Here is a 55,360-nt window from a genome sequence, read left to right as displayed (position 1 = left end):
CTCGAGGTCCTCGTAGTCGCGCAGCAGCCGGAGCTCACCGAGTTCGGCGGGTATCACCTGGACCTGGGTCCCGGTCTTGATGAACTCCACGCGTCCGTCGCCGACCGTGTAGCTCAGCCGGCGGTTGACCCGGTATGTGCCGCCCTGCACCGGGACCCACGGCAGCATCCTCAGCAGCCACCGTGAGGTGATCTCCTGCATCTGCGGCGCGGACTTGGTCGTGGTTGCCAAGTTCCGCGCGGCCGATGTCCCAAGACTGCGCTGCGGTGTCCGGGTCTCGGATTCGGAACCTGCCTGGACCGACATCTTTTTCCCTTTCGATCACTCCATGGATCTGCAGGGTCAGCCTTCCAGTACGGAACGTGGTGGGACCATTACACAAAAGGGTGGGACTACTCCGTCCGAGGGCGGGGCACGCTTTGGGGTTCAACTCCTTCCCCGCGAGCCCCTTACGCTCCACCGGTTTCAGCCATCCCGCCACGTCGGCCGTTTGCTGTTGACGCATGCGGCTGACCTGACTCACGGACCCGGCGTTGCGCGCCCCGAGCGGGTGGTGTGCTACGCGGCGGTCTGGATGAGAAGTCCGGCGAAGTGCTGAACCCGGCTGTGCTGGCGGAGCGGGTCGGCTGGTGTGCTGACCTGGTGTTCGTCATGGCCTCGGAGTTGATGGCCTCGCACTGGAATGGGACGGATGTGGGGGTGCTGGCCGCTGGTGAGGATGCCGGGGGTCGGAATCTGCCGTCGAACGCGTGGATGGCGCTGCGGCGTCTGGGATGGAGTGCCACCGCGCCTGAGGGTGTCAAGGTCAATCGACCGGATCGTGCGCATGGCCCAGGAGCAGGCCGGGCGCACCCTGCGATCCGCGCAGTGGCGGGCCGAACTCACCGTCGGTGTCCTCGCGTCGTGGCCCGCCGCCCCTGCCAAGCGCACCGCAGACGAGTGGGCCAAGGTGCGTGCTTCCGTGCCCGGCGGACAGCATCTTCCTTCCAGTGTCATCACGGGCCGCACCCGGCAGATCGCCGCGTTCGCCAAGACCAACGGCCGTATGCCTGCCGATGTGTTCGAGCTGGAGGGTGTGCCGGGTGTGGCGCGGATGCTGCTGCTGTCCGCGTGTGACGGGCAGCAGGCCACCATCCAGCGTTGCGAGGACGATCCGGGCCGGGCAGTACTGCGGCTGCAACTGCCCGTGCGTCCCGCCCCGCGGTCGTACCGGGACTGGGCCTGGGTGGCCTGCCCGATCGCGCTGCCCCCGACGGTTCCGGCCGGCGCGGTGGTGCACCTGCCCACGCTGCGTGTCCACCAGGGCCGGGTGCGGGCCGATCTCGCCTATACGCACGCCGTTCCGAAAACTTCCCGCACCGGCCACAGGGTCGCGCTGGGTGTGGACTGGGGCCTGAACACGCTCCTGTCCGCCGGAGCCGTCCGGCTCCACGACGACGGGCGGATCACCGCCCTGGGTGCCGGTGCCCAGTTCCGAGCCGCCGGTGTGCTCGCCAAGCAGCACCGGCTTCGCCGGCACGGCGAGAAGCTGCATGCCAAGACTGACCGGCATCAGCGCCTGACCGACGCCCGCGGGCAGCGGGACCTCACGCCGAACGTCCCGCTGGAACGCAGGCAGTCGCTCATCCAGGGCGAGATCCGGCACGTGTCCGCCCGCCGCACAAACCTGGGCGACGCCCTCGCCTGGGCTGCCGCCCGCTGGACCGTCGACCAGGCCATCGCAGCCGGGGCCACGGTCATCTACCTCGAAGACCTGCGGTCGATGGAAGCCCGCGGCATGGGCCGCACCATGAACACCCGCCTCTCCCAGACCGTGCGCGGACAGATCACCGAACACATCAGGCACCTCGCAGGCGAGACCGGTATCGCGGTCGTCACCGTCCCTGCCCGAGGTACCTCCAGTCGCTGCCCGAGCTGCGTCACCCCACTCCGTCACCGCAAAGCCCCCGACCGGCCCACCACCCCCGGCTGGAAATGGGCGCTCTGTCCCGGGTGCGGCTGGCAGGGCGACCGCGACCAGGGCGCATGGCGGCGTATCGCCGCACGAGGCCTCACCCACCAGACCAAAACCGTGGTGGACCGCACCACCGCCACCATGGTCATCCGCGCAACCGTCGACCAGCTCGAAGCCCGCGCGATCATCACACCCACCGCGTCGACGACCAGCCGGGACCGGTCCAAGACCGGACCCACTCGGCACCGCACCACACGCCCCGCGCCCAGGCGACGCAGGGCACCCTCCCCAGCACGGCCTACCGGCCCTGCTGGCCAGCGTCCGGAGGGACACGCTCACACGGACCGGACCCGGCTGCCCCGCGCAGCCAACCGGCACCAGGGCGCTCACACGATCAGCACACCCACCAGCCGACACCGGCCACGAGGGGCAGCACTGGGCGCGGGATTCCACCGCCACGCCCACGCTTCTCCCCCACGGTGGGAACCTATCCTCGAACCAGACACTCAGTCCGGCTCGGGGTCACTCAGCTGACCAGAGACGTTGCAGCATCTCGGCCTGATCGAGGCGAGGCCGCGGCCGGGCCGGACGGCGAGGTCTCCCACCACCTGCACGCCCGCGTCCACGTCGGCGACACCCTGCGGGTCTCGGCCCCGTACGGCGACCTGGTCCTGCGGGACTCCACGACCCCCGTGCTGCTCGCCTCCGCCGGCATCGGCTGCACCCCGATGGTCTCGATGCTGGAGCACCTGGCCGACACCGGGCACACCGCCCCGGTGACCGTCCTGCACGCCGACCGCTCCCCGGCCGACCACCCGCTCCGGGCCGACCACCGGGCCCTGACGCACAAGCTGACCGACGCCTCGGCGCGGTTCTGGTACGAGGAAGCGGCGGAGCCGGGCGACGGCGAGGGCCTGATCGACCTCTCGGCGGTCCCGGTCGCCCCCGGCACCCAGGCCTACCTGTGCGGGCCGCTCCCCTTCATGCGGTCCGTGCGCGAGCAGCTGATCGCCAAGGGCCTGCCCGCCCGCGACATCCACTACGAGGTGTTCGGCCCGGACCTCTGGCTGGCCTCGGCATGACGGCTGGCCGGATCACGCCCTAGCCCCGGAAGCGTCGCCTCCGCTAAACCGGTGTGTAACGAGATACGCACACAGCGTGTCCGTCGCGCACCGTAAAGGAGGCGGCCATGGCCGCACCCATGTCCGCGGACCGGTTCGTCAACGCATTGCGGCACGAGGGTCTGACCGTCGTCGAAGTCGGCGCCTGGCGCACCCACAACCGCAACCACAAGGGCCCCTGGGGGCCGGTGCACGGGGTGATGATCCACCACACCGTCACGCACGGCACGGCGCGCACCGTCCAGCTCTGCCGCGACGGCCACTCCGCCCTGCCCGGCCCGCTCTGCCACGGCGTGATCGCCAAGGATGGCCGCGTCCACCTGGTCGGCTACGGCCGTGCCAACCACGCGGGCGCCGGGGACTCCGACGTCCTGGCCGCGGTGATCGCGGAGAAGCGGCTCCCGCCCGACAACGAGGCCACCACCGACGGCAACCGCCACTTCTACGGCTTCGAGTGCGAGAACCTCGGCGACGGCAAGGACCCCTGGCCGGCGGTCCAGCTCGACGCGATCACCCGCGCGGCGGCGGCCGTCTGCCGGGTCCACGCCTGGAACGCCCGCTCGGTGATCGGCCACCTCGAATGGCAGCCGGGCAAGATCGACCCCAAGGGCTTCACGATGGACTCCCTGCGCGAACGCGTGAGCGAACGCCTCAAGTAGCCCCCTCACTCCGCCCCCGCCCTGACCGTCCTGGACGTTTGCGGGAGTGCGCGCTGTCCTGACCTTGGTGTCAGCGCCTGGGGTCAAGGGGCGCAGATTCAAATTCTGTCGCCCCGACGGTGCGAAGGGCCCTCGATTCCTGTAGCCAGGAAATAGAGGGCCTTTCGCATGAACAGATAGGTCTCGCGAATCACGTCACCTGTATTCAGCCAGTAGTAGCCGCCGATCCCGTCCTCGCCCACGGGGGAGAGCATGCCGACCGCTTGCCGGAGGTCCCGCTCGGAGACGTCGCGGAGAGCGTCGGCGAGCAGCTCGTCATCGTCCTGGGCATAGGCATATGCCAGCCGTTGCACGGAGGGGGAAACAGGAATCGCCTCCGTGGCGGCGCAGACGAACTGCTCGAGCCAACTGCGGGGAGCGAAGGGCGGCGGCTGGCCGTCGCCTCTGGTGATGCCGGGGCGCAAGAGGGCGACAATACGGAGTCGGCCAGGCAGGTGTTCCCACGAGGGGGGAATGTCGGCACAGGCCTCGACTCCGCCACTCAGGTCCGCCTGGTCCAGGCCTGCTCTCAGTGACCCGTCGACTGTCGCCGGGTCGAGCGCTGCCGCCTCGGTCAGTAGCGAGCGGCGGATGAGCGTGGACCGCTCCTTGAGCGCCATCTGGCTGAGGGTCCTCGGCCCTTCCTCGGCGTGGAATTGCCCGACCACCGCGGCATAGCGCTCAAGCGGGTCGACGCTGTGCAGATGGGGAACGACCTCATGGCGAGCGAGCCGGTTGAGATCGTCGAGATCTCGCACCTTGATCGGGGCCGGCATGCTCGGGCGCCGCTGCCGCATCGTGATCACGGAAGCGAGCACCAGGACCACGATTGCCGCGGCGGCAACGATGAGTAGGTACAAGGAGGTGATGGAAGAGAAGGTGATGGCCTGGGCTGTGAGCACCCCGAACACGATTGCCACAAGCGCGGTGCATGTCGCCACTACTTGCCGTTCGCGGCGGGTACGGAACCTGTCTGCCCGTCTCATCACGTACTCGTCGTGGAGCTGAACGATCTCCCCTACTTCGTCCAGGCGTCGCCGTGAACGCCAATGGTCGAACTCTCGCTCGATGTCCACCTGCTCCTGCAGCCATCGCAGCCGGGAGTGCCTAAGCTGCTCCTTCCACTCCTCGGAGGAGCGTTCCCCGGTGACCTGCTGGAGACGGGCGGACACCAGTCGCTCCTCCTCGCCTCGCTGCTCGATCAGCGTGACCAGTTCCTCGCGAAGGCGCTCCAAGCGTTGATCCAGTGCCGTGTTGGGCAGGTCCTCCTCGGGGACGCCAGTTCGCAACGTCCTCTCCAACTCCGCGACGAAGTCAGGGCTGCTCGCGATGACGACTCGGCCGAAGGCCTCCTGAAGCCTGTCCCGCACATCGGGAGAGGAGTACCCCACGACGACCAGGACCACAGATGACTGGTGCCGTCGCAATGCCTGAATCTTCTCCATTTGCCGTACAGCTTGGACGGCCTCGTCCTGTCCAAACACAGCTTCGCTGATCTCGACGGCAAGCATGATGCGCGTACCACGCAGCACGACGTAGTCGACCCGTTGTCCGTCGATTTCGTAGTCGACGGTGAAGTGACGGCCGGCGTTCTGCAGTGCCTTCTCGACGGCGCGCCGGACGTCGGCCTCGGTGGGGGCCCACTCGCCACCGGCGGAGGCCAGCCGGCACCTTACTCCCTCCTCGTCGATGCCGGTGGTGACCTGTGTCCACTTGTCGATCACCACATGGCTCGCCTGAATGAAGCGCCGGAGATTGCCACCGCTCTCGACCAGCAACTGCCGTACCGCGTCGGTCAGGAACGGGAAGGTCCGCGGCTGCCCCGGTTCAGGTTTCCAGGGAGCCAGATAGGACGCTAGTACGTCGTTGGCCTCGTCTTCGGACAGGTCCGGCGTCTGTATCTCGGACGGCCCGAAGCGCTGACGCACATCCGGCGGCATGTCCCGCCACACCTGTTCCGCGATGGCACAGACGACGAAGGCGTTCTCCCCGACCAGATCCTCGATCACCCCGCGAAGGAGTCCGGCGTTGGCGACGTCGATGGTTCCGTCGCTGGTCCTCAGGAAGGCCTCGACCTGGTCCATGGCGAGCGTCAGTGGTCGTCCCGCCCGTCGGGCGAGGGCCGCGAGGACATGGATCGCGGTGCGGATCTCCGCAGGGTGACCGATGACACCGGAGACGCCCAGCCGGACCAGTTCCTCGGCGTGCACGTCCTCCGCCAGCAGCCACCGGTGCGCCACGGGGCACAGCGCCGGGTTGGACAGGCTGCGTAGCACGCGTTCGAAGTTTCCGTAGCGCCCCTGAATTCTCCTTATGTCGTCGTCCAGTCGGTTCACAACTGCCGTGTGTGACAGTTCGTTGTCGTCGATTGCCTGTTTTACGAGGTCCGGGTTTTCGCGGAGGCGTCGGGTGTCCTGCGTCTCGCCGGTAACGCTGTCGCGGCTGGCGATGAACTCGTCCATCGCGTAACCGGCGAAGGCCTGTTCGGCGAGTTCACTGAGTTCGGTCGCCGTCCAGCGAGACATGAGTTTGCGGTACAGCAGGAGGGGGTCTGGGCCGTCGGCACGGACGTAGAGCACAACACGCGGTCTCGCCGATGTCTTGTCTCTGCTGGCCCGGTCCATGGCAACTAGCAGGGTGTGCGTTTTTCCGCTTCCGTGTGGCCCGTGAAGAGCCGCGGCTCGACCGGCCACCGGATCGTCGAGATAGCGGCGCTGGATCGACTCGAGACGTTGAAGTGGTATTCGGGACATCGCGGTCGGGGTGCCCTCAAGTCCGTACGTGGCCATGGCATCGAGCGTCATGGTGGCCTGGGCCGGGAAGGGATTTCGATCCGGAAACATGGGGATCACCTACCCGTGAGCAGGATTTCTTCGAGATATTTGATCTGCTTAACCATATCTCCCTCACGGAATTTCAGACTCTCGTCCGGCCATCTCACCCCGGGTCCATTACTCACCTTGTTCACCAGGAGCACTTCCATGAGCTTGAGGATCCGCGCAATGGGGCGCGCCCTCCCGACAAAGGCGTTCTCCACTTCCCCTTCCAGGAACGGCGGGTCGTTCTCGGTGCAGGTTTGCCAGCGCTTGAATACGACCTGACAGGCCTCTATTCCGTTAAGCTTGCCGAGTGTCGCAACACGCGAGATCTCCCAATCCAGGGCGGCTTCAACGTTGTCGAGGACTGCATCGAAATTACCTGCAGTGTCCTCGACTGTGGCGACAAGAAGAGAATCGACGAAGTGGAAGCTCTTTTCGGCAAGCGTCAGGAGACTCCGTTGCCTGACGTCTTCGATGACGCCTGCCAGGGCCCAGCCGCCAGCGGTCAGCGCACCCGTGAGCTTCCGCAACGCTGACCCCAGCGACGCCTCCATCGCGGCGGGCTTCTGCGCCGCCAACGCCTCGAACGTCCGTTCCAGGGTCTCTGTGGGTTCGTAGTCATGGTCCTGCGCTTGCGGGTACAGGTCGAGGACCCATTTCCACAGCTGCTCCTCGGCATCAAAATCGGTCATTTTGCCGCGTGCCACGATCAGCTTGCCGGGAGCGAAGGGCGCATCTTGTCGGCCGGTCGCCCACCTGTGGATCAGATAGTTTGCGAACGACGTGCGCCCAGTCCCGCTGCCGCCTGCGGTGACAACCAGCGCCGGCTTCTTCGCTGCGGCACGCTGCGCCACGAAGTCGCCCAATGACTCGGCGAGCCGCCATCCACCCACCTTGCACAACAGGTTGAGGTCCTGGCAGTCCTGGACGGGATTCAGTTCCCGTCCGAGGTACGGGAAGTCCCGCAACCCGTAAGCCGCCTTGGCGTCATCGATCATGTCTTGACTTCTCATCCGGCTCCCCCGTCGTCGCTCTGCGGGACGATCACAACCGCGTCCAGAGGCTCCCAGCGCCATGGCCTGTGGCACGCCGCCGACGCCTGGCTGTTGGCTGGAGCCGCGGGCATGAGCAGCAGGGGCCGAGTCAGCGAGCCGCCGATGGCGGTTGCCCTCTGTCCTTGCTCGACCCGGCACGGCACGTTGCTCAGACCGTGCTCGAAGTAGACGCGGACATCAAGAGGATGAGTGACGGCTGCTGGTTGGATCTTCTCGGTCGGAGTCAGGCGTGCCGATGCGACTCCGGATCCCGCCGCCGCAAGAATCCCGATGAGGGCGGCCACAAGCAGTTTCCAGCGCGCGCTCCGGTAGCTTTGGTCGACCTGGACGAAATCGGCACACAGGAGGAGGTCCCTGACTCCTTCTTGCAGGTTTGCGAGATTCTCGTAGGCAGCATCCAACTCACGGCGATTTTCTGGAGACTTCCGTGTCTCATACACTGCTCGTGCCACCCTCACCCGATCTTGCATATCTGCAAGCCGAGCTTCGAACGTCCCGATGTCCCCGAAGGTCACTACTGTGGCTGGCGCGAGCGCTTCCACTTTCTCCCTTAGCGATGCGGCTGGTTCGCTAAGGCTCTCTCTACCGACGAGACGCGGAAGCAGCCACCCCGCATCCGGGGAGCCTCGGCTGATCACTTGCGCAGCGGCCTGGACTGCAAAGGCTGCCGCCAGAACGGGAATCACGGCCAAGAGCACGGGCATGAGCCATTTTTCGGAAGCGGCAGTCTTTTCGATGTTCGTGAACGACAGACCAGAGAAGAGGATCGCACCAGCACCCACGAAGACGGCCGCTACCCATTTCACCGTCTCACGGAGTGCCGTAGCCCGAGCCGCGTAGTTCCCGGAGTCGGCCATTCCCGCTCCTCCCGGTTTCGAACGCTGTCTGCTCGACAAGAGTCGTTTCGCGGGTTTTCAGAGGGTCGTCAGAACCCAGCCCCCGGCATGCCCGACAATCCATAGCCAGCTCCCGAATGATCTTCTAATTTTAACACCGACCAGAGTCGGGTTCGAGTTCACAGGGTGGTGTCCTCAGACTGTTCACCGAACGTGCTCTGCGCATGGTTAGCCGAGGTACGGCGCGGATCGGTGCTCCAAGAAGTGTTGGAGACGCAGGCGTTGGGTGTGGTGCATGGGCAGCGCGTCTAGGTCCGCCAGTGCCACGAACCGTAGTTCCGTGCTCTCGTCGGAGAGGGACAGTTCTCCGCCGGTTATGCGCGCCGTGAAGCAGACGTTGAACTGCCTGCGTACCTCGCCATCGCTGTACTCGATGATGTGCCGGGGGTCCGTGTACGTGCCGACCAACCCCGTGATCTCCACATCGAGCCCGGTCTCCTCCTTGACCTCACGGACGGCCGTGCCGGGCAGGGAGTCACCCAGGTCCATCCCTCCGCCGGGCAGCGCCCATAGATCGTTGTCCCGGCGCCGTTGCAGCAGGATGCGGCCCTCGCTGTCGGTGACCACTGCCGATGCGGCCACGACCATGCTGTTCGGCTCGGGCGCCTGGGGATCGTCGTAGTACTCGGTCCGGGCCATCGGGTCATGCCTCCACAGGGCGCGCTGTCTCCCACACGGCATCGAAACTGTCCGCGTAGGTGTCGAACATGCCGCCAGAGTCGTGGCGGCGAAGGTGCCACACGGGCGCACCGTACGCGTTCACACCCCAGACGTGGGCATTGACCAACACCTGATCATCAGCCCGGTACAAGCTGTTGTAGAGCGTCGTGCCGTGCGTCCGAAGCTTGATGCCCGGCACGCTCGCCAACGGCCGGTAGTGCAGGAGAGCGAGGCGGCAGCGGGACTCGATGCCGTGCCCGAACTTCTCTTCCCGCCCTCGCTGCTGAACGTTCTCGCTGTCCGCGTCACCGACGGCGATACGGACCGCGCACCCGTCGGCAGCACGCTCCCGCAGGAGATCGTTCAGCCGGGGATACGCCTCGTGCAGGAACACCGCCGCGTAGACCAGGACATCGATCCGCTCGCGCCCTGCCGTGAGGAGATCCACGAACACAGATACGGGAAGGTCTGCCCGCTGGTCGTACAGAGCGACCAGTTCCGAACTGACGGCCCGTGCTGCCCGTGCTTGCCGGAGCGCCGGCCACAGGGCGTGGATGTCCTCGCCCAACGTCTCGGCCGCCTTGAGTGCAGTTGCCCGCCGTGGGGTGCGCCCGAGGTTGACCCAGCGTTCCACGCTCTTCGGGTCCACGCCGGTCACGCTGGCCAATGAGGCATGAGTCCAGCCGCCGGATGCCATGACAGCCCTTAACCGCTCGTTCTGCATGGGGACGTTCTACAGGCTGCGGGACGTCCCGAAGTGCCGAACGTACGAGGTTCCCCCGTCCTGATCACCAGCGCGACGATCTCGACACCAGCGGACGGTGAAGGGGTTTCGAAATGGTGCGGGGACTGTGGCAACAGGTCGAACAGCGTGATCCGTTCCCAGTACCCGACCCCGATCCGGCGGACCCGGACTGCGACGTGTGCGGGGCGCTGGTCGCTCAGCGCGCTGAGTGCTACCGGCGCCGGGACCTCTCGGGGGTCGTGGACTGCAACGTAGAGATCCGCCAGCACCCGCACTCAGAGGTGAGTCGATGACCCGCGCCGTGCTCCGCTACGTCCCCCACACGATCCGGCACGCCCCCGAGGGCGGGGTGACGTACGAGGCGTTCTGCGTCGCCGAGGGCTGTGGGGCCGAGTCCGGCGCTCACGACGAGCAGGCGGACGCGCAGGACTGGGCGCTCCGGCACGCCGGGCGGACGGGGCACGAGCTGTTCAGGCGGGTCTTCACGGATCACGGGCGCGTCACCCGCGAGGCATAGGCCCCGGCCCGCTGGGCGACGGCGATCAGGACAGTCCAGCGTGCCGGCTTCGGCCGGCGCGCTGGCCACACCAGCCGAACGGTGTGGGCGGGGCTCTGACGTGCGACGGCAATGGCAGGAGCGCTCCACAATGGACGGGTGAACCGCCCCGCGAACCTTGACGTGCTCTTGCAGCCACGCCCGCCGTCCCCGTTGCAGGAGATCCTCGACGACAGGTTCGACCGGCACGGCGTCCGGCTGCTGCTCAAGCGGGACGACCTGGTGCACCCGGAGCTGCCCGGGAACAAGTGGCGCAAGCTCGCGCCGAACCTGCGGGCCGCCGTGGCGGCCGGGCACGACACGCTGGTCACCTTCGGCGGGGCCTACTCCAACCACCTGCGGGCCACGGCGGCCGCCGGGCGGCTGCTCGGGCTGCGGACGGTCGGTGTCGTACGCGGCGACGAGCTGGCCGGGCGGCCGCTCAACGACTCCCTCGCCCGGTGCGTCGCGGACGGCATGCGGCTGCACTTCGCGTCCCGGGCCGACTACCGCCGCAAGGCCGAGCCGCGGACGCTGGCCCGCCTGCTGGACGGGGCCGGTGCGCGGGGGGCGTACATCGTCCCGGAAGGCGGCAGCAACGCCCTCGCCCTGGCGGGCTGCGCCGAACTGGGCCGGGAACTGCGCGGACGGGCCGATGCGGTCGCGGTGGCCTGCGGCACCGGCGGCACCCTGGCGGGCCTGGCCGCCGGGCTGGACCCCGGGCAGCGGGCGCTCGGCGTGCCCGTCCTGGCGGGCGGGTTCCTGGACGCGGAGATACGTTCCCTCCAGCACCGGGCCTTCGGCGGACCGGCCGGCGACTGGACCCTGGCCGAGGGATTCCACCACGGCGGCTACGCCCGCGTCCCGGCCGCGCTGGACGACTTCGCCGCCGACTTCGAGTCCCGCCACGGCCTCCCGGTCGAGCGCATCTACGTGGCCAAACTGCTCTGGGCCCTGGCCGATCTCACCGCCTCCGGCGCCTTCCCGCCCGGCACCACCCTGGCCGCCGTGGTCACGGGCCGGCCGTGACACGCCGCGTCCGCAGCCGGTAGGACCGCGTCGCCGCGAGCGGGGCCACCCCGTGCCCCGAGAACGCCGCGTACCCGATCCACGCCACCACGAGCACGTCTTCCCGGGACCCGAGGTCCCCGGGCGGGAGGGTGACGGCGCCCGATCCGGGCAGGCACCAGGTGTCCCAGCCCCAGCAGCCGGGGGTCAGCCCCTCTCCTCCCGGTACGCCGCCGCCTCCTCCAGGTCCAGGCGGCGCAGCAGTGCCCGCAGCATCTCGTCGTCGATCCGGCGGCGGTCCCGCAGGGACACGAAGACCTCCCGCTCCGCCTCGATCATCTCCCGCGCCAGCCGCCGGTAGATGTCGTCCGCCGACTCCCCCGTCAGCGGGTTGACCTCGCCCAGCCGCTCCCACACCGCGTTGCGCCGCCGCTCCAGCACCGTCCGCAGCCGGTCCGCCAGCGGCGGCGGCAGCGTGCTGTTCTCCGGTTCCTCCAGCAGCTCCGCCAGGCGTTCCTCCGCCGCCCGCGATGCCTCGCTCTGCGCCTGCGCCTCCGCCAGCGTCTCGGCCTGCGCATCGCGCGGCGGCAGCTTCAACAGCCTGATCAGCGGCGGCAGCGTCAGCCCCTGCACCACCAGCGTCCCGATGACCGTCGTGAACGTGAGGAACAGGATCAGGTTCCGGTGCGGCACCGACATCGGCACGGAGAAGGCGATGGCCAGCGAGACCACCCCCCGCATCCCGGCCCACCCCACGATCACCGGCGCCTTCCAGTTGGTCTCCGGCTCCCGCTCCCGGATCCGCTCCGACGCCCACCGCGGCATGAAGGTCGCCGGGAACACCCACAGGAACCGGGCCACCACCACCGCGAGGAACACCACGACCGCGTACCAGGCCGCGTGCAGGCCCTCGTACTCCCCGAGCCCCTTGAGGACCACCGGCAGCTGGAGCCCGATCAGCGCGAAGACCACCGACTCCAGCACGAACGCGACCATCTTCCACACCGCGCCCTCCTGGAGCCGCGTGGCGAAGTCGACCTGCCAGTTGCGGTGTCCGAGGTACAGCGCCACCACGACCACGGCGAGCACCCCGGAGGCGTGCACCCGCTCGGCCGCCGCGTACGCCACGAAGGGGATCAGCAGCGAGAGGGTGTTCTGGAGCAGCGGCTCCTTCAGCCGCTTGCGCAGCTGGTGGATGGGGACCATCAGCAGCAGGCCCACGCCGATCCCGCCCACCGAGGCCAGCAGGAACTCCGCGATGCCGCCCGCCCAGCCGGCGCTCACCCCGACGGCCGCCGCCAGGGCCACCTTGTACGCGGTGATGGCGGTGGCGTCGTTCACCAGGGACTCGCCCTGCAGGATCGTCGTGATCCGGTTCGGCAGCCGGAGCTTGCGGGCGATCGCGGTGGCGGCGACCGCGTCCGGCGGCGCGATCACCGCGCCCAGCACCAGCGCGACCGGCAGCGACAGCCCGGGCACCACCAGGTACGCCACGTACCCCACGGCGATCGTCGCGAAGAGCACGTAGCCCACCGACAGCAGCGCGATGGGCCGGATGTTCGCCCGCAGGTCCAGGTACGAGCTCTCCACCGCGGCCGTGTACAGCAGCGGCGGGAGCAGCAGCGGCAGGACGATGTGCGGGTCGAGGGTGTAGGCGGGCACCCCCGGCAGGTACGCGGCCAGGAGCCCGGCGGCGACCAGCATCAGCGGCGCCGGCACCGGGGTCCGGCGGGCCACCCCCGCCACGACCGCGCTCGCCGCGACCAGCGCCACCAGCGGCAAGACCTCCATCGAAGATCCCATCCGTGTTCGTCGGAGCCATCGCGCACCCGCACCCTGGCCGTACGCTGGCCATCATGAGCGAGTGCACCCACGTTGCCGAACTGCCGCGCCCCGAGCCGGTCCCGTCTGACCAGACCTGCCCCGAATGTCTGGCGCTCGGCAGCCACCCCGTTCAACTGCGGATGTGCCTGGAGTGCGGGTACGTGGCCTGCTGCGACTCCTCGCCCTACCGGCACGCCACGGCGCACCATGAGCAGACCGGCCATCCCGTGATGCGGAGCTTCGAACCGGGCGAGATCTGGCGGTGGTGTTTTGTCGACGGTTCGATCGTCTGAGGCGGGGTAGGTCAACCCTCCGCCGGTTCCCCAGATTTGGGCCCGCAGACCCCTAGCCACTGTGCGTACCCATGAGCTTACCATCAGTCACTGGCCGTGGGAAGGGGTGCCCCCAGCGGGCGCCACGAGGGGTGCCGCGACACGATCGCCCGGATCGCGATAGCGTCACCGGCGAACACAGCTCGTACCACCTTGGAGGTGAGGGTGTCCCAGATCGCAGGCGAGCCCGGGACCCAGGACTTCGTGGAAGTCCGGCTGCCCGCTGCGGGTGCCTACCTGTCGGTGCTGCGGACGGCCACGGCCGGCCTCGCGGCACGTTTGGACTTCACGCTCGACGAGATCGAGGACCTCCGCATCGCGGTGGACGAGGCCTGCGCGATCCTGCTCCAGCAGGCCGTGCCGGGCTCCGTCCTCAGCTGCGTCTTCCGGCTGGTGGACGATTCGCTGGAGGTGACCGTCTCGGCGCCGACCACGGACGGACGTGCGCCGGAGCGCGACACGTTCGCCTGGACCGTACTGTCGGCGCTGGCCGGCAAGGTCGAGTCGACGGTCGAGGAGGACCGGACGGTGAGCATCAGTCTCTACAAACAGCGCGGCGCGGGACCAGGCCCGGCGTGAGCGGCGGGGAGATCCCGGTGCGGGGCGGGGATCGGCCCCGGGTACGGCACGAGGTCGACGGCGGCATCCCGGAGCAGCAGCACGCCCGGCCGCACCCGGCTGACGCGGATGCGGAAGACGGCTTTTTGGACTCGGCGGAGCGACGGGCGGGCCCTATGAGCGAGAACCAGCACGACCAACCACAGCCACCGGAGGCCCCGGCGGTTCCGGTGGCACCGGCGGAGCCCCTGGTGGCTCCGGTCCCGGTGTTCCCGGTGACGCCGGCGCTGCCGGATCCGCGCGACCGCAGTGGCGCGCGGGCCCTGTTCATCGAGCTGCGGGCGCTGCCCGACGGCTCGCCCGAGAAGGCGGAGCTGCGCAACCGGCTCGTACGGATGCACCTGCCGCTGGTCGAGCACCTGGCGCGGCGCTTCCGCAACCGCGGCGAACCGCTCGACGACCTGACGCAGGTCGCGACGATCGGCCTGATCAAGTCGGTGGACCGGTTCGACCCGGACCGCGGGGTCGAGTTCTCCACGTACGCCACGCCCACGGTGGTCGGCGAGATCAAGCGCCACTTCCGCGACAAGGGCTGGGCGGTCCGCGTACCCCGGCGCCTGCAGGAGCTGCGGCTCTCGCTGACGACGGCCACGGCCGAGCTGTCCCAGCAGCACGGCCGCTCCCCCACGGTGCACGAGCTGGCGGAGCGGCTCGGAATCTCCGAGGAGGAGGTGCTGGAGGGGCTGGAATCAGCCAATGCCTACAGCACGCTCTCGCTGGACGTCCCGGACACCGACGACGAGTCGCCGGCGGTCGCGGACACCCTGGGCGCGGAGGACGAGGCCCTGGAGGGCGTCGAGTACCGCGAGTCCCTCAAGCCGCTGCTGGAGGGGCTGCCGCCCAGGGAGAAGCGGATCCTGCTGCTCCGGTTCTTCGGCAACATGACCCAGTCGCAGATCGCGCAGGAGGTCGGCATCTCCCAGATGCACGTCTCCCGGCTGCTGGCCCGCACCCTGGCCCAGCTCCGCGAGAAGCTCCTCGTCGAGGAGTAGTCGGGTCGAGGAGTAACAGCCGCAGCGGTTATCGGGCCTCTTCGCGAGGCCCGATTCCGAGCGCCTCGGTCGCCGTCGGGTTCACCAGCAGGGCCACCACGGCCACCGCGGCCACGGCCAGGGCCACGGCGGCGGCGATCATCGCGCCGCCCGTGGAGTACAGGGTCCAGGCCACCGGCAGCGCCATCAGCTGGGTGATCAGGGCCGGGCCGCGGCTCCAGCGGCGGCCCAGGCGCAGCCCGCGGGCCGCGATCAGCGGCAGCGCGGCGAGCGCGAGCAGCGTGATGCCGCCCGTCTCGGCCTGCTGCGGGGAGTCGGGGTCGCCGGCGATGCCCACGAACAGCATGTAGACGCCGAGTCCGGCCAGCGCCAGACCTTCCAGGGCCGTCAGCACGGCGGCGGCGGTCAGCCGGCGGGGCAGCGCGGCGCGCCCGGTGGCGGCGCTGGCTTCGACGGGGGCGGTGGGGGCGGCGGCTTTCGGGGGCTGCTTCTTGCTCACCCCAGCAGGGTAGCCGCGGGCCCCGGAGGCCGGAGGGGACGGGCAGTAGGGTCCGCATTCGAGCGGGTGGGTAGGCTGGCGCTCATGCGTGCACTTCTCGTGGCCAACCCAGCAGCGACGACCACCAGTGCGCGCACGCGTGACGTCCTGACCCACGCCCTGGCCAGCGAGATGAAGCTGGAGGCGGTCACCACCGAGTACCGCGGCCACGCCCGGGACCTGGGACGCAGGGCAGCGCACGAGGGGCTCGACCTGGTCGTGGCTCTGGGCGGCGACGGCACGGTCAACGAGGTGGTCAACGGGCTGCTGCACGACGGGCCCGATCCCGAACGGCTGCCCCGGCTGGCGGTCGTGCCCGGCGGTTCCACCAATGTGTTCGCCCGCGCCCTCGGTCTGCCCAACGACGCGGTCGAGGCGACCGGTGCCCTGCTCGACGCGCTGCGGGAGCGGCGCGAGCGGACGGTGGGCCTGGGCCTGGCGGCCGGCACCCCGGGCACGGAGGACGAGTCGGTCCCGGCGCGCTGGTTCACCTTCTGCGCGGGCTTCGGTTTCGACGCGGGCGTGGTGGGGCGGGTCGAGCAGCAGCGGGAGCGCGGCAAGCGTTCGACGCACGCCCTGTATGTACGACAGCTGATGCGGCAGTTCCTGGAGGAACCGAACCGCCGGCACGGGACGGTCACGCTGGAGCGCCCCGGCGCGGATCCGGTGACGGACCTGGTGCTGTCGATAGTCTGCAACACCTCCCCCTGGACGTATCTGGGGAATCGCCCGCTTTACGCCTCTCCGGAGGCGTCGTTCGATACCGCACTTGACGTATTGGCTCTCAACCGTTTGTCAACTCCGGCGGTCGCGCGCTACGCGACACAGCTCCTGACCTCGACTCCTGAGCGGGGTCCGCACGGCAAGCACGCGGTGTCTCTGCACGATCTGACGGACTTCACCTTGCATTCGAAGGTGCCGCTTCCGTTCCAGATGGACGGAGACCACCTCGGCCTGCGCACCAGCGTTCGGTTCACAGGCGTACGCCGTGCACTGCGTGTGATTGTGTGAGTGGAAGGGCCCGAAGTCCTTTCACTCGAACGTTTACACGCTGGTCCACCCCCACGATGTAGGGCTGTGACCTAGTAGACACCGACGAATCAAAAAAAACTTTCCGGAAGGGGTTGTATCCCCGTCCGAGGTTTGCGAATCTCTACATGGCGATCGGGACAGCCCGCAGAACCGGCACCCACACAGACCGCCAGAACCCCCCAACGAATCTCTGGACCGCACCAGGCGACTGGGCGTCGGCCCTTCCTCCACGGGGGGATTCGTGAAAGCGTTCACATTCACAAGCAACGTGCATGTCACACAAGAGAGGTAGCAGCCATGGACTGGCGTCACAACGCCGTTTGTCGTGAGGAAGACCCCGAGCTGTTCTTCCCCATCGGCAACACCGGTCCTGCGCTGCTGCAGATCGAGGAAGCCAAGGCCGTCTGCCGCCGCTGCCCCGTCATGGAGCAGTGCCTGCAGTGGGCGCTCGAGTCCGGTCAGGACTCCGGCGTCTGGGGCGGTCTCAGCGAGGACGAGCGCCGCGCGATGAAGCGCCGCGCCGCTCGCAACCGGGCGCGCAACGCCAGCGCCTGACAACGACTTTCGAGCCTCGACGCGCAGCGCGTAGAACCGTATAAGCGCTCAGCAACGTGCTCTTGAGCCCCGGACCGAGAACCTTTCGGTCCGGGGCTCAGTGCTGTCCGGGGTGCGGGCGGGGTCGGTGGCGTCACGCTGCGTGACGCCCCCGCCGCTACTTCTGCGGGCTGGAAGGAATGTCGAGGACGACCTTGGTCCCGCGCGGCTGCGCCCGGAGCATGTCGAACGTGCCGCCGAGCTCCCCCTCCACGAGGGTCCGTACGATCTGCAGTCCGAGATTTCCGGCCCGCTGGGGATCGAACCCCTCGGGCAGACCGCTGCCGTCGTCGAGCACGGTGATCAGCAGCCGTCCGTCGGTGCGGCCGGTTCCGGTGCGGGTCGCGGACACCTCCACCGTGCCCCGCTCTCCCTGGGTGAAGGCGTGCTCCAGGGCGTTCTGCAGGATCTCGGTCAGCACCATCGACAGCGGGGTGGCGACCTCGGCGTCCAGGATCCCGAACCGGCCGGTGCGCCGGCAGGCGACCTTGCCCGGCGAGATCTCCGAGACCATCGCGATCACCCGGTCGGCGATCTCGTCGAACTCGACGCGCTCGTCAAGGTTCTGAGACAGCGTCTCGTGCACGATCGCGATCGAACCGACCCGGCGCACGGCCTCGTTGAGCGCCTCGCGGCCGGTCTCGGAATCCATCCGGCGGGCCTGGAGCCTGAGCAGCGCGGCCACGGTCTGGAGGTTGTTCTTCACCCGGTGGTGGATCTCCCGGATGGTGGCGTCCTTGGTGATCAGTTCACGTTCGCGACGGCGCAGTTCGGTGACGTCGCGGCAGAGCACCAGGGAGCCGATCCGGATCCCCTTCGGCTTGAGCGGGATGGCGCGCAGCTGGATGACTCCGCCGTTGCCCTCGACCTCGGTCTCCCTCGGGGCCCAGCCGCTGGCGAGCTTGACCAGGGCCTCGTCCACCGGACCGCGGGAGGGGGCGAGTTCGGCGGTGGTGGTGCCCAGGTCCTGGCCGACCAGGTCGGAGGCCAGGCCGAGCCGGTGGTACGCGGAGAGCGCGTTCGGGGAGGCGTACGTGACCACGCCGTCGGCGTCGAGCCGGATCAGACCGTCCCCGACGCGCGGGGAGGCGTCCATGTCGACCTGCTGGCCGGGGAAGGGGAAGGAGCCCGCCGCGATCATCTGGGCGAGGTCGGAGGCGGACTGGAGGTAGGTGAGCTCCAGCCGGCTGGGTGTACGCACAGTGAGCAGATTGGTGTTGCGGGCGATCACGCCCAGCACCCGGCCCTCGCGGCGCACGGGGATCGACTCGACACGCACCGGCACCTCCTCGCGCCACTCCGGGTCGCCCTCGCGCACGATCCGGCCCTCGTCGAGCGCGGCGTCGAGCAGCGGGCGGCGGCCGCGCGGGACCAGGTGGCCGACCATGTCGTCCTGGTACGAGGTGGGGCCGGTGTTCGGGCGCATCTGGGCGACCGAGACGTACCGGGTGCCGTCGAGGGTGGGCACCCACAGCACCAGGTCGGCGAAGGACAGGTCGGAGAGCAGCTGCCACTCCGAGACCAGCAGGTGGAGCCACTCCAGTTCGGTTTCACTGAGAGCGGTGTGCTGGCGTACGAGGTCGTTCATGGAGGGCACGTGGCGAGCGTACCCCGGGTACGCGACATGACTTTCCCCACGGGAATACCCAGGAGTATCCAGGAGGCCCGAAGGCCGCGTACTGTTGGAGGAAGTGACGGGATTCCAAGGCCTGTCATTGGATGGACAGAACAGAATGGTCTAGTCCACAATTGACTGAAACTTCCGCCCTCCCCGCACAGGAGGACGGATCGAGGTGGCCGCGCACTCTGCCCTGACTGCGCCGGCGCCTCCCACCGGCCGCGGGAACCGCACACCCGTCGGCCGTAAGTACTCCGGGCTACGGTGCCGGACGGGTTGAGGGTCCCGTCCTGCACCGTGGCCCAGAGGAATTTCCGGGGCCTTTTCGTTTTTCCGGGCGCGTCCCCCAGGCCGTTTTCACCGGCGGATCTATTCGGGCCAGGCCAGCAGGGCCCGTGCCGCGACCGCCTCCAGCTCCTCCCGGCTCGCCCCGTCGCGCGACTGCTGGGACATCCCCTGAAGCACGGCTCCGGCGTACCGGGCGAGTGCCCGCGCGTCCGTGTCGGCGGGGAGCACCCCGGTCGCCATGTCGGCCCGGATCCGGCTCTCGAACAGCTCCAGATTCGCGTTGCGCCGCTCGCGCAGGGCCTCGGCCACCTCGTCCGACGTGGTGTTGACCGCCGCGCTGATCACCAGGCAGCCGCGCGGGTGGGCCGGGTCGGTGTAGACCTCGGCGGCTTCGCGCAGGATGCGGCCCACGGCTGCCCGGGCGGTGGGCTCCTCGGCCAGCGCCACGCTCGCGAAGTCCGCGTAGCGGCCCCCGTACACCACGACGACCTCGTCGAAGAGCTTGCGCTTGTCCCCGAAGGCCGCGTAGAGGCTGGGCGCGCCGATCCCGAGCGAGGCGGTCAGGTCGGCGATGGAGGTCGCCTCGTAGCCGCGCTCCCAGAAGGCGAGCATGGCCTTGTCCAGGGCGGCGTCGCGGTCGAAGGAGCGGGGTCTGCCACGCTGTCCGGTCACCATGCCCAGATTCTATAGCGGTCGCTATGGAATCTGGTACGTTCCTTTCTGTAGCGACCACTAGCAAATACTGAAGGGGGGCGCGTCATGGGCGTGCTCAAGGGGAAGACGGCACTGGTCACGGGCGGCAGCCGGGGCATCGGCCGGGCCGTGGCGGAGCGGCTGGCGCGGGACGGGGCGCTGGTCGCGGTGCACTACGGACGCAACGAGGCCGCGGCGAAGGAGACCGTGGCCGCGATCGAGGCGGCCGGCGGACGGGCCTTCGCCATCGGGGCCGAGCTCGGGGTCCCGGGCGACGCGCAGGCCCTGTGGTCGGCGTACGGGGCCCACCCGGCGCACACCGACGGCGTGGACATCCTGGTCAACAACGCGGGGGGCGCGGCCTTCGCCGGGATCTCCGACACAGACGAGGAGACGTACGACCGGGTGCACGCGCTCAACGCCAAGGCACCGTTCTTCGTGATCCAGCAGGGGCTGGCCCGGCTGCGGGACGGGGGCAGGATCGTGAACGTGACCGGCACCCCGGACCTCGCCCTGCCGGCGATCCTGGCCACGGTCATGGCGAAGGGCGCGGCGAACGCGCTGACCCGGTCGCTGGCCGCCGAGCTGGCCCCGCGCGGGATCACGGTGAACTCGGTGGGCCCCGGCATCATCGAGACCGACCTGAACGCGGATCTGCTCTCGGACCCCGGCACCCGGGCCCACCTGGCCGCCCGCTCGGTGTTCCACCGGGTCGGCACGGCGGAGGAGGTCGCGGACGTGGTGGCCTTCCTGGCCTCGCCGGACTCCCGCTGGATGACGGGCCAGCACCTGGACGCCACGGGGGGCCTCCAGCTCGCGCTGATCTAGCTGTTCAGGGCCTTTCGGCGGGGCGGCGGTGGGGACGGTCGACACCCCTGGGGGCCCTGGTGCCCGAGAGGCCGGGCGCCGGGATCCGGATCACCATGGATAACGGCGGGACCCCCGCCACAGGCGGCCAGCTCTGCTAGATTGGTCTATACCACACCACCACTCCAGATCGGCAGGCCCCGCGTGGAAGTTGTCATCGTCCCGGACGCCAAGGCAGGCGGCGAGCTCATCGCGGAGGCCATGGCCGCCCTGGTCCGCCGCAAGCCCGACGCCCTGCTCGGCGTGGCGACCGGCTCTACCCCGCTGCCCATCTACGAGGCCCTCGCCGCCAAGGTGAAGGCGGGGCAGGTCGACGCCTCCAAGGCGCGGATCTGCCAGCTCGACGAGTACGTGGGCCTGCCGGCCGGGCACCCGGAGTCCTACCGGGCCGTCGTACTGCGCGAGGTCGTCGAACCGCTCGGCCTGTCCGAGGCCTCGTTCATGGGCCCCGACGGCTCGGCGGCGGACATCGTCGCCGCGTGCGCGGCCTACGACCAGGCCCTGGCCGCGGCCGGCGGCGTCGACCTCCAGCTGCTGGGCATCGGCACGGACGGCCACATCGGCTTCAACGAGCCCTGCTCCTCGCTGGCCTCCCGTACCCGGATCAAGACGCTGACGGAGCAGACCCGCGTGGACAACGCGCGGTTCTTCGACAACGACATAGACCAGGTGCCGCACCACGTCATCACCCAGGGCATCGGCACCATCCTCGACGCCCGCCACCTGGTCCTGCTGGCCACGGGCGAGGGCAAGGCCGAGGCCGTCGCGCAGACGGTCGAGGGCCCGCTGTCGGCGCTGGTCCCGGCCTCCGCGCTGCAGCTGCACCGCCATGCCACTGTCGTCGTGGACGAGGCGGCCGCGTCGAAGCTGAAGCTCGCCGACTATTTCCGGCACGCGTACGCCAACAAGCCTGCCTGGCAGGGTCTGTAGTCCGCACGGCGCGAAGGCCGGGCCCCGCCAAGGGGGCCCGGCCTTCGTTCGCTCCCCGGGCGCTGCCCGGACCCGCGCCTCAATCGCCGGCGCGGCTCAAAGATCCGGGGCTCCGCCCCGCACCCCGCGCCTCAATCGCCGGCGGGGCTGGACGGTCCGGCCGCGGCGCGGACCCAGCGCCTGCGGCGCGGGTGCCCTCAAACGCCGGGCGGGCTGGAATTGCCCTCCGGGCAATCCAGCCCCGCCTGGGGGCCCCTCCCAGCGGTAGCCGGGGGAGATTGAGGCGCGGGGGTCCGGGGGCGGAGCCCCCGGCAACGGGGCCGCGGGGCTACGCGCCCGCCAGGATTTCCGCCGCGGCGCGGCCGCAGACGGGGGACGCGCCGTGCGTCGCGATGTGCAGGGCGCCGCGCGGCGCCGCCCGCGGGAGGCCCATCTCGACCACGACCGTGTCCGGTCGCGCAGCGACCAGCGCGTCCAGGGCCGCCGCCATCCACGGGTGCCGGTGCGCGTCGCGGACCACCGCGACCACGGTGCGATTCCCCGCCGCCGCCAGGATGTCCGCGGCCGGGGCGCCCTCCGGGTAGACATCCGCCTCCGTGCCCGGGAGCAGCGAGGCCAGTGCCCCGGCCACGCCCCACGGGGTCTCGTCGCCCACCGCGATGTTCGCGACGGGCGCGAGGGTGGCCACGTACGGCGCGGACAGCGGGGTGACCGAGCCGGTGATCACCAGCGCCCGGCGCGCGGCCGCCAGGCCGATGCCGGACGCGCGGCTCCCCTCCGGCCGCGCGTCCGGCCGGGCCCCGCGGGTCCACGCGGCCAGCGCGCGGACCCGGGCGGCGGCCTCGGCGAGCCGCTCCTCCGGGAGCGAGCCCTCGCGTACGGCCTCGACGAGCGCGTCGCGCAGCCGCAGCACGGTCGCCTCGTCGGCGAGTCCCCCGCCGACGCAGATCGCGTCGGCGCCGGCCGCGATGGCCAGGACGGAGCCGCGCTCGATCCCGTACGTCCCGGCGATGGCGTTCATCTCCATGCCGTCGGTGACGATGAGGCCCTCGTAGCCGAGTTCCTTGCGCAGCAGACCGGTCAGGATCTGCGGGCTGAGGGTGGCCGGGCGGGTCGGGTCGAGGGCGGGCACCAGGATGTGCGCGCTCATCACGGCCTTGGTGCCCGCCTCGATGGCCGCCCTGAAGGGGACGAGCTCGCGGGCCTGGAGGGTGTCCAGGTCCACGTCGATGCGCGGCAGCGCGTGGTGCGAGTCGACGTTGGTGTCGCCGTGGCCGGGGAAGTGCTTGGTGCACGCGGCGACGCCGGCGGCCTGGAGGCCTTCCACGTAGGCGGCGGTGTGCCGGGCCGTCAGCTCGGTGTCGGCGCCGAAGGACCGTACGCCGATCACCGGGTTGTCCGGGTTGGAGTTGACGTCCGCGGACGGGGCCCAGTTGAGGTTGACCCCGCACTCGGCGAGGCGCCGGCCCAGTTCGAGCGCGACCTCCCGGGTCAGGGCGGTGTCGTCGACGGCGCCGAGCGCCAGGTTGCCGGGGAAGGACGAGCCGCCCCGGACCTCCAGGCGGGTGACGTCGCCGCCCTCCTCGTCGATGGCGACCAGGACGTCGTCGCGCTCGGTACGCAGCTGCGCGGTCAGCGCGGCGAGCTGCTCGGGCGAGGCGATGTTGCGGCCGAACAGGCCGACGGCGGTGAGGCCTTCGCCGACCTGGCGCAGCAGCCAGGCGGGGGCGGTGGTGCCTTCGAAGCCGGGCTGGAGGACCGCGAGGGCGTCCCTCGTCACGGCATCGTTCGCATCGGACGCAGGGGAGCGGTGCGCAAGGACAGTCATGGGGCCGTTATCCCTTCACGGCCCCGGCGGTCATGCCGCCGACGGCCTTGCGCTGGAGGAAGACGAAGATCAGCAGGACCGGGACCGCGAACAGCGAGGACGCGGCCATGGTGGCGCCCCAGTCGTTGCCGAAGGCGCTCTGGAACTCGGTCAGCCAGAGCGGCAGGGTCTGCGCGGTCTTGTCCTTGTTCAGGATCAGGACCATCGCGAACTCGTTCCAGGCGGTGATGAAGCCGAAGAGCGAGGTGGACATCAGGCCGGGGGCCAGCAGGGGGAAGATCACCTTGCGGAAGGCCTGGCCGCGGGTGCAGCCGTCGATCTGGGCGGCCTCCTCCAAGGTCACCGGGACGGCGGCGATGAAGCCGCGGAGGGTCCAGATGGTGAAGGGGAGGACCATCACGAAGTAGATCGCGGTGAGCAGCGGGAGGCTGTTCAGGACCTCGGCGTCGCGGGCGATCATGTACATCGCGATGACCATGACCTCCCAGGGGGCCATCTGGGCCATCATCACGGCGAGGACGAGGCCCTTGCGGCCCTTGAACTTCATACGGGCGATGGCGAAGCTCGCGGCGAGGGCGACGAGCAGGGCCAGCAGGACGGCGCCGACGGTGACCAGGACGCTGTTGGTGACGTACGTCCAGAAGTTGGCGACCCCGGTGGCCTTGGTGAAGTTGTCCAGCGTCGGGGTGAAGACGAAGACCGGGTCCTTGGTGAGGATCTCGCTGGACGGCTTGAGCGCCGAGGAGAACATCCAGTACACGGGGAAGACGAAGACGAGGGCCAGCAGGAGCGCGCCGAGGTTCTTGGCGACGGCTCCGGGGCGGACCGGACGGCGCGTGCGGAGCTTCTGCTCGGGCTTCTGCCCGGGCTTCGGGGCGGCGGCCTTCGGGGCGGTGGTCGTGCTCACTGCTCCTCCTCCTGCTTCAGGATCAGGCGGAAGTAGAAGGACATGACGATCACGAGGATCAGGATCGTCAGGACGGAGATCGCGGCGGCGAGGCCGTAGTGGGCCTGGCTCTGGCCCTCGACGTAGGCGAAGACCGGCAGGATCTCGGAGGCGCGGTCGGGGCCGCCCTTGTTCATCGCGTAGACCTGGGTGAAGGCCTTGAAGACCCAGATCACCTCAAGGAACGTGGTGATGAGGAAGAAGGGCTTGAGGTTCGGGAAGACGATCTTCCAGAAGGTCTGCCAGCCGTTGGCCCCGTCCATCCGGGCGGCTTCGTACAACTCGGCGCTGACCGTGGTCAGGCCGGCGTACATGTTGAGGGCGACGAAGGGGATGGAGCCCCAGACCACCAGGATCGTGACGATCACGAGGGTGGAGAGTCCGGTCTCCATCCAGTTGTGCTGGTCGTAGCCGGCGAAGCCGGCGGTGCGCATGACCCAGTTCATGACGCCGAACTGCTCGTCGAACAGCCACTTGAAGACCTGCACGGAGGCGACGATCGGCATGGCCCAGGCCATCACCAGCGCCATCGACAGGACCAGGCGCGTCTTCTTCCCGAGCCTGTTCAGCAGGATGCCGATGAGGCTGCCGAGCGTCATGATCAGCGCGACGTTGGCCAGGGTGAAGGCGAAGCTCCGTACGACGACGGTCCAGAAGTTCGCGTCACCGAGGAGCTCGGTGTAGTTGTCGAGCCCCGTGAACGGGTACTTCCGCTGGATGAACTCGATCTTGTTGATGTCCTGGAAGGACAGGATCACGTTCTTGATCAGCGGGTACAGCAGGAGCGTCGCGAGGGCGAGCACGGCGGGCCCGACCAGCAGGTAGGGCAGCCACCCCGAGGGGAGCGTTTTTCTGCCCCCGCGAGGAGACGTACGACTGGGGCCGGTTGCGATCGTGGGCCCCTCGGGCCGCCCGGCGGACTTCAGTGGTGCGTCCTCTGGAGCGCTGGTCATCGCTCCCTGGGAATGCACGGTCATGTCTGGCTTCCTCGCGGTTGACTGTGGAGTCAAATGCGCGACCGGGGGCGCGGCAGGCGGCTGGGCGCCTGCCGCACCCCCCGGTGCGTTCACACTGCTGGGTCGTGCGGGTGCTGCGGGGTGGGACTACTTGTTGATGCGGCTCGCGATTTCCTTGTCCGCGTCAGCGCCCGCCTTGGCGGCGTCCTCACCCTTCAGGACCTTGGTCATGAACTCCTTGATGGGGTTCGGCTCGGTCTCGACGTTCGCCCAGCCCGGGGTGACCGGGGTGATCTTGCCGTTGACGCCGGCCTTGCCCATGGCCTCGGCGAAGGAGCCCGCGGCGGGGGTGAAGTTCGCGCCGGCCTGGTTCGGGAGCAGCGCGCCCTTGGTCTCGGCGGCGTACTTGGTCATCTGGTCCTTGCCGGCGGCGAGGGCCAGCCACTCCTTGGCGAGCTCCTTGTTCTTGGAGCGCTCGGCGACGGCGAGGTTCGAGCCGCCGAGGAAGACGGTGCTGGTCTTGTCAGCGGTCTTGCCCGGGATCGGGAAGTAGCCGAAGTCGGCCTCCTTGCCCGCCTCCTTCAGGGCCTTCTCGGCGCCGCCGGCCTCCCAGCCGAGACCGATCCAGGACGAGACGCCGCCCTTGGGAACGATGTCGGTGGACTGCTGCGGGTTGGCCTCGTCCTTGTCCTTGGGGGCGGTGGAGAAGGACTGGAGCTTCTTGTAGAACTCCATCGCGGAGGCGGCCTGCGGAGTGCCGAGCCCGCCCTTCCACTTGTCGCCGTCCTTGACGGCCAGGTCGCCGCCCTCGTCCCAGATGAGGCCCGCGAGGACGTACCAGCTCTGGCCGGGCAGGTAGATCGGCTGCGAGGCCGGGTCGGCCGCCTTCAGCTTCTCGAGGCCGGCGATCCACTCGTCGCGGGTCTTCGGCGGGGTGACGCCGGCCTTCTCGAAGGCCTTCTTGTCGTAGATGACGACGCGGTTGGCGGCGTACCACGGGGCGGAGTAGAGCTTGCCGTCGACCTCGGCCGAGGCGAGCATGCTCTTCTGCCAGGCGTCGGCGCCGAGCTCGGCCTTGTCCTTCGTCAGGTCGGCGAGGCCGCCGGTGACCGCGTAGCCGGCGGTCTGGGTGTTGCCGAGCTCAAGGACGTCCGGAGGGGTGTTCTCGGAGAGGGCGGTGGTGACCTTCTCCTGAATGCCGGTCCACTTCTGCTCCTCGACCTTGACCGTGACACCGGGGTGCTTGGCCGAGAACTCCTTGTTGACCTCGTCGATCCAGGCCTTCGGCGCGGAGCCGTCCATGACCCAGACGGTGATCTCCTTGGCGCCACCCGCGTCGGCCTTGCCCTTGTCGTCGCCGCCGTTGCCGCACGCCGCGACTCCGACCATCATGCCCGCGACACTGACCGCCGCGATGAGCTTGCGCTTCACGCCACCCTCCTCAGGGATGCTGCCTGCAACTTCCCTCGCCCGCCGCGGTGACGTACGTATCAAGTACTGCCGTGGGGCCGGGATCTGATCCACATTGGTTTAGACCAGTAGCTGGAGCTTGGCCTAGACCTTTAGGGGTGTCAAGGGTCTAATGAGCGGGTGCTCGGTCCGTTATCGGACCGACACCTGGGGAGAGAGAAGGCCTGTCCCCCCACACGTGTCACGATGTGACCGCACATATCGGAGGAGCCGGTGACGGCAGCGAAACTGGAGTCGGGAAGGCGGGCGGCGATGGCCACCGAAGGGGCGATCACGGAGCCGGAAGGCGGGGCGGCCACCCGCACGGCGCGTGTACCCAAGTACTACCGACTCAAGCGGCACTTGCTCGACATGACCGAAACGCTGCCACCCGGCACGCCGGTACCGCCGGAGCGCACGCTGGCGGCCGAATTCGACACCTCGCGGACCACCGTCCGCCAGGCCCTCCAGGAGCTCGTCGTCGAGGGGCGGCTGGAGCGCATCCAGGGCAAGGGGACCTTCGTCGCCAAGCCCAAGGTCTCGCAGGCGCTCCAACTCACCTCGTACACCGAGGACATGCGCGCCCAGGGACTGGAACCGACCTCCCAGCTCCTCGACATCGGCTACGTGACCGCCGACGACACCCTCGCCGGACTGCTCAAGATCAACACCGGTGGGCGGGTCCTGCGCATCGAGCGCCTGCGGCTGGCCAGCGGTGAGCCGATGGCCATCGAGACCACCCACCTCTCGGCCAAGCGCTTCCCCGCCCTGCGCCGCTCGCTCGTCAAGTACACCTCCCTCTACACCGCTCTCGCCGAGGTCTACGACGTCCATCTCGCCGAGGCCGAGGAGACGATCGAGACCTCACTGGCCACCCCGCGCGAGGCCGGCCTGCTCGGCACCGACGTCGGGCTGCCGATGCTGATGCTCTCGCGGCACTCCCTGGACGCGGACGGCGAGCCGGTGGAATGGGTGCGGTCGGTGTACCGGGGCGACCGGTACAAGTTCGTGGCCAGGCTCAAGCGACCTGCGGTCTAGCACTCGCGCCCCTATACCGGAATACGGACGGGGTCTTACGTTCACCGGGCAATCCCCCGTAGATTCCCTGCGCTCACGCAGTGATCGACGAGGGGACGAGAGCCATGCCGGAACCACAAGCTACTGGTACAGAACGGGACGTGGCGAGTCCGGGCGGCACGCCGGGCTCGCCTTCGCCGAGGTCCATCGCCGTGTGGGTGCTCGTCGGTCTCGTCGGCGCCCTCGGCTGGGCCGTGCTCGCCCTCTCGCGCGGCGAGGAGATCTCGGCCGCCTGGCTGCTCGCCGCCGCGCTGGGCTCGTACGCGATCGGCTACCGCTTCTACTCCCGGTTCATCGCGCACCGCGTACTGAAGGTGGACAAGACGCGGGCCACCCCCGCCGAACGCCTCGACAACGGTGTCGACTTCCACCCCACCGACCGGCGCGTGCTCTTCGGCCACCACTTCGCGGCCGTCGCCGGCGCCGGACCGCTCGTCGGACCCGTGCTCGCCGCCCAGATGGGCTACCTGCCGGGCACCATCTGGATCGTCGCGGGCGTCATCTTCGCGGGCGCCGTCCAGGACATGGTCACGCTGTTCTTCTCCACCCGCCGCGACGGCCGTTCGCTCGGCCAGATGGCCCGGGACGAGATCGGCCCCGTGGGCGGAGCCGCCGCCCTGGTCGCCGTGTTCGCGATCATGATCATCCTGCTGGCCGTGCTCGCACTCGTCATCGTGAACGCGCTGGCGCACTCCCCGTGGGGCGTCTTCTCCATCGGCATGACCATCCCGATCGCCCTGTTCATGGGCTTCTACCTGCGTGTGCTGCGCCCCGGCCGGGTCACCGAGATCTCCGTCATAGGCGTCGCGCTGCTGCTGCTCGCCATCGTCGCGGGCGGCTGGGTCGCCGAGTCCTCCTTCGCCTCCACCTTCACGCTGGAGAAGGAGACGCTGGTCATCTGGATGGTCGTGTACGGCTTCGTCGCGTCGGTGCTGCCGGTGTGGATGCTCCTCGCGCCCCGCGACTACCTCTCCACCTTCATGAAGATCGGCACGATCGCGCTGCTCGCGCTGGGCGTGGTCATCGCGATGCCGACGCTGAAGATGCCCGCGGTCACCGACTTCGCTGCCCGCGGCGACGGCCCGGTCTTCGCCGGCTCGATGTTCCCCTTCGTCTTCATCACCATCGCGTGCGGGGCCCTGTCCGGCTTCCACTCCCTGGTCGCCTCGGGCACCACACCGAAGATGATCCAGAAGGAGACCCAGGTCCGGGTCATCGGCTACGGGGCGATGCTCACCGAGTCGTTCGTCGCGGTCATGGCGATCATCGCGGCCTGCATCATCGAGCCCGGACTGTTCTTCGCCGTGAACTCCCCCGGCGGAGTCATCGGCACCACGGTCGAGACCGCCTCGGCGGCGGTGACCAACTTCGGCTTCGCCATCACCCCGGACGCCCTCGCCCAGGCCGCGAAGGACGTCGAGGAGGCCACCCTGCTGTCCCGTACGGGCGGCGCGCCGACCTTCGCACTCGGAATGTCGGAGATCTTCTCGGCCGTCCTCGGCGGCGCCGGGATGAAGGCCTTCTGGTACCACTTCGCCATCATGTTCGAGGCGCTGTTCATCCTGACGACGCTCGACGCGGGCACCCGCGTCGGCCGGTTCATGCTCCAGGACACCCTCGGCAACGTGCACAAGTCCTTCAAGGACGTCAGCTGGAAGCCGGGCGTCTGGCTGGCGAGCGCCGTCGTCGTCCTCGGCTGGGGCTACTTCCTCTGGGTCGGCATCAAGGACCCGCTGGGCGGCATCAACCAGCTCTTCCCGCTGTTCGGCATCGCGAACCAGCTGCTCGCGGCGGTCGCCCTGGCCGTCTGCACCACACTGCTGGTCAAGTCCGGCCGGCTGAAGTGGGCCTGGGTGACGGGTGTTCCGCTGGCGTGGGACGTCGCCGTCACGCTCACCGCGAGCTACCAGAAGATCTTCTCGGACGACGTGAAGGTCGGCTTCTTCGCGCAGCGCGACAAGTACCAGACCGGCATCGACGCGGGCAAGGTCCTGCCGCCCGCCAAGAACATGGACGACATGCACACCGTGGTCACCAACGCCACGGTGGACGGCGCGCTGTCGGCGCTGTTCGCGATCCTGATCATCATCGTGCTGGCGGACGCGGCCCGGACCTGCTTCAAGGCGATCAGCAGCCCGGAGTCCGTGAAGCTCTCCGAGGTCCCGTGGACCGAGTCGAAGATCGTCGCTCCGGCTGGACTGATCCCGACCGCCGAGGAGCGGGCCGAGCTCGTCGCGGCCGGCCTCGACTCGGGCGGCGGCCGGGTCAAGGAGCCGCTGTCCTCATGAGCGGGCTCGTGAGCAGCCTCATCAGCGGCCGCACGAGCCTGCGCGGCGCGCTGGCCCGGGTCCGGTTCTACGTACGGGAGTTCTCGGGCGAAGCGGCGTACGACCGGTACGTGGCCCACGCCCGCTCCCACGACCCGGACGCGCGGGTCCCGACCCGCCGGGAGTTCGAGCGGGCCCGCACGGACGCGCGCGAGGCGGACCCCCGCGAGGGCTTCCGCTGCTGCTGAGGGACAGCCGAAGGGCCCCGCCCCGAACGGGTGGGGCCCTTCGGCCTGCCTCCGGCACACTCGACGGCATGGACATCACGATCAGGCCGGTGCGGCCCGCCGACTACGCGGAACTGGGCGAGATCACCGCCCAGGCCTACCTCGCCGACGGGCACCTGGACTTCAACGAGGACGACGGGTACCTGCACGTGCTGCGCGACGTGGCCGGCCGGGCCGCCCGGGCCGAGGTGCTCGTCGCCGAACAGGACGGCCGGCTCCTGGGCGGAGTGACCTTCGCCGCGCCCGGCAGCCCGCTGGCCGACATCGCCGGCCCGCACGAGGCCGAGTTCCGGATGCTCGCCGTGGCCCACGAGGCGCGCGGCCGGGGCGCCGGCGAGGCGCTGGTGCGGGCGTGCGTCGAGCGGGCCCGGGCCGTCGAGGGCGTGACGGGGCTGGTGCTGTCCACCCAGCGCACCATGGCCGGCGCCCACCGGATCTACACGCGACTGGGCTTCGTACGCACTCCCGAGCGGGACTGGGCGCCCATCGAGGGCCTGACGCTGCTCACCTATCAGTTGAAGCTGTAGCCACGCCGACACAACATGTGGGGGCTGCCGCATCCGGTCGCCCCCACATGTATGCTCATGCCTGCTGTCGCCGCAGGGGAATCCGGTGCGAATCCGGAACTGTCCCGCAACGGTATGAAGTGTCCGCCTACCGGACACCAAGTCCGAGGACCTGCCGACAGCGCGCCCGGCTCGACCGAACCGGGTGCCGATACGTCCGGGCCTCGCGGTTGGGCCGGTGGACGCCATGGGGTGTACGCGTTCCTGCCACGCCCGCATGCGCCCGCTCGCGCCCCGCCCCGCCGATGACCGGGCCGAGCGAGGGAGAGCTCCCGCCGTGACCATCGCGCCTTCCGCACCGCGCGCCGAGTCCGTTTCTGGCGACAACACCGAGGGCCCGGGGGCCACGCTGCTGCGTACCCTCACCGAACTGACGGCGGACCTCCCCGACACCGACCCCGGCCGGGTCGCCGCCGCCGCGCTGCGCGGCCGCAGCTCCGCCGCCGACGAGGCCGAACTGCGCGGGCTGGCCACCGAGGCCGCCGCGGGGCTCATCTCCGAGGACCCCGCGTACTCCCGCCTCGCCGCGCGGCTGCTGACCCTCGCCGTCCGTGACGAGGCCGCCGGCCAGGGCGCCACCTCCTTCTCCGCGTCCGTCGCGGTCGGGCACCGCGAGGGGCTCATCGCCGACCGCACCGCCGAGTTCGTCCGCATCCACGCGAGCCGCCTGGACGCGCTGGTGGAGCACGCCCTCACCGAGGGCGCCGACGACCGCTTCGGCTTCTTCGGCCTGCGCACCCTGCACAGCCGCTACCTGCTGCGCCACCCGATCACCCGCCAGGTCGTGGAGACCCCGCAGTTCTTCATGCTGCGCGTGGCCTGCGGCCTCGCGGAGGACGAGAGCATGCGCGCGGTCGAGGAAGTGGCCTCGCTGTACCGGCTGATGAGCCGCCTCGACTACCTGCCGTCCTCCCCCACGCTCTTCAACTCCGGCACCCGGCACCCGCAGATGTCCTCCTGCTACCTGCTGGACTCCCCGCTGGACGAGCTCGACTCGATCTACGACCGCTACCACCAGGTCGCCCGCCTCTCCAAGCACGCCGGCGGCATCGGTCTGTCGTACTCCCGCATCCGCGCCCGCGGTTCGCTGATCCGCGGCACCAACGGCCACTCCAACGGCATCGTGCCGTTCCTGAAGACCCTCGACGCCTCCGTCGCCGCCGTGAACCAGGGCGGCCGCCGCAAGGGCGCCGCCGCCGTCTACCTGGAGACCTGGCACGCGGACATCGAGGAGTTCCTGGAGCTCCGCGACAACACCGGTGAGGACCAGCGCCGTACACACAACCTGAACCTCGCCCACTGGGTGCCGGACGAGTTCATGCGCCGCGTGAACGCCGACGCCGACTGGTCGCTGTTCTCCCCGGCCGACGTGCCCGAGCTGGTCGACCTGTGGGGCGACGAGTTCGACGCCGCCTACCGCAAGGCCGAGGAGTCGGGACTGGCCCGCAAGACCATGCCCGCCCGCGACCTGTACGGCCGGATGATGCGCACCCTCGCGCAGACCGGCCAGGGCTGGATGACCTTCAAGGACGCCTCCAACCGCACGGCGAACCAGACCGCCGAGCCGGGCTCCGTCGTCCACTCCTCTAACCTGTGCACCGAGATCATCGAGGTCACCAACGACGGCGAGACGGCCGTCTGCAACCTCGGCTCGGTCAACATGGGCGCCTTCGTGGTGGACGGGGAGATCGACTGGGAGCGCCTGGACGAGACCGTCCGCACCGCCGTGACCTTCCTCGACCGCGTGGTGGACATCAACTTCTACCCGACCGAGCAGGCCGGCCGCTCCAACGCCCGCTGGCGCCCGGTGGGTCTGGGCGCCATGGGCCTCCAGGACGTCTTCTTCAAGCTGCGGATGCCCTTCGACTCCCCCGAGGCGAAGGCCCTGTCCACCAAGCTCTCCGAGCGCATCATGCTGGCCGCGTACGAGGCCTCCTGCGACCTCGCCGAGCGCAGCGGCCCGCTGCCCGCCTGGGAGCAGACCCGCACGGCCCGCGGTGTCCTGCACCCGGACCACTACGACGTCGAGCTGAACTGGCCGGAGCGCTGGGACGCGCTGCGCGCCCGCGTCGCCAAGGGCGGCATGCGCAACTCGCTGCTCCTGGCCATCGCCCCGACGGCGACGATCGCCTCGATCGCGGGCGTGTACGAGTGCATCGAGCCGCAGGTCTCCAACCTGTTCAAGCGCGAGACGCTGAGCGGGGAGTTCCTCCAGGTCAACGCGTACCTGGTGGACGAGCTGAAGCAGCTCGGCGTGTGGGACGCGCAGACCCGCGAGGCGCTGCGCGAGTCCAGCGGCTCGGTGCAGGGCTTCGGCTGGATCCCGGCCGAGGTGCGCGAGCTGTACCGCACGGCGTGGGAGATCCCGCAGCGCGGCCTGATCGACATGGCGGCGGCCCGTACCCCGTTCCTCGACCAGTCCCAGTCGCTGAACCTGTTCCTGGAGACGCCCACCATCGGCAAGCTCAGCTCGATGTACGCGTACGCCTGGAAGCAGGGCCTGAAGACCACGTACTACCTGCGCTCGCGCCCGGCGACGAAGATCGCCCGCGCCGCGTCCGGCTCCGCCGTCCCGGCCGCCGCCACGCCCCTTCCGCAGGCCGTCGACGCCGACGCCCTGGCCTGCTCCCTTGAGAACCCCGAGTCCTGCGAGGCCTGCCAGTAATGAGCTCCAACGAAACCAAGAACCTCCTGGACCCGGGCTTCGAGCTCACGCTCCGCCCCATGCGCTACCCGGACTTCTACGAGCGCTACCGGGACGCGATCAAGAACACCTGGACCGTCGAGGAGGTCGACCTCCACTCGGACGTCGCCGACCTGGCGAAGCTGACCCCCTCCGAGCAGCACATGATCGGCCGTCTGGTCGCGTTCTTCGCGACGGGCGACTCGATCGTCTCGAACAACCTGGTGCTGACGCTCTACAAGCACATCAACTCCCCGGAGGCGCGCCTGTACCTGTCGCGCCAGCTGTTCGAGGAGGCCGTGCACGTCCAGTTCTATCTGACGCTGCTCGACACCTACCTGCCCGACCCGGACGACCGCGCGGCGGCGTTCGACGCGGTCGAGGAGATCCCCTCCATCCGCGAGAAGGCGCAGTTCTGCTTCCGGTGGATGGACTCGGTCGAGAAGATCGAGCGGCTGGAGACGGCCGCCGACCGCCGCCGCTTCCTGCTGAACCTGATCTGCTTCGCGGCGTGCATCGAGGGCCTGTTCTTCTACGGCGCCTTCGCGTACGTGTACTGGTTCCGCAGCCGCGGCCTGCTGCACGGCCTGGCCACGGGCACCAACTGGGTGTTCCGCGACGAGACCATGCACATGAACTTCGCCTTCGAGGTCGTGGACACGGTCCGCAAGGAGGAGCCGGAGCTCTTCGACGACGCACTCCAGCAGCAGGTCACCGACATGCTGAAGGAGGCCGTGGAGGCGGAGCTGCAGTTCGGCCGCGACCTCTGCGGCGACGGCCTGCCGGGCATGAACACCGAGTCGATGCGCGAGTACCTGGAGTGCGTCGCGGACCAGCGCCTGGTCCGCCTCGGCTTCCCGCCGGTGTACGGCTCGCAGAACCCGTTCTCCTTCATGGAGCTGCAGGGCGTCCAGGAGCTGACGAACTTCTTCGAGCGTCGTCCGTCGGCCTACCAGGTCGCGGTCGAGGGCACGGTCGACCTGGACGAGGACTTCTAAGCCCGTCCGCGTGTGCGCCGGGGGCAGGGGCTCAGTGAGCCATCCGTCCCCGGCGCCAGGTGCCGAACCGGATGCCGCGCCGGCGGTAGGTGGGCGGGAGACCGCCCGCCCGCTGGCGGGGCAGCCACACCCGCCGGGTCGCGGCGGCCCGCAGCTGTCGGTCGACCCGTCGGTCGCGCCGGGCCCCGTACAGGCTGGGCCCGAGCAGGACGGCGGCGATGGCCAGGACGGCGAGGTAGTTCACGAAGGTGCTCATACCTCCACTGTCCGCCTGATCGGCCATGATCGAACAGTGGCAGGACTGTCACCGAAGATCGAATTACTGCCACACTGGAGTCATGCTGACCAATGTGGCCGTGGCCCTCGTCAACGGTGTCGCCCCGTTCGAGCTGGGGATCTTCTGCGAGGTCTTCGGAATCGACCGCAGCGACATGGGACTACCGGTGTACGACTTCGCCGTGTGCGCGGCGGAGGACCGGCGCTCCCCGACCGGCGACGGGCATTTCGAGATCGTCGTCCCGTACGGACTGGAGCGGCTGGAGAGCGCGGACCTGATCTGCGTGCCGGCCGATCGCACGGCCACGACACGCGAGTACCCCGAGCCGCTGCTGGCGGCCCTGCGCCGGGCCGTGGACCGGGGGGCGCGGGTGCTGAGCGTGTGCAGCGGAGCCTTCCTGCTGGGCGCGGCCGGCCTGCTCGACGGCCGCCGCTGCACCACCCACTGGATGCACGCCCCGACCCTGACGCGCCGCTACCCGCGTGCCCTGGTCGACCCCGACGTGCTGTACGTGGACGAGGGCCAGGTGATCACTTCGGCGGGCACCGCCTCCGGGATCGACGCCTGCCTGCACGTGGTCCGGCAGGAGCAGGGCGCCGAGGTGGCCAACACCATCGCGAGACGGATGGTCGTACCGCCGCACCGGGACGGCGGGCAGGCCCAGTTCATCCGGCGCCCGCTCCCCCGCACGGCGTGCGACACGGTGGGCGAGGTGATCGGGTGGATGGCCCGCCACCTGGACGACGAGATCACCGTCGAGCAGCTCGCGGAGCGCGCGCACATGTCGCCGCGGACCTTCGCCCGCCGCTTCCTCCAGGAGACCGGCACCACCCCGTACCAATGGGTGCTCCGCCAGCGGGTCCTGCTGGCCCAGGAGTTGCTGGAGTCCACCGACGAGACCGTCGACGCGATCGCGGGCCGCTGCGGCTTCGGCAACGCGGCCGCCCTGCGGCACCATTTCCTGCGGACGCTCGGCACCACACCGAACTCGTTCAGGCGCACCTTCCGGGGCCCGCAGGCCGCGGCCTGACCGGCCCGCCCGGGTGCACCGGTCAGGTGCGCCCTGGCCGAGAAGCAGAGAACCTTTGGCCCAAACCAGCCCGGTACGTAGTCAACCGGTGTCGTACGGTGATGATGCCCGGCCTGGCCGCGCCGCACAGCGCCCGGCCGCGCGCCGCTCACCACAGCCCAGGGGGGCCACAATGTCCCGTACCGCCCGCATCCTCACCGCCGCCGCGTTCGCCGTCCTGCTCGCCGGCAGCGTGACCGCGACCGCCTCCGCGGACAGCGGCTGGGGCGCCGCACCGGCCGACAGCGGCTGGGGCTCCGCTCCCGCCGACACCGCGGGGGACTCCGCTCCCGCCGACAGCGGCTGGGGCTCCGCCCAGAGCTAGTCCAGCACCCCGCGCACCTACGGCAGGGCCCCGCTCCGGTTCCGGAACGGGGCCCTGCCGTAGGTGCGTGTACGCCCGCGGGAGATCAGTCGTTCGGGACGGTCTCGTAGCGCGGGGTGCCCTCTTCCATCTGCCGCAGGGCGTCCTTGCGGTCCCGCTTCGAGAGTCGGTCGATGTACAGGTACCCGTACAGGTGGTCGGTCTCGTGCTGGAGGCAGCGCGCGAAGTAGCCGGTACCGCGCACCTTGATCGGGTTGCCCTGCGCGTCCTGGCCCTCGACCTCGGCGTAGTCCGGGCGGGCCAGCGAGGCATACGCCGTCGGGACCGACAGGCAGCCCTCGTTGGAGTCGTCGAGCACCCGCGCGCCGGCCGGCAGCTCGACGAGCTTCGGGTTGACCACGACGCCGGTGTGCCGCTTGCCGTCGTCGTCCGGGCAGTCGTAGACGAAGACCTTGGCGTCCACGCCGATCTGGTTCGCGGCCAGGCCCACGCCCTCGGCGGCCTTCTGGCTGGCGAACATGTCGTCGATCAGCTGCGCCAGCTCGTCGCCGAACTCGGTGACGTCCTTGCACTCCCGGTGCAGGACCGGGTTGCCGACCACCGTGATCGGGCGGCCCGTGCCGCGCTCGCGGTGGGCGAGCTCGCGCTCCGCGCAGTCCTCGGTGTCCACGACGTACCCGTCGTTCACCTCGGTGCCGGCCGCGACCTCGGCCTCGACAACCTCGTTCTCCTGCTGCGCCATATCCGCCGTACGCCTTCCGTAAGTCACCGATGTGCCCGTACAGCCTACGGCCCGGCTCAGCAGACTTCTTCGAGATCCCGCCACTCCCGGCTGTCCGGGCTGTCGGCGACCCAGCCGTCGAGCAGTCCTCGCACCAGCCCGGCCGGCGCCGCGATGCCGCACTCCCGCTCGGGCACCCACAGCGATCCGGAACCGGCCGTACGGTGACCCAGCGGTCCGGGATGCCCCGGCTCGCTGTGGTCGTGCGGGTCCAGGTGCTCCCCGTCGCCCTCGTCGCTCGGCATCTCGCTCTCCGAGCAGGTCCGGCACAGCAGCCGCACCGACGAGGACCAGTCCTCGGCGGCGAAGCCCGCGTCCGCGGCCAGCTGCTCCAGAGCGTCCCGGTCCGCCTCGCCGGCCGCCTCCAGCAGTACCACCCAGGTCGGCACCGGCGACGGCGCCCACAGCTCGATCTCGTCGAAGACGGGGTACGAGGGTCCGGCCGCGGTGACCCGCTCGCCGTGCGGGACCCCGTCGTGGAGCACCACCTCGCCCCAGCGGCGCCCCGAGGACGGCAGCGGGATCGACAGGACCTCGATGCGGGCCGGGTCCAGCCGGCGGCCCCAGACCACCTCGGCCTCGCCCTCGGGCGACAGCCGTACGGCGGCGCTGCCGAGCTCCATGCCGACCGGTTCGCCGTTGCCCCCGGGGCCATGGGGGTCCCCGGGCACCTTGAGCCCGTACGCCTGCCAGGCCCGCCGGGCCAGCGGCCAGTCCTGCAGCGCGGTCGCGGCGATGCCCACGTTCCACCAGTCCGGGGCGCCGGTCTCCCGGTCCAGCAGGGCCACGGCGCGCAGCCCGGCGGCCCGCGCCTGCTCCCAGTCGTGCCGGAACTTGTGCAGCAGAGCCAGGTTGAACCAGGACTCGGACAGCCAGGGCTCCAGGTCCGCGGCTCTGGTCAGGAGCGCCCCCGCGTCCTCGTACCGCCCGTCGCCGATCAGCGTGAACGCGCGGTCGGTGGCCTGCCGCCACGAGGCGGAGGGCCGATGCCGTACCTTCCCGAAGATCCTCACGATTCCCGCCTGCTTTGGGGGCACCACCCAGCGGTAGCTGGGGGACTACGGTGCAGCCTTGCGGACACTCTCACGGTCCCTCTTACTGGCATCCAACCATGCCCACTCGGACGGCCGCTCATTACCCATGGGTTACCCAGGTTGGACAGGAACAACTCTGTCACGTCCACCCCTGGCCAGAACCCTCGCCAAGCCCTCCACGACCTCCGGCTGGTACGCGTGCCCGGTGCCCAGGCGGAGCTGCTCCAGAGCGGCCAGTGAGCCGCCCGGGTGACGGTTCCCGCCGACAAGGTCGTCGTACGCGTTCACCGCCCGCACGATGCGGGCGGCGACGGGCTGCTCCCGGTACGGATCCGCCTGCCGCTCCACCACCACGGCGACCTCGGCGGGCACCCCGGTCTGGCGGGCCACCTCCCCGCCCAGCTCCGCGATCCGGCGGGCCTCGGCGGCGGGCAGCTCCGCGGTCGCCCCGTCCGGGACCGGATCGACGAGGGAAAGCTGCCCGATGTCGTGCATCAGCGCCGCGTACTCCAGCACCGTGAGCTCCCGCTCCGACAGCCCCAGTTCCCGGCCGACGGCGCAGCTCAGGGTGGCGACCCGGCGGGAGTGGCCGGGCGGGGTGTAGCCGGCGATCTCCGTGGCCCGGGCCAGGGAGGTGATGGTCTGGCGGTAGGTGGTGCGGATCGCGGTGATCCGGTGGAAGGACATCTGGGTCAGCAGCAGGGGCACGCTGAAGACGGGCAGGGCCCACAGTCCGGCGCCGGCCACGCCGAGGGCCATCACGACGCCGGTGGCGCAGATCGCCGAGCCGATGCCGAGCTGGGCGCGCAGCTCGTCGCGCAGCAGGGGCCCGTACGGCCAGCCGGTCCGGGCCGCGGCGAGGGCGGCGGCGAGCACGGCGTCGCAGAGGGCGGTGAGGCCGAGGAGGAGCAGCAGAAACAGGACGAGGTACGGGCCCTGGCCGACCCGTTCCTCCAGTCGGCCGGAGTTGTAGAGCGGCTGGAAACATGCGGCGGCGAAGGCGACGGTGAGGACCCGGCGGGCGATGTGGTCCACGGCCGGGCCGCGGCCCCGGGCGACGTGGGGGACGATCCCGGCGAGGGCGGCCGCGACGACGACCGCGACGATCTGCAGCACCCCGTGGTGGGTGGGCTGCCCGGCGTTCTGGCCGAGCAGGGCGTAGGCGAGGGCTCCGGCGGAGCCGAGGGGTGCGGGCTGGCGGTCGGCGGGTTCGCGCCGGTCGCGACGGGCGAGCTCGCCGATGGTGATCAGGATCCCGAAGGCCAGGGCGATGCCGGGTTCCACGAGCCCGTTCCACAGGGTGTGCCCGAGCCCGGCGGCGGTGAGCACCCCGGCCGCGCCCCGCACGGTCCAGACGGCGGTCCCCCTCACGTGCCGGCCCCCGGCGGTGCGGGAGACGCGGGGGTGGTCGCCGCGGCCGGGCGGGCACCCTGGCCGGGCAGGGCGGCCAGGGTCGGTGACCCCGGCCCGGCCCCGGCGGGCGGGCCGCCGCTGATCACCTGGAGGTCGTCGTCGGAGGTGACCACCGGGTGCCAGCCGTGCCGTCCGATGGCCCCCGTCAGGGCCCCCACCATCGCCGGGTCGAACTGCGCCCCCGCGCACCGCGCCAGTTCCGCCAGGGCTACCTCCACCGGCCGGGCCCGGCTGTACGAGCGGGTGGAGGTCATCGCGTCGAAGGCGTCGGCCACCGCCACCACCCGGGCCAGCACCGGGATCTGGTCGCCGGTCAGCCCGTACGGATAGCCGGAGCCGTCGACCCGCTCGTGGTGGTGCAGGATCGCGGACCGGGCCTCCCCGAGGAAGCCGATGCCGCGGACCATCTCGTGCCCGTACTCGGGGTGCAGCTCGATGATCCGGCGCTCCTCCGGGGTGAGCGGCCCGTCCTTGCGCAGCAGCCGCGTCGGGACCCCGAGTTTGCCGACGTCGTGCAGGATCCCGGCGATGCGGACGACTTCGAGGCGGTCCTCGGCCATGCCCAGCTCGCGGGCGATCATCGCGGAGGCCTGGCCGACCCGTTCGCTGTGGCCGCGCGTGTAGCGGTCCTTGATGTCGACGGCCTGGACGAGGGCGCGGATGGTGGCCCGGTGGGCGGCGCGCTCGCGGTGGTACTGGGCGAAGACCCAGCAGGAGATGTACATCGGCAGCAGGACGAGCAGGGCGGCCGGGAGCCCGTACGGGCTGCGCCACATGACAGCCATCATCAGGCCGGCGAGGCCGTGCACACAGTGCGGGGCGAGGGACCGGGTGAGCAGTCCGCGCCAGGCGGTGGCGGCGGGCCGGCGTTCCGCGACGGCCAGGATGCCCCCGTCGAGGGCGGTGAGCACCAGGCAGAAGGCGACGGCAGCGGCCGCCGCGGGGAGCATCACGTACGGGAAGTCGGCCACCCAGACGGGCGGGTCCGCCGCTCCGGGCGGCCCGGAGCCCCCGGAGCCCAGCGCCGCCGGGCCGCGCAGCAGCCGGTACGTCTGCCCCGCGACCCAGGCGGCTATCGACTGCTGCGCGCCGTGCCACACCCGGCGCACCCGGGCGGGCCGCTGGACGACGGTCCCCGCGAGGCCGCCGGGCAGCGCCACGAGCGCGGCGGCGGCGGGCGGCAGCAGGAAGACGGCGGCCAGCACCACGGGAAAGAAGGAGCCGATGCCCTCGGGGACCCGGCTGCCGAGCAGCGGGCAGACCTTCACGAGCTCGCAGCCGAGGTAGAGCACGGCGAGCAGGGCAACGGTCGCCCAGGGCGTACCGGAATCGGTGAGGGCGGGGGCGACGCACGCGGCTGCAGCGAGGACGGCGCACAGGATGTATCCGCGCGCCCCCGGCGGAAGTACCCGCATGGCGCTCTCCTCCCCGGTGCCTTCAAGCCAGGTACCGAATCAAACCAGTACCGAATGGGGAGAATAAGTGGGGCCCCGAGCGAAGTGGGCCACATTTTCACATTGCGCCATACGGACGCCCCCGGATTAGCACCTTCGGGTGAACGAAGTACCCCTCCGGGGGCGGTTGTTCAAGCGTTCGACGAACCGGTCAGCCGCCGGCCGGGTTGTCCGCCGTGACATCGGCCGTGATGTCGGTGGTGACGTCGGAGGTGATGTCCGAGGTGATGTCGTGGTCCGGCACGGCCTGCCCCGACCGGATCAGCTCGATCCGCCCCATCACCTTCGACCGCAGGTCGGTCGGCACGTCGTCCGAACCGCAGCAGCGCTTCACCAGCTTCTTCACGGCCTGCTCCAGGCCGTACTTCTCCAGACAGGGGCTGCACTCGCCGAAGTGTGTCTCGAACTTCGTGCAGTCGCTGTCGGGCATCTCATGGTCGAGGAACTCGTAAAGGTGGTCCAGGACCTCAGAGCACTCCGTCTCGTGCGGCTCTCCGCAACTCATGAGCCCGAGCCTTTCCTGTCGTTCGACTCTCCCGCGCCCGCGGGGACCATCCCGCGCTCACGGGCATAGTCCTCCAGCATTCCACGGAGTTGACGGCGGCCACGGTGCAGTCGCGACATGACCGTACCGATGGGTGTACCCATGATGTCGGCGATCTCCTTGTACGCAAAGCCCTCTACGTCGGCAAGGTAGACCGCGATGCGGAACTCCTCCGGAATGGCCTGGAGCGCTTCCTTCACGTCCGAATCGGGCAGGTGGTCGAGCGCCTGCGACTCGGCGGACCGCAGGCCGGTCGACATGTGCGACTCGGCGCGTGCCAGCTGCCAGTCCTCGATCTCCTCCGCGGCGCTGCGCTGGGGCTCGCGCTGCTTCTTGCGGTAGGAGTTGATGAACGTGTTGGTCAGAATGCGGTACAGCCACGCCTTCAGGTTGGTGCCCTCGCGGAACTGGTGGAAGGACGCGTATGCCTTCGCGTACGTCTCCTGGACCAGGTCCTCGGCGTCGGCCGGGTTGCGCGTCATGCGCAGTGCGGCCGAGTACATCTGGTCGAGGTAGCCGAGGGCGTCCCGCTCGAAGCGCGCGTTGCGCTCCGGGGTCGTCTCCTCCGCGTGGCCTTCGTCGGTCCCAGCGACAGGACCCACCTCCTCCGACTGCGTGGCGGCTCCGAAAGCGGATCCGCTCGAATCGGAGAATAGTCGACCTTCCCGGCTCTCCGCCGCCCGAAGCGAGCTGCGCTTGGGCCCGGGCAGCACCGTCCAGTCCAGGTCAGCGGCCTGCGGACGGTTCTGGCTGATGACCTGGGTCATGCGCTCCCTCTCCTCCGACGAAATCCCGTGCGTACCGACATCCGGGACAACAGAAGGCGCGGGCGGCGCATTCCCGGGCGGGGGCCGGGATTTCGGGCCCCGCACGGGTCCGAGCGGCCGGTGGTGATCCGGATCACCACCGGATCACCCCGGAATATGTCAGGTCGCGGTCAGACTTCCAGGGCCGCGAGCCATCCGGCCACCGCCTCCGTGATCACCGCGAGGGCCTCCTCCTGGGTGGTCTCCGCCTTCTTGGGCACGGCGAAGCCGTGGTCCGCGTACGGGACCTCCACCAGCGCGTACGGGTCGCCCGCGGCCCGCTCCGGGAACTCCTCCGGACGCCCGAAGGCGTCCCGGCCGCCCTGGACCACCAGGGTGGGCAGCCCGGCGCCGAGCAGCTCCTCGGCCCGGGACTTCTCCGGCCGGCCCGGCGGGTGCAGCGGGAACGCCAGCGCCAGTACCGCGGCCGCGCCCAGGCCGGCGGCGGTCCGGCAGGCCACCCGGGCCCCGGCGCTGCGGCCGCCCGCGACCACGGGCAGCCCGGGCCCGGCGAGGGCCGGCCACAGCCCGCGCCATCCCTCGTCGAGCACCTTGGGCGCGGCGGCGACCTTCTTCCCGGCGACCCGCCAGGGCTGTTCGACCAGGGCCACGGTGACCCCGCGCGGGGGCAGGGCGGCGGCCAGCGCCTGGAGGTCACGGGCCTCGACGCCGCCGCCGGCGCCGTGGCTCACGGCGAGCACGAGCCGGGCCTCGCGGGCGGTGTGCCAGGTGATGCGGGCCTCGCCCGCCGGGGTGTCGACGCTCTCGGTACGCGTGGTCATGGATCCATCCTGCACGCGGCCGGGTCCCGGACGGGTGCCGGACAGGGCCTAGAAGAGCGTGCCCTCCTCCGGCGCGGCGAGCTCCTCCAGCAGCTCCGGCCCGTTGTTCCGTACGTTGCTCACCGCGGTCGAGACCGGATAGGCCCGCATCAGGCCGCCCGGCGGCGGTTCCAGCAGCCGCCGCAGCGAGCCCTCGGTGTCGGTGTTCGCGGGGTCCAGCCAGGCGTCCCAGCGGTCCGGGGTCAGCATGAGCGGCATCCGCGGGTGGATGTCGGACAGCGAGCGCGGCCCTTCGGCGGGAGCCACGGCCAGCGGCCCGGTCTCGGCCTCGGTGGTGATCACCGAGCAGGTGACCCACCAGGCGAGCGGGTGCTCGTCGGGCAGCGTCCGGTCGCGCCAGAACTCGTAGATCCCGGCCATGGCGAAGACGGGGCCGTCGGCGGGGAGCACGAAGTAGGGCTGCTTGCGGGCCCGCTTCTTCTTCCCCTCCACCTCCAGCTGCCGCTCGTCGTGGGCGGTGACCCACTCGTAGTAGCCGTCGGCGGGGATGATGCAGCGGCGCTGCGCGAAGGGTCGCCGGAAGGACGGCTTCTCGTGCAGGGTCTCCGACCGGGCGTTGATCATCCGGGCGGCGCCGTCGGGGTTCTGGGCCCAGGAGGGGACCAGCCCCCACTTCAGGACGCGCAGCTGGCGAACCGGACGCGGGTTCGGAGCGTCTTTCAGGGGACGGTCGAGGACGACGTGGACCTCTTTCGTCGGCGCCACGTTCCAGTCGGGGGCCAGCGTCTCCTCCGGCTCCCACTTCTCGATCCCGAAGGCCTCCACCAGGTCCTCGGGCCTCCGACTCGCCGCATACCGTCCGCACATGGCTGCCACACTGCCATGTCATCCGACAACCACCACAAGGAGTCCGCCACTCTATGGACAGCACCACGACGGCCGGCCTGTGGGACCGGCTCACGGGCATACAGACCCCGCCCGAGCTGTGGCTGGTGATCGTGACGGGCGTGGCCGCGCTCGCCGCCGTGGGCCCCCGCCCGCTGTGGCGGCTCTCGCGCAACGCCGTGACCATCGCGCACGAGGGCGGGCACGGTCTGCTGGCGCTGCTGACCGGGCGGCGGCTCGACGGGATACGGCTGCACTCCGACACCAGCGGGGTCACGGTCAGCCGGGGCCGGCCGACCGGGCTCGGGATGATCCTGACCGCCGCCGCCGGGTACACCGCCCCGTCGCTGCTCGGGCTCGGCGGGGCGGCGCTGCTGTCCGCGCACCGGATCACCCTGCTGCTGTGGGTGGCCACCGCCCTGCTGCTGGTGATGCTGGTGATGATCCGGAACGCGTACGGGGCCCTGACCGTGGTGTTGACCGGCGGCACCTTCGTGCTGGTGTCCTGGCTGGCCCCGGCCGATGTGCAGGCCGTCTTCGCGTACGGCGCGGTGTGGTTCCTGCTGCTCGGCGGCGTCCGGCCGGTCTTCGAGCTGGGGGCCAAGCGACGGCACGGCGGGGCTCCGGATTCGGACGCCGATCAGCTCGGACGGCTCACCCACGTGCACCCGGTGGTGTGGCTGCTCCTCTTCCATGTTGTCGCCCTGTGCTCCCTGGTGGGCGGCGGCCGTTGGCTTCTCGGCCTCTGAGACGGCGCAGCGATCAAGATCTGGTGCCGGAGGAAGCCACTAAAGTGGGGGCCATGACCGAGACCCCCGCTCTGCCCGCCCTCTGGCCCGCCCCGATCGCCGACTCGGCCGTCTACGCCACCGTCACCGTGCCGGGGTCCAAGTCGGTCACCAACCGGGCCCTCGTGCTCGCCTCGCTCGCCGCCGAACCGGGCTGGGTGCGCCGCCCGCTGCGCTCGCGCGACTCCCAGCTGATGTCCGACGCCCTGCGCGCGATGGGCGTCGGCATCGAGGAGACCGTCTCCTCCAGCTCCGCCGGGTCCGCCAACGGCGCGGTCGGCGGGGAGGCCTGGCGGATCATCCCGGCGGCCCTGCACGGCCCGACGACCGTGGACGTCGGCAACGCGGGCACGGTCATGCGCTTCCTGCCGCCCGTCGCCACCCTCGCCGACGGCGACATCCGCTTCGACGGCGACCCGCGCTCCTACGAGCGCCCCCTCGGCCAGGTCATCAGCGCCCTGCGCACGCTGGGCGCCCGGATCGACGACGACGGCCGGGGCGCGCTGCCCATGACCGTCCAGGGCGGCGGGGCCCTGGAGGGCGGCACGGTCGAGATCGACGCCAGCAACTCCTCGCAGTTCGTCTCCGCGCTGCTGCTCTCCGCCCCGCGCTTCAACCAGGGTGTCGAGGTCCGGCACGTGGGCTCGACCCTGCCGTCGATGCCGCACATCCGGATGACCGTGGAGATGCTGCGCGCGGCGGGCGCCCAGGTCGACACCCCCGAGGCGGGCGGCGAGAAGAACGTGTGGCGGGTGGCCCCCGGCGCGCTTCTGGGCCGCGACATGGTCGTGGAGCCCGACCTCTCCAACGCACAGCCCTTCATGGCCGCGGCCCTGATCACCGGCGGCACGGTCACCATCCCGGACTGGCCGCGCCGCACCACGCAGCCCGGTGACGCGCTGCGCCGGATCTTCACGGAGATGGGCGGTTCCTGCGAGCTGACCGACGCGGGCCTGGTCTTCACCGGCACCGGCAAGATCCACGGCATCGACGTGGACCTGGGCGAGGTCGGCGAGCTCACCCCGGGCATCGCGGCGGTGGCGGCCCTGGCCGACTCGGAGTCCGTCCTGCGCGGGGTCGCGCACCTGCGGCTGCACGAGACGGACCGGCTGGCCGCGCTGACCAAGGAGATCAACGCGCTCGGCGGCGACGTCACCGAGACCGAGGACGGCCTGCACATCCGGCCGCGCCCGCTGCACGGCGGCACCTTCCACACGTACGACGACCACCGGATGGCCACGGCCGGCGCGGTGATCGGCCTGGCGGTGGAGGGCGTACTGATCGAGAACGTGGCGACGACGGCGAAGACCCTGCCGGACTTCCCGCGGATGTGGACGGACATGCTCGCGGGAGATGCCGGGGACTCCGGGAATTCCGGGGCCCGCGCGGCGGGTGCGGGAGCGTAGGGCCCGTCATGCGCAGGTACGGCAAGCACACCGACGAGGACGACATCCGGCAGCGCCCCAACCCCAAGGGCAACCGGCCCCGGACGAACATCCGTCCCAAGCACGAGGACGCTTCCGAGGGCTTCGTCCTCACCGTCGACCGCGGCCGGCTGACCTGCCTGGTCGGGGACCGCACCGTCCACGCGATGAAGTCCAGGGAACTGGGCCGCAAGGCGGCGGTGGTGGGCGACCGGGTCTGGATCGTCGGTGACCTGTCCGGCAAGAAGGACACCCTCGCCCGGATCGTGCGGATCGAGGAGCGCAAGTCCGTCCTGCGGCGCACCGCGGACGACGATGACCCGTACGAGCGCGTGGTCGTCGCCAACGCCGACCAGCTGGCCATCGTCACGGCCCTGGCCGACCCGGAGCCGCGGCCCCGGATGATCGACCGTTGCCTGGTGGCGGCGTACGACGCCGGGCTGGAGCCGCTCCTGGTGCTCACCAAGTCCGATCTGACGTCCGCCGACAAGATCCTGGAGATCTACTCGACGCTCGGCGTGAACTACGTCGTGACCAACCGCGAGGAGCTCGCGACGGGCGACGCCGCCGACAAGGTGCGCGAGCGCCTGGAGGGCCGGATCACCGCGTTCGTGGGGCACTCCGGCGTCGGCAAGACGACCCTGGTCAACTCGCTGGTGGCGCCGGACCGCAAGCGCGCGACCGGCGTGGTCAACGCGGTCACCGGGCGCGGCCGCCACACCACCACCTCGGCCCTGGCGCTGCCGCTGCCCGGGATGGAGGGCTGGGTCATCGACACCCCGGGCGTGCGCTCCTTCGGCCTGCACCACGTGGATCCGTCCCGGGTGATCCTGGCCTTCCCCGACCTGGTGCCCGGTACCGAGGAGTGCCCGCGCGCGTGCAGCCACGACGAGCCGGACTGCGCGCTCGACAAGTGGGTGGAGGACGGCCACGCGGACCCGGCGCGGCTGTATTCGCTGCGGCGGCTGCTGGAGACGCGGGAGCGCCGCGAGGGCGACTAGACCGTCCGGCGGGGGAGGGCGGGACGGCCGGGCTCGCGGAACCGGCGGGACCTCCGGGGTTTGCCGAAGATCGTGTCTGGATAAATGCATAATCGCACCGAGTGGCGCGAAGTCACGTGACACGGGGAGGCATTCGACATGGCGTGGCTGCTCGTGGTGGTCGCGGGAATCCTGGAGACGGGCTTCGCGGTGTGCCTCAAGCTGTCCCACGGCTTCACCCGGCTGTGGCCGACCGTCGCCTTCGCGTGCTTCGCCCTCGGCAGCTTCGGCCTGCTGACCCTCGCGCTCAAGAAGCTGGACGTGGGCCCGGCGTACGCGGTGTGGACGGGCATCGGCGCCGCGGGGACGGCGATCTACGGCATGGTCTTCCTCGGCGACCTGGTCTCCACCCTCAAACTCGTCTCGATCTCGCTGGTGATCCTCGGGGTCATCGGGCTCCAGCTGTCCGGTTCTGCGCACTGAGCAGCCGGAGCAGCTCCCCCGCCCCCGGCTCCTCCCCGGGCGCCACCACGTAGGAGAGGGCGAGCCGTACGGCGAGCTCGCACCGCTGGACGTCCTCCGCGGGCATGAGCGCGGCGGCCGCCCGGTCGCGTACGGCCCGGGCCAGCTCACCGGGCCCGGCCGCCCGGCCCGCGGCGGGCAGGTCCGGGTCCCAGAATCCGGTCAGCAGGGCCCGTACGAGGGGATACGCGCGGGCCGCCCGTACGGTCCACTCCGCGACCGCGGCGAGCCGTTCGGCGGTCCGGCCGGGGGCGGCCAGGGCCCGCTCCACCCCGTCGAGGTACCGCTCCCTCTCGCGCCGGATCAGGGCGCGGCCCAGGCCGCCCTTGCCGCCGAACTCGTTGTAGAGGGTCTGCCGGGACACCCCGGCGGCAGCCGCCACGTCCACCATCCGCACGGCCGGCCAGGGGCGCGCCGAGAGCGCCGCTCCCGCCGCCTCCAGCAAGGTTTCCCGGGCTGCCGGCATATGCGCCTCCCCCGTTTGGCTTCACGGCCAGAGTTGACGGGGCGACAGATCCTGTCAAGGGCGCGTCCCGGCCGCGCGACCGGCCGCGATACTGTTCGGCCATGTCCGAGTATGACGATGACCTGCGCCTTGCCCTCGAACTCGCCGACGCGGCGGACGTCGCCACGATGGAGCGGTTCCGTGCCCTCGACCTGAAGGTCGAGACGAAGCCGGACATGACCCCGGTGAGCGAGGCGGACAAGGCCGCCGAGGAGATCATCCGGGCCGGCATCGCGGCCGCACGGCCCGACGACGCGATCCTCGGCGAGGAGTACGGCCTGAAGGGCAGCGGCCCGCGCCGCTGGGTCGTGGACCCGATCGACGGCACCAAGAACTACGTGCGCGGGGTGCCCGTCTGGGCGACGCTGATCTCCCTGATGGCCGAAGGCGCCGACGGGGCCTTCCGCCCGGTGGTCGGCGTGGTGTCGGCGCCGGCGCTGGGCCGGCGCTGGTGGGCGGCGCAGGGCGGGGGCGCGTACGCGGGCGGCGCGCTCGGCGAGACCGCGCGGATCGGCGTGTCGAAGGTGGCGGGGCTGAGTGACGCCTCGTTCGCGTACTCCTCCCTGAGCGGCTGGGAGGAGCAGGGCCGGCTCCCCGGCTTCCTGGACCTGACCCGCGCGTGCTGGCGTACGCGGGGCTACGGCGACTTCTGGCCGTACATGATGGTCGCGGAGGGCTCGCTGGACCTGTGCGCCGAGCCGGAGCTGAACCTGTGGGACATGGCGGCCATCGCGGTCGTGGTCCAGGAGGCGGGCGGCCGTTTCACCAGCCTGGACGGGGTGGACGGAGTCCACGGCGGGAACGCGGCGGCCTCGAACGGGCTGCTCCACGGGGAGATGCTGGAGCGCCTGCGCCCGAGCGCCTGAGCGTGCCCCCTTGTTGACCGTGCGTGTCCGTGGGAATCTGAGGATCCCCCCGCTTGTGCGCTTGTGAATCCATTCTCTTGGATTCACGGTCGCACCCCACCCAAGCGGCGGGACTCACCCAGGAGGTGGCTCTCTTCATGCTCGTCCGTGACGCAATGAGCACCGTGATCCTCACCCTCGGACCCGCGCACACCCTGCGCCAGGCGGCCTGCCTGATGTCCGGCCGGCGCGTCGGCGCGGCCGTCGTACTCGACCCCGAGCACAGCGGAATCGGCATCCTGACCGAGCGCGACATCCTCAACTCCATCGGCGCGGGCCACGATCCCGACCACGAGTCGGTGGGCGCGCACACCACCAACAACGTCGTGTTCTGCACCCCCGACGCCACCGTGCAGGAGGCCGCCGAGGCGATGGCCAACGGCGGCTTCCGGCATCTGATCGTGCTGGAGAACGGCGGCCCGGTGGGCATCGTCTCCGTCCGCGACATCATCCGCTGCTGGGTACCGGCGCGGCGTACGGTCTCCGCGTAACACCGACGGGCCGGAACCCTCCGAAGGGGGTTCCGGCCCGTCGTCCTGCTACGGCAAGCGATCCGGGTCAGCCGCGAAGGGCCTGGACCGCGGCCTCCAGCCGCTTGCCGAAGTCGCCGTCCGCCTGGCGGAAGTTGTTGATCGCGCGCTCGACGATGTCGTCGCGGGAGACCTTGGCGATGAAGCCGGACAGGTTCTCGATCAGGCGGGACTTCTCGTCCTCGGAGTACAGGCGGTAGAGGTTGCCCGCCTGGACGAAGTCGTTGTCCTCACGGTGCACGGGGGCGGCGTGGTTGCCGGTGCCACCGGTCAGCGCGACGGGCTGCCACAGCGGACGGTCCGTCTGGTGCGGGCCGCCGAAGCTGTTCGGCTCGTAGTTCTTCGCGCCCTTGTGGCGGCCGTCGTACAGGTAGCCGTCGCGGGAGTTGGTGCGCGCCTCGGTGGCGTGCGGACGGTTCACCGGCAGGTGGTCGGCGTTGATGCCGACGCGGTAGCGGTGGGCGTCGCCGTAGCCGAAGAGGCGGCCCTGGAGCATCTTGTCCGGGGACGGACCGATGCCGGGGACGAAGTGTGCCGGGGAGAAGATCGACTGCTCGACCTCGGCGAAGACGTTCTCCGGGTTGCGGTTGAGCTCCAGCTTGCCGATCTCGATCGGCGGGTAGTCCTCGTGCGGCCACACCTTGGTGAGGTCGAACGGGTTGAAGCGGTACTCGGCCGCCTCGGCCGCCGGCATGATCTGGACCTGCACGGTCCAGGACGGGAAGTCGCCGCGCTCGATGGCCTCGCGCAGGTCGCGCTGGTGCGAGTCGGGGTCCTCACCGGCGAGCTGGTTGGCCTCGGCCTGGGTGAGGTTCTTGATGCCCTGGTCGGTCTTGAAGTGGTACTTGACCCAGAAGACCTCGCCGGCCTCGTTGTTCCACTGGAACGTGTGCGAGCCGTAGCCGTTCATGTGGCGGTAGGACGCCGGGATGCCGCGGTCACCGAACAGCCAGGTCACCTGGTGGGTCGACTCGGGCGACAGACCCCAGAAGTCCCAGACGTTGTCCGCCTCCTGCGAGCCCGTGTACGGGTCGCGCTTCTGGGTGTGGATGAAGTCGGGGAACTTGATGGCGTCCTTGATGAAGAACACCGGGGTGTTGTTGCCGACGAGGTCGTAGTTGCCCTCTTCGGTGTAGAACTTCAGCGCCCAGCCGCGGGGGTCGCGCACCGCGTCGGCGCTGCCGAGGTTGCCCGCGACGGTGGAGAAGCGCAGGAACGTCTCGGTCTGCTTGCCGACCTCGGACAGGAACGCGGCGCGGGTCCACTGCGAGACGTCACGGGTCAGCGTGAAGGTGCCGTACGCACCGGCGCCGCGGGCGTGCACCACGCGCTCCGGGATGCGCTCGCGGTTGAAGTGCGCGAGCTTTTCCAGCAGGAGCTGGTCCTGGACCAGGACGGGTCCGCCGACGCCGGCGGTCTCGCTGTTCTGGTTGTCGGCGACCGGAGCCCCGGCCTCCGTGGTGAGCGGTCCCTGCGTCACGTGCGCCTCCTGCGTCATTCCTGCATGTCCTGTCCTTGGCCTGTGCCGTACTCGATCCTACGATGGACTTTGTCTAAGTCAAGTAAGGATCCAAGTCCGCACAGGTTCGGGAGTTACACCGAGTCCCCTCGCTGTTAGGCTGGCGTCATGAGTGACCTGCTGGAACGACTTCGCGGACGCGGATGGCGCATGACCGCACAGCGGCGTGTCGTGGCCGAGGTGCTCGACGGTGACCACGTTCACATGACGGCCGACGAGGTGCACGCGCGCGCTGTGGCCAAACTGCCGGAGATCTCCCGGGCGACGGTCTACAACACGCTGGGCGAGCTCGTGACCCTGGGCGAGGTCCTGGAGGTCTCCACGGACCGCCGCGCCAAGCGGTACGACCCGAACGCCCACCGGCCCCACCAGCACCTGGTCTGCGCCCAGTGCGGCGCGATCCGCGACGTCCACCCGGCGGGCAACCCGCTGGCCGACCTGCCGGACACGGAGCGCTTCGGCTTCGTCGTGTCGGCGGTCGAGGTGACGTACCGCGGGGTGTGCCCGAACTGCGCCGGCGCGTAACCGACGGAGCCGCGAAGAAGGGGCCGGGAGCTGACGCTCCCGGCCCCTTCTTCCATTTCCTGATGGCCCACACGATGGCCCAAAACGACTGAAGGCCCGGATCCAGAGGATCCGGGCCTTCAGCCTTCAGTAGCGGGGACAGGATTTGAACCTGCGACCTCTGGGTTATGAGCCCAGCGAGCTACCGAGCTGCTCCACCCCGCGTCGGTAAACACGACTTTACGTGAGGCCGCACCGCAGATGCAAATCAGTTGAGTACGGGCCCTAGCCCGCCAGCCCGCGGTGCAGCAGCGCGGTGAGGGTGTCGACCACCTCGTCGTCGTCGAAGGCGACCCCGCTGGTCATGGCCGCGTACCCCAGCATCGAGACCATGGCCCCCATCGCCGCGGCGACCAGCTCGGGGTCACCGGGCACCGGCTGGCCGCGCTCGCGCATGTACTCCAGATGCTCCCGCAGCGGCGCGGTGTCCCCCACGAGCCGCTCCCAGGCCTGCCCCGACCGGGGCGGCTCCGCCATGGACTTCTGGAAGAGGGCGACCACCACGGGCAGGTGGTCCCGGAAGACGCCCCAGGTGGCCGCGACGTGCGTACGCAGCTGCGCGCGGTCGGCGAGGTCGTGGTCGCGGGGGTGGTCGTCGACCCCGACCGCTTCGTCCACCTGCGCCCCCATGTCCGCGAGCAGCGCGTTCAGCAGCTCGTCCTTGCCGGCGAAGTGCTCGTAGAAGGACCCGGTGGAGCGGCCGGCCGCCTTGGTGATGTCAGTGATCTTCGTCTGCGTGTAGCCGCGCTCCAGGAAGACCGCCCGCGCGGCCTCCTTGAGCGCCGCCTCCGTACCGGCCGCCCGGTCCTTGCGCACTCCCACCGCGATCCCCGATCCCTCTTGACTCCGTCTCCGAGGCCTCATCATACTGAACCCGGTTTCACTGAATCTATATTCAGTGAATTGACATTCACCGAATGCCGGGAGGGGTTGGATCACATGCGTGTGTCAGTCATCGGGGGCGGAGTGGCCGGAGCGGCGAGCGCGATCGCGTTGCGTCGGCGCACGGGCGCCGAGGTCACGGTCTACGAGGCGTACGAGGATCCGGCGGGGCAGGTGGGCTCGTTCCTGAGCCTCGCCGTCAACGGGCTGCGCGGGCTGGACGAGCTGGGCTGCCTCGCCCAGGTCCAGGCGGCCGGCTTCCAGGTCGCCGACCAGCTGATGTGGTCGGCGTCGGGCAAGCTCCTCGGCACGGTGCCCCGCGGCCGGCTGGCCTCGGACACCCTGCACAGCACGACCCTGCTGCGCGGGCGGCTGGTGGAGGTCCTGCGCGCGGAGGCGGAGCGGGCGGGGGCCCGGATCGTGACGGGGCAGCGGGTGGACCCGGCGGCCGCGGAAGGAGACCTGGTCGTGGCGGCGGACGGCATCTGGTCGGCGACCCGCACCACGCTGGACCCGGCGGCGCCGGCCGTGGAGTACGCGGGCCTCTACAGCGTGTCGGGCGTCTCCGAGGGATTGGGTCTCGCCCCGGGCACCTTCCACATGGTCTTCGGCCACCGGGGCGCGTTCCTGTACATCCCGGCGCCGGACGGCACGGTGTGGTGGTCGGCCCAGGTGGCCTCACCGGAGCCCCCGGACCCGGCGGAGGTCACCCTGGGCCTGCTGACGGAGCTGTACGGCTCCTCGCGGATGCCGCTCGACGTACTGCGGGCGGCGACGCGGGTCGACCGCGCGATGCCGATGCACCGGCTGCCGGAGCTGCCCGTCTGGCACGACGGCCGCACCGTGGTCATCGGCGACGCCGCGCATCCGGTGGGCGCCGGGCAGGGCGCGTCGATGGCGATCGAGGACGCGGTGGCCCTGGCCGGGTGCGTCTCGGAGGCGCCGGACATCCCGTCGGCCCTGGCCGCGTACACCCGGCTGCGCCGTCCCCGTGCGGCCCGCATGACCAAGGCCGCCGCGACCAACCGCGACTCCAAGACCCCGGGCACGCTCCAGCGCCGCGTCAACGACCTCCTGATGCCCTTCGTCTTCCGCCACACGTATGCCCGCGCCACGTCCTGGCTCTACCGGTAATCCACCCAGCCCCGCCGGGCACATTCCAGCCCCGCCGGCGTTTGAGGCGCGGGGTCTGGGGCAGCGCCCCGGCAACGGCGCCGCACCCGACAACCGCGGAGCCCCGGCAACGGCACCGCCCCCGCAGGAACGGCGGAGCCCCCGGCCAGGGATCAGGCCGAGAGCTCCTCCGCAAGCGCCTCCCGAAGCCGAGCCGCCCGCTCCGACACTTCCTCCGGCCCCAACTCCATGGCCCGCACGCACCACTTCTGCCCCTCCGCCAGGTCCCCGTGCCGCGCCGCCAGCAGCCCCAGCCGCAGCGCGGCGCGACCGTGGCCCGCCACCGCCGCACGGGTCCACCACAGGGCGGCCTCCGGCTCGCTCCCCTCGCGGGCCAGCAGCAGCCCCAGGTTGAACGCCCCGTTCCGGGACCCGGCCTCGGCCGCCTCCCGGTACCAGCGCGCGGCGACCGCCAGGTCGCCCCGGGCCGCGGCCAGCATGCCGACCCGCACCTGGGCCCGGCGGTGGCCCAGCTCGGCGGCCCGCTCGTACCACTCCTCGCTCTCGGTCCGCGGCGCGCCGCCCACCGGCTCGCCCAGCGCCACGGGCTCCGGCGGCGGAGCCAGCGACTCCAGCAGCGAGGCCAGCCGGAAGGCTGCCTCCGCACTGCCGCCGCCCGCCGCGCACCGCAGGTGCCGCTCGGCGGCCCGCTCCTCCCCGTCCCGGACCAGCGCGATGCCGACCTGGAGCGCGGCGTCGGTGTGTCCCGCCGACGCGGCCCGCTCGTACCACTTCAGCGCCGTACGGTCCTCGTCGCGGCTGGCGAACAGGATCCCCAGGTTGAACGCGGCGTCGACGCTGCCCGCCTCGGCCGCCTTCGAGAACCACGGCTCGGCACCCTCCGCGTCGCCACCCTGGAGCAGCAGGATGGCCAGCGCGTTGGCCGCCTCGCGGTGTCCGGCGTACGCGGCGCGCCGGTACCACTGCTCGGCCTGCGCGGTCCGGTCCTGTGCGACGCACAGCAGAGCAAGGTTGTACGCCCCGTTTTGATCGCCCGCGTCCATGGCGGTCCGGTACCAGCGCTCCGCGGTCTGGGTCTCCCCGCGCGCCGCGTGCAGCGCGCCCAGGGCGTTCGCGGCGTTGCCGTCGCCGTCCTGCGCCGCCCGGTGCCACCAGGCGGCGGCGCTGTCCTCGTCCCCGGCGTCGCGCAGCAGGAAGCCCAGCGCGCAGGCCGCCCGGGCCTCGCCCTGCTTGGCGGAGGTCAGGTACCAGCGCCCTGCCTCCTTGAGCTCCCCGCGCGCCTCCAGCAGCGCGCCCAGGTGCAGCGCGGCACGGCGGTGCCCGCGCGCGGCGGCCTGCCGGTACCACTGCTCGGCCTCGGTGG

Annotated in this window: 54 protein-coding genes, 1 tRNA gene, 1 pseudogene and 1 riboswitch (2 of these 57 cut by a window edge); of the genes and pseudogenes, 28 read left to right on the top strand and 28 right to left on the bottom strand. The window is 70.6% G+C overall.

The window, feature by feature from the left end; genetic code table 11:
- Nucleotides 1-306, bottom strand: partial view of a family 2B encapsulin nanocompartment shell protein gene (locus ACGFYQ_RS05215; RefSeq protein WP_393740133.1) — the 5' end (the start) only. The gene continues 1,101 nt to the left of window position 1, outside the view; only the first 306 of its 1,407 coding nucleotides appear in the window; its start codon is at nt 304-306; its stop codon lies off the left edge, out of view.
- A gap of 520 nt (nt 307-826) precedes the next feature.
- On the opposite strand from ACGFYQ_RS05215, the gene ACGFYQ_RS05210 reads away from it, so the two are divergent.
- From ACGFYQ_RS05210 to ACGFYQ_RS05200, 3 genes and pseudogenes are all read left to right on the top strand, one after another.
- Nucleotides 827-2,488 carry a zinc ribbon domain-containing protein gene (locus tag ACGFYQ_RS05210; protein ID WP_393740131.1) on the top strand — a complete coding sequence of 554 codons (1,662 nt, stop codon included), beginning with the start codon at nt 827-829 and terminating at the stop codon, nt 2,486-2,488.
- A 47-nt stretch (nt 2,489-2,535) separates the two neighbouring features.
- A pseudogene (locus tag ACGFYQ_RS05205) lies at nt 2,536-3,036 on the top strand (hemin transporter); the annotation flags it as partial.
- Nucleotides 3,037-3,143: 107 nt separating this feature from the next.
- A complete protein-coding gene (locus tag ACGFYQ_RS05200) occupies nt 3,144-3,734 on the top strand; it encodes an N-acetylmuramoyl-L-alanine amidase (protein WP_393740129.1) in 591 nt (196 codons plus the stop codon).
- Between the two features lie 98 nt (nt 3,735-3,832).
- Here the strand turns inward: ACGFYQ_RS05200 and ACGFYQ_RS05195 are convergent, their stop codons facing one another.
- The 5 genes from ACGFYQ_RS05195 to ACGFYQ_RS05175 form a co-directional block, all read right to left on the bottom strand.
- On the bottom strand, nt 3,833-6,616 hold the full coding sequence (locus ACGFYQ_RS05195; RefSeq protein ID WP_393740127.1) for a hypothetical protein: 2,784 nt from the start codon (nt 6,614-6,616) through the stop codon (nt 3,833-3,835).
- 5 nt (nt 6,617-6,621) lie between these two features.
- Nucleotides 6,622-7,590, bottom strand: coding sequence for a hypothetical protein (locus ACGFYQ_RS05190; RefSeq protein ID WP_393740125.1), 969 nt, complete (start codon nt 7,588-7,590; stop codon nt 6,622-6,624).
- Nucleotides 7,591-7,601: 11 nt separating this feature from the next.
- Nucleotides 7,602-8,504 carry a hypothetical protein gene (locus ACGFYQ_RS05185; protein ID WP_393740123.1) on the bottom strand — a complete coding sequence of 301 codons (903 nt, stop codon included), beginning with the start codon at nt 8,502-8,504 and terminating at the stop codon, nt 7,602-7,604.
- A gap of 207 nt (nt 8,505-8,711) precedes the next feature.
- A complete protein-coding gene (locus ACGFYQ_RS05180; RefSeq protein ID WP_393740121.1) occupies nt 8,712-9,182 on the bottom strand; it encodes an NUDIX domain-containing protein in 471 nt (156 codons plus the stop codon).
- 4 nt (nt 9,183-9,186) lie between these two features.
- Nucleotides 9,187-9,927: a helix-turn-helix domain-containing protein gene (locus tag ACGFYQ_RS05175; RefSeq protein WP_393740119.1), complete on the bottom strand. Its 741-nt coding sequence runs from the start codon at nt 9,925-9,927 to the stop codon at nt 9,187-9,189.
- A 310-nt stretch (nt 9,928-10,237) separates the two neighbouring features.
- On the opposite strand from ACGFYQ_RS05175, the gene ACGFYQ_RS05170 reads away from it, so the two are divergent.
- Together ACGFYQ_RS05170 and ACGFYQ_RS05165 are read left to right on the top strand one after the other, a co-directional pair.
- On the top strand, nt 10,238-10,465 hold the full coding sequence (locus ACGFYQ_RS05170; RefSeq protein WP_393740117.1) for a hypothetical protein: 228 nt from the start codon (nt 10,238-10,240) through the stop codon (nt 10,463-10,465).
- A 138-nt stretch (nt 10,466-10,603) separates the two neighbouring features.
- Nucleotides 10,604-11,512: a 1-aminocyclopropane-1-carboxylate deaminase/D-cysteine desulfhydrase gene (locus tag ACGFYQ_RS05165; protein WP_393740115.1), complete on the top strand. Its 909-nt coding sequence runs from the start codon at nt 10,604-10,606 to the stop codon at nt 11,510-11,512.
- A 186-nt stretch (nt 11,513-11,698) separates the two neighbouring features.
- On the opposite strand, the gene ACGFYQ_RS05160 is transcribed toward ACGFYQ_RS05165, so the two are convergent.
- Nucleotides 11,699-13,282, bottom strand: coding sequence for a Na+/H+ antiporter (locus tag ACGFYQ_RS05160; protein WP_393740113.1), 1,584 nt, complete (start codon nt 13,280-13,282; stop codon nt 11,699-11,701).
- 65 nt (nt 13,283-13,347) lie between these two features.
- Here ACGFYQ_RS05160 and ACGFYQ_RS05155 point away from each other — a divergent pair, with 65 nt between their 5' ends.
- From ACGFYQ_RS05155 to ACGFYQ_RS05145, 3 genes are all read left to right on the top strand, one after another.
- Complete coding sequence (locus ACGFYQ_RS05155; protein WP_393740111.1) at nt 13,348-13,608, top strand: UBP-type zinc finger domain-containing protein; 261 nt, start codon at nt 13,348-13,350, stop codon at nt 13,606-13,608.
- Between the two features lie 204 nt (nt 13,609-13,812).
- A complete protein-coding gene (locus ACGFYQ_RS05150; protein ID WP_030153599.1) occupies nt 13,813-14,226 on the top strand; it encodes an anti-sigma regulatory factor in 414 nt (137 codons plus the stop codon).
- Between the two features lie 11 nt (nt 14,227-14,237).
- A complete protein-coding gene (locus ACGFYQ_RS05145; protein ID WP_393740897.1) occupies nt 14,238-15,257 on the top strand; it encodes a SigB/SigF/SigG family RNA polymerase sigma factor in 1,020 nt (339 codons plus the stop codon).
- A 28-nt stretch (nt 15,258-15,285) separates the two neighbouring features.
- On the opposite strand, the gene ACGFYQ_RS05140 is transcribed toward ACGFYQ_RS05145, so the two are convergent.
- Entirely contained in the window at nt 15,286-15,756 is a 471-nt protein-coding gene (locus ACGFYQ_RS05140) for a hypothetical protein (RefSeq protein ID WP_393740109.1), read from the bottom strand.
- Between the two features lie 84 nt (nt 15,757-15,840).
- Between ACGFYQ_RS05140 and ACGFYQ_RS05135 the strand changes: the two genes are divergently transcribed.
- A complete protein-coding gene (locus ACGFYQ_RS05135; protein ID WP_362392733.1) occupies nt 15,841-16,806 on the top strand; it encodes a diacylglycerol kinase family protein in 966 nt (321 codons plus the stop codon).
- 318 nt (nt 16,807-17,124) lie between these two features.
- A complete protein-coding gene (locus ACGFYQ_RS05130; protein WP_003953983.1) occupies nt 17,125-17,382 on the top strand; it encodes a WhiB family transcriptional regulator in 258 nt (85 codons plus the stop codon).
- 157 nt (nt 17,383-17,539) lie between these two features.
- On the opposite strand, the gene ACGFYQ_RS05125 is transcribed toward ACGFYQ_RS05130, so the two are convergent.
- Together ACGFYQ_RS05125 and ACGFYQ_RS05120 are read right to left on the bottom strand one after the other, a co-directional pair.
- Nucleotides 17,540-19,009: a sensor histidine kinase gene (locus tag ACGFYQ_RS05125; RefSeq protein ID WP_393740895.1), complete on the bottom strand. Its 1,470-nt coding sequence runs from the start codon at nt 19,007-19,009 to the stop codon at nt 17,540-17,542.
- Nucleotides 19,010-19,408: 399 nt separating this feature from the next.
- Nucleotides 19,409-20,002, bottom strand: coding sequence for a TetR/AcrR family transcriptional regulator (locus ACGFYQ_RS05120; RefSeq protein ID WP_393740106.1), 594 nt, complete (start codon nt 20,000-20,002; stop codon nt 19,409-19,411).
- 84 nt (nt 20,003-20,086) lie between these two features.
- Here ACGFYQ_RS05120 and ACGFYQ_RS05115 point away from each other — a divergent pair, with 84 nt between their 5' ends.
- Together ACGFYQ_RS05115 and nagB are read left to right on the top strand one after the other, a co-directional pair.
- Nucleotides 20,087-20,848 (top strand): SDR family oxidoreductase, encoded by a 762-nt coding sequence (locus tag ACGFYQ_RS05115; protein WP_393740104.1) that lies wholly within the window; start codon nt 20,087-20,089, stop codon nt 20,846-20,848.
- A gap of 183 nt (nt 20,849-21,031) precedes the next feature.
- On the top strand, nt 21,032-21,817 hold the full coding sequence (gene nagB, locus ACGFYQ_RS05110) for a glucosamine-6-phosphate deaminase (RefSeq protein ID WP_393740102.1): 786 nt from the start codon (nt 21,032-21,034) through the stop codon (nt 21,815-21,817).
- Nucleotides 21,818-22,145: 328 nt separating this feature from the next.
- On the opposite strand, the gene ACGFYQ_RS05105 is transcribed toward nagB, so the two are convergent.
- From ACGFYQ_RS05105 to ACGFYQ_RS05090, 4 genes are all read right to left on the bottom strand, one after another.
- A complete protein-coding gene (locus ACGFYQ_RS05105; protein WP_393740100.1) occupies nt 22,146-23,645 on the bottom strand; it encodes a glycoside hydrolase family 3 protein in 1,500 nt (499 codons plus the stop codon).
- Between the two features lie 7 nt (nt 23,646-23,652).
- Nucleotides 23,653-24,432, bottom strand: coding sequence for a carbohydrate ABC transporter permease (locus tag ACGFYQ_RS05100; RefSeq protein ID WP_362393065.1), 780 nt, complete (start codon nt 24,430-24,432; stop codon nt 23,653-23,655).
- Nucleotides 24,433-24,548: 116 nt separating this feature from the next.
- Nucleotides 24,549-25,568, bottom strand: a complete 1,020-nt coding sequence (locus tag ACGFYQ_RS05095; protein WP_393740098.1) for a carbohydrate ABC transporter permease — start codon at nt 25,566-25,568, stop codon at nt 24,549-24,551.
- Nucleotides 25,569-25,694: 126 nt separating this feature from the next.
- Complete coding sequence (locus ACGFYQ_RS05090) at nt 25,695-26,978, bottom strand: extracellular solute-binding protein (RefSeq protein WP_393740096.1); 1,284 nt, start codon at nt 26,976-26,978, stop codon at nt 25,695-25,697.
- A gap of 291 nt (nt 26,979-27,269) precedes the next feature.
- On the opposite strand from ACGFYQ_RS05090, the gene ACGFYQ_RS05085 reads away from it, so the two are divergent.
- From ACGFYQ_RS05085 to ACGFYQ_RS05060, 6 genes are all read left to right on the top strand, one after another.
- Nucleotides 27,270-28,034: a GntR family transcriptional regulator gene (locus tag ACGFYQ_RS05085; protein ID WP_362393062.1), complete on the top strand. Its 765-nt coding sequence runs from the start codon at nt 27,270-27,272 to the stop codon at nt 28,032-28,034.
- A 104-nt stretch (nt 28,035-28,138) separates the two neighbouring features.
- Nucleotides 28,139-30,361 (top strand): carbon starvation CstA family protein, encoded by a 2,223-nt coding sequence (locus ACGFYQ_RS05080; protein ID WP_393740093.1) that lies wholly within the window; start codon nt 28,139-28,141, stop codon nt 30,359-30,361.
- A complete protein-coding gene (locus tag ACGFYQ_RS05075; RefSeq protein WP_393740091.1) occupies nt 30,358-30,588 on the top strand; it encodes a YbdD/YjiX family protein in 231 nt (76 codons plus the stop codon). Before ACGFYQ_RS05080 ends, ACGFYQ_RS05075 begins: the two co-directional genes overlap by 4 nt.
- Before the next feature lie 68 nt (nt 30,589-30,656).
- Complete coding sequence (locus ACGFYQ_RS05070; protein WP_393740089.1) at nt 30,657-31,154, top strand: GNAT family N-acetyltransferase; 498 nt, start codon at nt 30,657-30,659, stop codon at nt 31,152-31,154.
- A gap of 44 nt (nt 31,155-31,198) precedes the next feature.
- A riboswitch (cobalamin riboswitch) is annotated at nt 31,199-31,328 on the top strand.
- Between the two features lie 142 nt (nt 31,329-31,470).
- Nucleotides 31,471-33,858 (top strand): ribonucleoside-diphosphate reductase subunit alpha, encoded by a 2,388-nt coding sequence (locus ACGFYQ_RS05065; RefSeq protein ID WP_393740087.1) that lies wholly within the window; start codon nt 31,471-31,473, stop codon nt 33,856-33,858.
- Nucleotides 33,858-34,874, top strand: coding sequence for a ribonucleotide-diphosphate reductase subunit beta (locus ACGFYQ_RS05060; protein ID WP_393740085.1), 1,017 nt, complete (start codon nt 33,858-33,860; stop codon nt 34,872-34,874). Before ACGFYQ_RS05065 ends, ACGFYQ_RS05060 begins: the two co-directional genes overlap by 1 nt.
- Nucleotides 34,875-34,905: 31 nt before the next feature.
- On the opposite strand, the gene ACGFYQ_RS05055 is transcribed toward ACGFYQ_RS05060, so the two are convergent.
- Nucleotides 34,906-35,130, bottom strand: a complete 225-nt coding sequence (locus ACGFYQ_RS05055) for a hypothetical protein (RefSeq protein ID WP_393740083.1) — start codon at nt 35,128-35,130, stop codon at nt 34,906-34,908.
- 82 nt (nt 35,131-35,212) lie between these two features.
- On the opposite strand from ACGFYQ_RS05055, the gene ACGFYQ_RS05050 reads away from it, so the two are divergent.
- Nucleotides 35,213-36,181 carry a helix-turn-helix domain-containing protein gene (locus tag ACGFYQ_RS05050; protein ID WP_393740081.1) on the top strand — a complete coding sequence of 323 codons (969 nt, stop codon included), beginning with the start codon at nt 35,213-35,215 and terminating at the stop codon, nt 36,179-36,181.
- A 172-nt stretch (nt 36,182-36,353) separates the two neighbouring features.
- Nucleotides 36,354-36,545, top strand: coding sequence for a hypothetical protein (locus ACGFYQ_RS05045; RefSeq protein WP_393740079.1), 192 nt, complete (start codon nt 36,354-36,356; stop codon nt 36,543-36,545).
- 85 nt (nt 36,546-36,630) lie between these two features.
- On the opposite strand, the gene def is transcribed toward ACGFYQ_RS05045, so the two are convergent.
- From def to ACGFYQ_RS05005, 8 genes are all read right to left on the bottom strand, one after another.
- Nucleotides 36,631-37,287 carry a peptide deformylase gene (gene def / locus ACGFYQ_RS05040; protein ID WP_393740076.1) on the bottom strand — a complete coding sequence of 219 codons (657 nt, stop codon included), beginning with the start codon at nt 37,285-37,287 and terminating at the stop codon, nt 36,631-36,633.
- A 56-nt stretch (nt 37,288-37,343) separates the two neighbouring features.
- Entirely contained in the window at nt 37,344-38,339 is a 996-nt protein-coding gene (locus tag ACGFYQ_RS05035; protein ID WP_393740074.1) for a tetratricopeptide repeat protein, read from the bottom strand.
- A gap of 132 nt (nt 38,340-38,471) precedes the next feature.
- A complete protein-coding gene (locus ACGFYQ_RS05030; protein WP_393740072.1) occupies nt 38,472-39,731 on the bottom strand; it encodes an HD-GYP domain-containing protein in 1,260 nt (419 codons plus the stop codon).
- Nucleotides 39,728-41,188 carry an HD-GYP domain-containing protein gene (locus tag ACGFYQ_RS05025; protein WP_393740070.1) on the bottom strand — a complete coding sequence of 487 codons (1,461 nt, stop codon included), beginning with the start codon at nt 41,186-41,188 and terminating at the stop codon, nt 39,728-39,730. Before ACGFYQ_RS05025 ends, ACGFYQ_RS05030 begins: the two co-directional genes overlap by 4 nt.
- A 190-nt stretch (nt 41,189-41,378) precedes the next feature.
- The gene (gene rsrA, locus ACGFYQ_RS05020; protein ID WP_393740068.1) at nt 41,379-41,732 is read right to left on the bottom strand and encodes a mycothiol system anti-sigma-R factor; all 354 of its coding nucleotides are present in this window, start codon (nt 41,730-41,732) and stop codon (nt 41,379-41,381) included.
- Nucleotides 41,729-42,373: a sigma-70 family RNA polymerase sigma factor gene (locus ACGFYQ_RS05015; protein ID WP_376679453.1), complete on the bottom strand. Its 645-nt coding sequence runs from the start codon at nt 42,371-42,373 to the stop codon at nt 41,729-41,731. Before ACGFYQ_RS05015 ends, rsrA begins: the two co-directional genes overlap by 4 nt.
- A gap of 335 nt (nt 42,374-42,708) precedes the next feature.
- Entirely contained in the window at nt 42,709-43,359 is a 651-nt protein-coding gene (locus tag ACGFYQ_RS05010) for an alpha/beta family hydrolase (protein ID WP_393740066.1), read from the bottom strand.
- A gap of 48 nt (nt 43,360-43,407) precedes the next feature.
- Entirely contained in the window at nt 43,408-44,226 is an 819-nt protein-coding gene (locus ACGFYQ_RS05005; protein WP_393740064.1) for an SOS response-associated peptidase, read from the bottom strand.
- Nucleotides 44,227-44,279: 53 nt separating this feature from the next.
- Here ACGFYQ_RS05005 and ACGFYQ_RS05000 point away from each other — a divergent pair, with 53 nt between their 5' ends.
- From ACGFYQ_RS05000 to ACGFYQ_RS04985, 4 genes are all read left to right on the top strand, one after another.
- Nucleotides 44,280-44,993 carry a M50 family metallopeptidase gene (locus ACGFYQ_RS05000; protein ID WP_393740062.1) on the top strand — a complete coding sequence of 238 codons (714 nt, stop codon included), beginning with the start codon at nt 44,280-44,282 and terminating at the stop codon, nt 44,991-44,993.
- Between the two features lie 53 nt (nt 44,994-45,046).
- The gene (aroA, locus tag ACGFYQ_RS04995) at nt 45,047-46,438 is read left to right on the top strand and encodes a 3-phosphoshikimate 1-carboxyvinyltransferase (RefSeq protein WP_393740060.1); all 1,392 of its coding nucleotides are present in this window, start codon (nt 45,047-45,049) and stop codon (nt 46,436-46,438) included.
- A gap of 8 nt (nt 46,439-46,446) precedes the next feature.
- On the top strand, nt 46,447-47,457 hold the full coding sequence (gene rsgA, locus ACGFYQ_RS04990) for a ribosome small subunit-dependent GTPase A (RefSeq protein WP_393740058.1): 1,011 nt from the start codon (nt 46,447-46,449) through the stop codon (nt 47,455-47,457).
- A 138-nt stretch (nt 47,458-47,595) separates the two neighbouring features.
- On the top strand, nt 47,596-47,919 hold the full coding sequence (locus ACGFYQ_RS04985) for a multidrug efflux SMR transporter (RefSeq protein WP_069921864.1): 324 nt from the start codon (nt 47,596-47,598) through the stop codon (nt 47,917-47,919).
- Here the strand turns inward: ACGFYQ_RS04985 and ACGFYQ_RS04980 are convergent.
- On the bottom strand, nt 47,885-48,424 hold the full coding sequence (locus ACGFYQ_RS04980) for a TetR/AcrR family transcriptional regulator (protein ID WP_393740055.1): 540 nt from the start codon (nt 48,422-48,424) through the stop codon (nt 47,885-47,887). The genes ACGFYQ_RS04985 and ACGFYQ_RS04980 overlap by 35 nt on opposite strands.
- A 101-nt stretch (nt 48,425-48,525) precedes the next feature.
- On the opposite strand from ACGFYQ_RS04980, the gene hisN reads away from it, so the two are divergent.
- Both hisN and ACGFYQ_RS04970 read left to right on the top strand, forming a co-directional pair.
- A complete protein-coding gene (gene hisN / locus ACGFYQ_RS04975; RefSeq protein WP_393740053.1) occupies nt 48,526-49,329 on the top strand; it encodes a histidinol-phosphatase in 804 nt (267 codons plus the stop codon).
- Nucleotides 49,330-49,466: 137 nt separating this feature from the next.
- Nucleotides 49,467-49,859 carry a cyclic nucleotide-binding/CBS domain-containing protein gene (locus ACGFYQ_RS04970; protein ID WP_393740051.1) on the top strand — a complete coding sequence of 131 codons (393 nt, stop codon included), beginning with the start codon at nt 49,467-49,469 and terminating at the stop codon, nt 49,857-49,859.
- A gap of 67 nt (nt 49,860-49,926) precedes the next feature.
- On the opposite strand, the gene ACGFYQ_RS04965 is transcribed toward ACGFYQ_RS04970, so the two are convergent.
- The gene (locus ACGFYQ_RS04965) at nt 49,927-51,396 is read right to left on the bottom strand and encodes a catalase (protein ID WP_393740049.1); all 1,470 of its coding nucleotides are present in this window, start codon (nt 51,394-51,396) and stop codon (nt 49,927-49,929) included.
- Nucleotides 51,397-51,525: 129 nt separating this feature from the next.
- Here ACGFYQ_RS04965 and ACGFYQ_RS04960 point away from each other — a divergent pair, with 129 nt between their 5' ends.
- A complete protein-coding gene (locus tag ACGFYQ_RS04960) occupies nt 51,526-51,942 on the top strand; it encodes a Fur family transcriptional regulator (RefSeq protein ID WP_393740047.1) in 417 nt (138 codons plus the stop codon).
- Between the two features lie 130 nt (nt 51,943-52,072).
- Here the strand turns inward: ACGFYQ_RS04960 and ACGFYQ_RS04955 are convergent.
- Nucleotides 52,073-52,146, bottom strand: a tRNA-Met gene (locus ACGFYQ_RS04955).
- A 60-nt stretch (nt 52,147-52,206) separates the two neighbouring features.
- Entirely contained in the window at nt 52,207-52,803 is a 597-nt protein-coding gene (locus ACGFYQ_RS04950) for a TetR/AcrR family transcriptional regulator (RefSeq protein ID WP_393740045.1), read from the bottom strand.
- A 117-nt stretch (nt 52,804-52,920) separates the two neighbouring features.
- Here ACGFYQ_RS04950 and ACGFYQ_RS04945 point away from each other — a divergent pair, with 117 nt between their 5' ends.
- Nucleotides 52,921-53,997, top strand: a complete 1,077-nt coding sequence (locus ACGFYQ_RS04945) for an FAD-dependent oxidoreductase (protein ID WP_393740043.1) — start codon at nt 52,921-52,923, stop codon at nt 53,995-53,997.
- A 152-nt stretch (nt 53,998-54,149) separates the two neighbouring features.
- Here the strand turns inward: ACGFYQ_RS04945 and ACGFYQ_RS04940 are convergent, their stop codons facing one another.
- Nucleotides 54,150-55,360: the 3' portion of a tetratricopeptide repeat protein gene (locus tag ACGFYQ_RS04940; RefSeq protein WP_393740041.1), read on the bottom strand. The gene runs 652 nt beyond the window's last position; 1,211 of the gene's 1,863 nt are visible here — the last part of the coding sequence; the start codon falls outside the window, past its right edge; its stop codon occupies nt 54,150-54,152.

Origin of the sequence: Streptomyces sp. NPDC048258 (assembly GCF_043201995.1) — a bacterium.
Lineage (GTDB): Bacteria > Actinomycetota > Actinomycetes > Streptomycetales > Streptomycetaceae > Streptomyces.
This window is presented reverse-complemented; position numbering and strand designations above follow the sequence as displayed.

Bases quoted from the DNA above. Each gene is read 5' to 3' on its own strand.
- ACGFYQ_RS05210 (WP_393740131.1), top strand. From the start codon at position 827: ATGGCCCAGGAGCAGGCCGGGCGCACCCTGCGATCCGCGCAGTGGCGG.
- ACGFYQ_RS05200 (WP_393740129.1), top strand. From the start codon at position 3,144: ATGGCCGCACCCATGTCCGCGGACCGGTTCGTCAACGCATTGCGGCAC.
- ACGFYQ_RS05195 (WP_393740127.1), bottom strand. From the start codon at position 6,616: ATGTTTCCGGATCGAAATCCCTTCCCGGCCCAGGCCACCATGACGCTC.
- ACGFYQ_RS05190 (WP_393740125.1), bottom strand. From the start codon at position 7,590: ATGATCGATGACGCCAAGGCGGCTTACGGGTTGCGGGACTTCCCGTAC.
- ACGFYQ_RS05185 (WP_393740123.1), bottom strand. From the start codon at position 8,504: ATGGCCGACTCCGGGAACTACGCGGCTCGGGCTACGGCACTCCGTGAG.
- ACGFYQ_RS05180 (WP_393740121.1), bottom strand. From the start codon at position 9,182: ATGGCCCGGACCGAGTACTACGACGATCCCCAGGCGCCCGAGCCGAAC.
- ACGFYQ_RS05175 (WP_393740119.1), bottom strand. From the start codon at position 9,927: ATGCAGAACGAGCGGTTAAGGGCTGTCATGGCATCCGGCGGCTGGACT.
- ACGFYQ_RS05170 (WP_393740117.1), top strand. From the start codon at position 10,238: ATGACCCGCGCCGTGCTCCGCTACGTCCCCCACACGATCCGGCACGCC.
- ACGFYQ_RS05160 (WP_393740113.1), bottom strand. From the start codon at position 13,282: ATGGAGGTCTTGCCGCTGGTGGCGCTGGTCGCGGCGAGCGCGGTCGTG.
- ACGFYQ_RS05155 (WP_393740111.1), top strand. From the start codon at position 13,348: ATGAGCGAGTGCACCCACGTTGCCGAACTGCCGCGCCCCGAGCCGGTC.
- ACGFYQ_RS05135 (WP_362392733.1), top strand. From the start codon at position 15,841: ATGCGTGCACTTCTCGTGGCCAACCCAGCAGCGACGACCACCAGTGCG.
- ACGFYQ_RS05130 (WP_003953983.1), top strand. From the start codon at position 17,125: ATGGACTGGCGTCACAACGCCGTTTGTCGTGAGGAAGACCCCGAGCTG.
- ACGFYQ_RS05125 (WP_393740895.1), bottom strand. From the start codon at position 19,009: ATGAACGACCTCGTACGCCAGCACACCGCTCTCAGTGAAACCGAACTG.
- ACGFYQ_RS05120 (WP_393740106.1), bottom strand. From the start codon at position 20,002: ATGGTGACCGGACAGCGTGGCAGACCCCGCTCCTTCGACCGCGACGCC.
- ACGFYQ_RS05115 (WP_393740104.1), top strand. From the start codon at position 20,087: ATGGGCGTGCTCAAGGGGAAGACGGCACTGGTCACGGGCGGCAGCCGG.
- ACGFYQ_RS05105 (WP_393740100.1), bottom strand. From the start codon at position 23,645: ATGACTGTCCTTGCGCACCGCTCCCCTGCGTCCGATGCGAACGATGCC.
- ACGFYQ_RS05095 (WP_393740098.1), bottom strand. From the start codon at position 25,568: ATGACCGTGCATTCCCAGGGAGCGATGACCAGCGCTCCAGAGGACGCA.
- ACGFYQ_RS05085 (WP_362393062.1), top strand. From the start codon at position 27,270: ATGGCCACCGAAGGGGCGATCACGGAGCCGGAAGGCGGGGCGGCCACC.
- ACGFYQ_RS05080 (WP_393740093.1), top strand. From the start codon at position 28,139: ATGCCGGAACCACAAGCTACTGGTACAGAACGGGACGTGGCGAGTCCG.
- ACGFYQ_RS05075 (WP_393740091.1), top strand. From the start codon at position 30,358: ATGAGCGGGCTCGTGAGCAGCCTCATCAGCGGCCGCACGAGCCTGCGC.
- ACGFYQ_RS05070 (WP_393740089.1), top strand. From the start codon at position 30,657: ATGGACATCACGATCAGGCCGGTGCGGCCCGCCGACTACGCGGAACTG.
- ACGFYQ_RS05060 (WP_393740085.1), top strand. From the start codon at position 33,858: ATGAGCTCCAACGAAACCAAGAACCTCCTGGACCCGGGCTTCGAGCTC.
- ACGFYQ_RS05055 (WP_393740083.1), bottom strand. From the start codon at position 35,130: ATGAGCACCTTCGTGAACTACCTCGCCGTCCTGGCCATCGCCGCCGTC.
- ACGFYQ_RS05050 (WP_393740081.1), top strand. From the start codon at position 35,213: ATGCTGACCAATGTGGCCGTGGCCCTCGTCAACGGTGTCGCCCCGTTC.
- ACGFYQ_RS05045 (WP_393740079.1), top strand. From the start codon at position 36,354: ATGTCCCGTACCGCCCGCATCCTCACCGCCGCCGCGTTCGCCGTCCTG.
- def (WP_393740076.1), bottom strand. From the start codon at position 37,287: ATGGCGCAGCAGGAGAACGAGGTTGTCGAGGCCGAGGTCGCGGCCGGC.
- ACGFYQ_RS05025 (WP_393740070.1), bottom strand. From the start codon at position 41,188: ATGCGGGTACTTCCGCCGGGGGCGCGCGGATACATCCTGTGCGCCGTC.
- rsrA (WP_393740068.1), bottom strand. From the start codon at position 41,732: ATGAGTTGCGGAGAGCCGCACGAGACGGAGTGCTCTGAGGTCCTGGAC.
- ACGFYQ_RS05010 (WP_393740066.1), bottom strand. From the start codon at position 43,359: ATGACCACGCGTACCGAGAGCGTCGACACCCCGGCGGGCGAGGCCCGC.
- ACGFYQ_RS05005 (WP_393740064.1), bottom strand. From the start codon at position 44,226: ATGTGCGGACGGTATGCGGCGAGTCGGAGGCCCGAGGACCTGGTGGAG.
- ACGFYQ_RS05000 (WP_393740062.1), top strand. From the start codon at position 44,280: ATGGACAGCACCACGACGGCCGGCCTGTGGGACCGGCTCACGGGCATA.
- aroA (WP_393740060.1), top strand. From the start codon at position 45,047: ATGACCGAGACCCCCGCTCTGCCCGCCCTCTGGCCCGCCCCGATCGCC.
- rsgA (WP_393740058.1), top strand. From the start codon at position 46,447: ATGCGCAGGTACGGCAAGCACACCGACGAGGACGACATCCGGCAGCGC.
- ACGFYQ_RS04985 (WP_069921864.1), top strand. From the start codon at position 47,596: ATGGCGTGGCTGCTCGTGGTGGTCGCGGGAATCCTGGAGACGGGCTTC.
- ACGFYQ_RS04980 (WP_393740055.1), bottom strand. From the start codon at position 48,424: ATGCCGGCAGCCCGGGAAACCTTGCTGGAGGCGGCGGGAGCGGCGCTC.
- hisN (WP_393740053.1), top strand. From the start codon at position 48,526: ATGTCCGAGTATGACGATGACCTGCGCCTTGCCCTCGAACTCGCCGAC.
- ACGFYQ_RS04970 (WP_393740051.1), top strand. From the start codon at position 49,467: ATGCTCGTCCGTGACGCAATGAGCACCGTGATCCTCACCCTCGGACCC.
- ACGFYQ_RS04965 (WP_393740049.1), bottom strand. From the start codon at position 51,396: ATGACGCAGGAGGCGCACGTGACGCAGGGACCGCTCACCACGGAGGCC.
- ACGFYQ_RS04960 (WP_393740047.1), top strand. From the start codon at position 51,526: ATGAGTGACCTGCTGGAACGACTTCGCGGACGCGGATGGCGCATGACC.
- ACGFYQ_RS04945 (WP_393740043.1), top strand. From the start codon at position 52,921: ATGCGTGTGTCAGTCATCGGGGGCGGAGTGGCCGGAGCGGCGAGCGCG.